This is a genomic window from Streptomyces sp. H39-S7, assembly GCF_027158205.1.
Lineage (GTDB): Bacteria > Actinomycetota > Actinomycetes > Streptomycetales > Streptomycetaceae > Actinacidiphila.
Map to the genome: position 1 here is coordinate 7265 of NZ_JAPVLU010000055.1, position 44463 is coordinate 51727.

Sequence of the window (44463 nt, forward strand, 5' to 3'; positions counted from 1 at the left end):
TGGCGGCGTTGCGCGCCGCCGGCGTCCGGCATGACGCGCTGTGGCTGGACGGCGGCCACGACGGGCACGACGGCGGCGACCACGTACAGGTGCTGCACCGGGCGCTGGTCTTCCTCGACCGGCACCTGCGCGGACCCCGCCGCGCGCCGCGCCCGACGAGCTCCCCGCCCCGCGAGGGGCGGGGGTCAGGGGACCTGGCGGCCGAGGCCGCCGGTCCCGCCCGCCGGAACGCAGAGAGGAGGTAACCACCATGCAGAAGGACGTCATCCAGAACGATCCCCTCGAGGACGAGGCGGAGAACCGGAAGCCTGGCGTGGGGGTGGTCGTCAGGATCCCCTTCCGTAACGCCGACGAGCCGGAGGACAGCTGAGTCCATCCGGCGGCCGGCCCGGCTCAAGCCGCCGGGCCGGCCCACTCCGCGCCACCCCGCTACATCCCCCGTGCTGAACCCCTGTGCGACGAGGAAGAGACGAAGCCGTGCGCGTACTGCTGGTGAACATGCCCTGGTCCCCCATCGACCTTCCGTCACTCGCGCTGGGCATCCTCAAGCGCAGCGTCGACGAGAAGACCCCCGGCGCGAGCGCCGAGGTGCTGCACGCCAATCTCGAATACGTCGACTGGATCACGCAGCGGCGGAAGTTCACGCTGGAGGACTACGAGTACTTCTCGCTCGCCTCCTACTTCATGGGGGTCGGCGACTGGGTCTTCTCCGCCGCGCTGTACGAGGACCCGCAGTGGCGGGTCGCGGAGTTCACCGAGGCGATGAAGGGCCGGGTGCGCAAGGAGCGCATGGCCATGACCCTCGAACTGCACTCGGAAGCAGCCGAGTTCGTCCAGCTCATGGCCGACCGGATCGTGGCGGCCGACCCCGACGTGGTCGGCTTCACCTCGACCTTCCAGCAGAACACCGCCGCGCTGGCCGCGGCCAAGTACGTCAAGCGCATGGCACCGCACATCCGCATCGTCATGGGCGGCGCCAACTGCGACGGCGCGCAGGGCGAGGCGGTGCACCGCAACTTCCCGTTCGTCGACCACGTGATCCGCGGCGAGGGCGAGCAGACGTTCCCCGCGCTCCTGACCGCGCTCCAGGAGGGCACCGGCCTGGCGAAGATTCCGGGCCTGTGCCACCGGGTGGCGGGACAGTCCGTGGCCAACCCGATGAGCACCCTGCCGATGCCGCCGGCGGCCATCCTGCCGCCCGACTACACCGGCTACTTCGAGCGGCTGGCCGCGTCGAAGGCCCGGTCCTGGGTGGAGCCCAAACTGGTGGTCGAGGGGGCCCGCGGCTGCTGGTGGGGCGAGAAGCACCACTGCACGTTCTGCGGCCTCAACGGCTCGTCGATGCAGTTCCGCAGCAAGAGCCCGGACACCTTCTACGAGGAGATCATCGGCCTCGCCGAGAAGCACCGGGTGCTGGACATGTACGTCGTCGACAACATCCTCGACATGGGCTACCTCAACACCGTCCTGCCCCGCATCATCGAGAGCGACTACGACCTGCGCATGCACATCGAGATCAAGTCCAACATGCGCCTCAACCAGCTGCAGGTCCTCGCCGACGCCGGACTGATCTACGTGCAGCCGGGCATCGAGAGCCTCAACAGCCGGGTGCTCGACCTGATGGACAAGGGGGTCAGCGGCACCCAGAACGTGCGGATGCTGCGCGACGGGGCCGCGGTGGGCCTGTCCATCTCCTGGAACTACCTGCACGGCTTCCCCGGCGAGACCGCGGCCGACTACGACGACGTCATCGCCCAGATCCCCGCTCTGGAGCACCTCAACCCACCCGTCGACCTGTCGGCGCGGATCGCCATCGAACGGTTCAGCCCGTACTTCAACAATCCCGAACTGGGCTTCTCCGAACTGCGCCCCGCCGAGCCCTACCGGCTGACGTACGACCTTCCGGAAGCCGAGATGCTGGACCTGGCGTACGTCTTCGACGTGCCGCCGCGCGGGGTGGGCGACGAGACGATCAAGCCGCTCAACGACGCCCTCGCCGCCTGGAAGACGAACTACCGCAGCAGCCGTCTCACCCACGCCGACCTGGGGGACCGCGTCGTCCTGGTCAACCGCCGGCGCGCCTTCGAGTGGACCACCCTCGAACTCACCGACCCCGTCCAGGTGGCGGCCTTCCGACTGCTGGAGCAGCCGCACACACCGGCCGCCGTCACCCGCAAGATCGCCGCCCGCAACCCCGGGGTGGCCGTCACCGAGGAGGCGGTGGTGGAACTGCTGCTGGACTGGCGCCGGCTGGGCGTGGTGTTCACCGACGGCGGCCAGTACGTCCACGTGGCGCCGCCCGCGGTCAACGAGGACATGCTGCGGCTGGACTTCATGCGCTACGCCCACCAGGTCCGGCAGGCACAACCCCCGGCACTGGTGTGACCGCCATCCGCTTCGAGCGAAGGAGACTCCGTTGAGCATCACCACCGACACACTGACGATCACCGCTTGGCGGGACCACGATCCGGCCGCCTGCGAGCTGCCGGGCATGCTGCTGGGGCAACTGGAAGTCCAGGGCGGCGGATCGGCGGCGGTGCGGCAGCTGTGGGAACAGGGCGCGCGCCGCGTCGAACTGCCGGGCACCGTCGATCTGACCGACACCGCCGCGGCCGCGGACACCGTCCGCACGCTCTGCCTCATCCGCGACCTGACCGCCCGCGCCGTCTACGTCGACTGGCGCCTGCGCACCGGCCCGGACCCGGACGCCTGGCGGCCGCTGAACCATCTGCACCCTCCACTGGAGGTCGAGGGCCCCCCGGACCCGGAGGAGGTGGTGCGCCAATGGCGGGACGAGCACTACCTGTGCAAATGCATCTGGCGCAACGGCCCGGGCTTCGTCCAGATCCGCGACCGCCGCTGGGGCGTACTCAACCGCTTCACCGCCGAGGAGCCCTACTACCACCAGGCGATCACCCAACTCGAACACGGCACCCCCACCGCGGACCTCCCCGCCGACGTCCTCGCCGACTTCCGCGAGGAGCGCCTGATCGGCGAAGTCGGCGACCTGGCCTGGTGGCTGCCGTACCGGATCCAGCGCTGGATCCACACAGCGATGGTGGTGTGACACCGGCTCTCCGGAAGTCGTCGCGGCGTCCCTCGCGTGGGTGATCGATCGTAACGATCGGAAAGCGATCGATATGATAGAGGGCGTAGAGTGCGGTCAGTGTCGTGAGCGGATTGCACACGGCCGGCCACCGGTGCCGCGACCAGGGGGAATCCAATGCGGATGCATGTCGACCAGCGTCATGAACTGGTGCTCAAGCTCGTCCGTGAGCGGGGCAGCCTGCGTGTCGCCGATCTGGCGGCTGAGCTGGGGGTTTCCGCGGTGACGCTGCGGCGGGACGTGGAGACGCTGGCCGCGCAGGGGCGGGTGCGGAGGCTGCATGGGTCGGTTGTCTGGCCGGACGGTCCGCAGGCCGTGGAGGCTCCCGCCCCCGTGGTGGGCGGTCAGGGGCCCGTGATCGGGATGGTCGTGCCCACCACCGACTACTACTTCGCGGCGGTCGTCGCCGGTGCCCGCGAGGCCGCCGCGGCCCGTGGCGCACGCCTGGTCATCGGCCTGTCGCAGTACCTGCCGCACGAGGACCGGGCGCAGGCCGCGCGGCTGCTGTCGACCGGGGCCGACGGGCTGCTGCTCACGCCCAGCTGGGGCCACGGCGTGCCGCAGCCCGGCGAGGAGGAGTGGATCGCCCAGCAGGGTGTTCCCGCGGTGCTGGTGGAGCGCTGGGCGCCGTTGGGCAGTCCGGCGGCCGCGCTGGACCGGGTGCGCACCGACCATGCGCACGGTGCCGCTCTCGCCGTGCGCCATCTGGCCTCCCTCGGGCACCGCACGGTCGCCCTGGCCGCCCAGGAGAGCCCGACCGCCGTGCAGTTGGGCATCGGGCACGCGGCGGCCGTGGAGGCGCTGGGGCTGGATCCGGCGCCCCGTTCGCCGCTGGAACTGGAGCCGTCGCGCGACGAGTCGGACCGGTTCGACCGGACGCTGGAGTACCTGTGCGACGCGGTCGGCGAACACGGAGTGACGGCGGCGCTGGTCCACAGCGACGCGGACGCCATCGTGCTGATCCCACGGCTGCAGGCGCGCGGGGTGCGGGTGCCCGAGGACCTGGCCCTGATCGCGTACGACGACGAGGTCGCCGGTCTCGCGGACCTGCCGCTGACGGCGGTCGCCCCGCCGAAGCGCGTGGTCGGGGCGCTCGCCGCCGACCTGCTGCTCGACCGCCTCGCGGAGCACTCCCAGGGAGCTCCGGCGCAGCCGCGCCGGCATGTGGAGCTGCTGCCGGAGCTGCGGGTTCGGCAGTCCTGCGGTGCACCGGCCGGTCGCACGGTGAGCGAGTGACCGCAGTTATCTGATCGATATACGCTCTAGACGATCGAATCACTCATTCGCTCTTGACGGCGATCGATGTTGCGCAAATGATGGCCTGCATTCACCTCATCTGTCGGGGTCACCGTAGGAGCTCGCGCAATGAAGCCCATCTCCCAGTCCACCTCCCGTACGACCCGTCTCGCGCTCGCGGCCGTCGTGGCCTCGCTCGCGCTGGCCACCACCGCCTGCGGCGGGGACAAGGCCGCCGCCGGCGGCAGCGCGCCGGACGCCAAGCCGGTCACCCTGACGTACTGGGGTTGGGCCAAGGGCGCCCAGGCGACCGTCGACGCGTTCAACAAGACCCACAAGAACATCCAGGTCACGTACTCGGAGATCGCCGGCGGTCCGGACGGGTACTCCAAGATCACCAACGCGGTCAAGGCCGGAAACGCCCCCGACGTGGCGGGTATCGAGTACACCCAGCTCCCGGAGTTCGCCAGCCAGGGTCTGCTCGAGGACCTCACCGAGCAGGCCGCCGACACCGTCAAGCAGAAGTTCCCGGCCTCCATCCAGAACCTGGTGACCTTCGGCGGCAAGACCTGGGCCGTGCCCTATGACGTCGCACCCCAGCTGTACTACTACCGCACGGACCTGTTCCAGAAGTACGGCATAGCCGTTCCCAAGACCTGGGCGGAGTTCAAGACCGCCGGCGAGAAGCTCCAGCAGGCCGACAAGAACGTGCACATCGCGTCCTGGGCCGACAACGACGCCGTGCTGCTGGCGGCCCTCGCCTGGCAGGGCGGCGGCAAGTGGTTCAGCACCGAGGGCGACGCGTGGAAGGTCGGCATCAACGACGCCGCCTCCCAGAAGGTCGCCTCCTACTGGCAGGGACTCGTCGACAGCGGCGTCGTCAACTCCATCCCGGCCGGCAGCGAGGACGAGACCAAGGCCAGGACCTCCGGCACCGTCGCGAGCTTCATCGGCGCCTCCTGGAGCGCGGGCGGCATGACCGTGGCGATGCCCAAGCTGAGCGGCAAGTGGGGGATCACCCCGCTGCCCACCTGGGACGGCAAGCCCGCCAGCGGCGGCTACGGCGGCACCACCTACGCCGTGCCCAAGGGCAGTAAGCACGTCAAGGAAGCGGCCGAGTTCTCGAAGTGGGTCACCACGGACGCCGCCGCCGTCACCGCCCGCCTCAGCTCGCTGAAGTCGCCGAGCAGCGCCCTGCCGGCCAACGTGGAGATGCGTGACGTGGCCGCGAAGGCGTTCAAGGGCGGCGCCTACTACACCGGCTTCGACGTCTACAGGATCGCCGGTGCGCAGGTCGACACCATCGTCCCGGGCTGGACGTTCGGCCCCGTGCAGATCGCGACCAACACCGCCATCACCGACGCGGCGGCCAAGGGCAACCTGACCCAGGGGCTGACCGCCGGCCAGGCGTCCGCCGAGAAGGGCATCAAGGAACGCGGGCTGAACCTGGTCAAGTGACCGGCAGCCGGGTCGGCGGTCCTACCCGCCGGCCCGGCTCCCGGTCCTCCCGCCGGGCACGCGATGCCGTGCCCGGCGGGCCCCCGGCTCCCACGACCCCGCTCCCACGACCCCGCTTTCAAGGAGTCCCCCCGTGGCAGTACCACTCGCCCGGACCCCGCGCCGCCGCTCCGCCGCCCGACCGGGCCAACGCGGCGCCGTGGCCGTGCTCCTGGTCCCGTTCTTCGCGCTGTTCAGCCTCGTGATGGTGGCGCCCATCGGCTACGCCGTGTGGATGAGCCTGTTCCAGGAACGCTCCTCCGGCCTCGGCTTCGGCGGCACGGAGCGCGTCTTCTCGGGCCTGGGCAACTACACCCGCGCCCTGTCCGACCCCGCGTTCCGCACCTCGTTCCTGCACATCGCCGTGTACTGCGTCGCCTACATCCCGGTGATGATCGGCGGCGCGCTCGTCCTGGCCCTGCTCCTGGACTCCGCCCTCACCCGGGCCAAGCGCTTCCTGCAACTCGCCCTGTTCCTGCCGCATGCGGTGCCCAGCATGATCGCGGCGATCATCTGGATCTACCTCTACACCCCCGGCCTCAGCCCGGTCACCGGCTGGATCGAGAGCCTCGGCGGCAACTGGGCCTTCTTCTCCGCCGACCACGCGCTCTCCTCGATGATCAATATCGCGGTGTGGCAGTGGATCGGCTACAACATGGTCATCTTCTACGCCGCGCTGCAGGCCGTCCCGCGCGAGACGCTGGAGGCGGCGGTCGTCGACGGGGCGGGCGAGCTGCGCATCGCCTGGCAGATCAAGGTGCCGGTCATCCGCTCGTCCGTGGTGCTGACACTGCTGTTCACCTGCGTCGGCGCGGTCCAGCTCTTCAACGAGCCCAAGATCCTCTCCAGCCGGGCCTCCTCCCTCGGCTCCACGTGGTCACCGACGATGTACATCTTCAAGGCCGCCTTCGAACGCCACGACTACGGTCTGGCGGCCGCGTCCTCGCTGCTGCTGGCCCTGGCAGCCGCCGCGCTCTCCTTCATCGTCACCAGGATCGGAAACCGGGGGAAGACGGTATGAGCACCCTTGATCTCGACGGCCGCCAGGCCGCACCCGGCACCGTCCCGCCGCCCCTTCCGGAGGCTCCCGAGCCGGTTCGCCGCCCGGCCCGACGCGCCCGGCGGCCACGCTCCACCGGCGCCCTGCTGTCCCGGGCGGCCGTCAACGGCCTGCTCGCCGTCGCCGCCCTCTACACCCTGATGCCGCTGGCCTGGCTGCTGATCGCCGCGACCAAGGACCATGGCGACCTGTTCGGCACCGGCGGCTTCACCCTCGGCGCGTTCCACCTCTTCGACAACTTCCGGGCCGTGTTCACCGCCGACGGCGGCATCTACGGACGCTGGCTGCTCAACAGCCTGCTGTACTCGCTGGTGGGCTCGCTCGTCTCGACCCTCATCTGTGTGGCCGCCGGATACGCCTTCGACAAGTACCACTTCGCGGGCAAGGACAAGCTCTTCGGCGTCGTGCTGGCCGGCATCCTCGTACCCGGCACCGTCATCTCGCTGCCCATGTACCTGCTCGCCTCCGAGGCCGGCCTCGTCAACACCTACTGGGCGGTCCTGATCCCTTCCCTGGTGAACCCCTTCGGGGTCTACCTGGCCCGGGTCTTCTCCGAGGGCTACATCCCGAACGAGGTCCTGGAGGCGGCCCGGATGGACGGCGCGAGCGAGCTGAAGACGTTCCGCACCGTCTCGCTGCCCATGCTGGCGCCGGGTTTCATGACCATCTTCCTGTTCTCGTTCACCGGCAGCTGGAACAGCTTCTACCTGCCGCTGATGATGCTCAACGACCAGAGCCTCTACCCGGTCGGCCTGGGCATCTACAACTGGAACACCGTCGTCGTGAACAACCCCGAGTACTACAGCCTGGCGATCACCGGAGCCCTCGTCGCCGTCCTGCCCCTGATCGCCGTCTTCATCGGCCTGCAGCGCTTCTGGCGCTCCGGCCTCACCGCCGGAGCCGTCAAGTGAACCGTCCCCGCACCGTCCTGGCCATGAGCGCCGAGACCCGGGACTCCGTCCTCGACGCGGCCGCCCTGCGCCGGCTGGAGCGCACCGCGCTCATCGACACCGGCCTGCTGGCCGTCGACTTCAGCCCCCGTGACGCCCCGCTGACCGCCGCCCTGCGCGAAGCCGAAGTGCTGTTCACCGGCTGGGGCTGCCCGCCCCTGACGCCCCAGGCGCTCGCCGCGATGCCGCGACTGCGCGCCGTGGTGCACGCGGCCGGCTCCGTCAAGGGCCATATGACGGAGGCGGCCTGGGAGCGTGGCATCACCGTCTCCACGGCCGCCGTCGCCAACGCGCTACCGGTGGCCGAGTACACGCTGGCCGCCATCCTGTTCGCCAACAAGCGCGTCCTGGCGGGCGCCGAGGCCTACCGCCGCACCCGCGACCGGGTACGGCTGCTCGATCAGTTTCCCGCCGTCGGCAACTACCGCCGCACCATCGGCGTGGTCGGCGCCTCCGCCGTCGGCAGCCGCGTCATCGAACTCCTGCGGCCGTTCGACCTCACCGTCCTCGTGCAGGACCCGTATCTCGAACCGGCCGACGCGGCCCTGCTGGGCGCGACCCTGACCGACCTCGACGACCTGGTGCGGCGCAGCGACGTGGTCTCCATCCACGCCCCCGAACTGCCGGAGACCCGCGACCTCTTCGACGCCGCCAGGCTCGCCCTGATGCGCGACGGCGCCACGCTGGTCAACACTGCGCGCGGCTCGCTCGTGGACACCCAGGCGCTCACGGCCGAACTCGTCTCCGGCCGCCTGCACGCGGTGCTGGACATCACCGTCCCCGACGTCCTCCCGGCCGGCTCCCCGCTCTACGACCTGCCGAACGTCCTGCTGACCCCGCACATGGCGGGCTCGCTCGGCGGCGAACTGCGGCGGCTGGCCGACACGGCCATCGACGAACTGGAGCGCTACGCCCAGGGGCTGCCCTTCGCGCACCCGGTACACGCCGCAGCGCTCGCGCACTCCGCCTGATCCGTCACCACCGCCCGCGTACGCTCCGTCCGCAAAGGAAACCCTCTTGTCCGAGCCTTCCCAGCCCGCATCCACGCCGCCGCGGAAGGTGCGCCGTGTCCTGGTCGTCGGGATCGACGGCGTCCGCCACGACGTCCTGCTCGCGCTGCCGACCCCGCACATCGACGCGGTCGCGGCCGCCGGGTTCCTGACGGCCGTCGAGGTAGCCGACGGGACGCCCACGATGTCGGGTCCCTGCTGGGCCACGATCGTCACCGGGGTCACCGTCGACAAGCACGCGGTGTGGAGCAACGACTTCTCCGGGAACCGGCTCAGGGTCTTCCCGGACTTCGCCACCCGCCTCGCCCAGCAGGACGGCAGGCGCACCTACGTCGCAGCGGGGTGGGACCCCCTGGTCACCGTGGCCGACGGGGGACCGCTCTTCGCGCACCCGTCCCGGCTGAGCTACAGCGCGCCGGCCGCCGACACCCCGGAGGAGTGGGAGGAGTGCGACGAGCGGATCACCGAGGACGCCGTGCGGGTCCTGGGCACCGACGATCCCGAGGCATCCTTCGTGTATCTCGGGGCCCCGGACGAGACCGCCCACTTCCTGGGGTGCGGGGACGCGTACGAGCGCTCCGTCGTGCGGGCCGACGAGCGGCTGGGCCGGATCGTGGCCGCCGTGCGCGGCCGGGCCGGCTACGACGCCGAGGACTGGACGGTGATCGTGGTGACCGACCACGGCCACGTCCGGGCGGGCGGCCACGGCGGCCGTTCCGGGGCGGAGCGCACCGCCTGGGTGGCCTGCGCGGGCCCTGGCGTCATCGCCGGCCGTGCCCCGGACCGGGTGCGGCACGAGGACGTGGCGGCGCATGTGTACGCGGCCCTGGGCCGGACCGCCGACCGGCACTGGACGCTCGACGGACGGCCGTTCACCGCGGGGCCGAAGGCCGTGCTGTTCGACATGGACGGCACGCTCGTCGACACCGAGTCGCTGTGGTGGCAGACGGTCGAGGGGCTCGCCCGGGAGCTGGGACACGCCCTCGGCGACGCGGACCTGCCGGCGGTCCTGGGGCGCGGCGTCCACGACACCGCCGCCCATCTGCACGAGGTCACCGGTGGACGCCGGGCGTCGGCCGAGCTCGCCGCCGAGCTCGACCGCCGGTTCCTCGCCGCCGTCCAGGAGCGGACCGTCGCACGGCCCGGCGCCGTCGAACTCCTCGACCTGCTGGAGCGCGACGGCGTTCCGCTCGGGCTGGTGTCGGCGTCGCCGCGCAGTGTCGTGGACGCCGTCCTGAAGTCCCTGGGCGCCTACCGCTTCCAGGTCACCGTCGCCGAGGGCGAGACCCCCGCCACGAAGCCCGCCCCCGACCCGTACCTCGCCGCCGTCCGCTCCCTCGGAGTGCCGGCCGCCGCCTGCGTCGCGGTGGAGGACACCCCGGTGGGAGTGGCCTCCGCCGAGGCGGCGGGCTGCGTCGTGCTGGCGGTCCCGTCGCTCACGCCCATCCCCGCGGCGCCCGGCCGGACGGTGCGCGACAGCCTCGAGGGGATCGACCTGGACTGGCTGCGGACGCTCGTGGCGGAAGGAAGCGATCAGGCCGGGTGGTCGAAGTAGCGCTGACCCTTCCCGGTGAGGTGGGACGCGTAGATCCGGCCCAGCACGGGCTTGCCGCGGAAGAGCCCGACGTAGTGCCGCGCCGTGTCCACCACGACGGGCCGGGCGAAGCAGGCGAACTGGTTGCGCTGCTTCTCCTCGGCCCACGCCACCGCGGCCGGATCGACGCGCTCGCTGATGAGGACGGGGAACACGGCGACACCGGTCTGCATCCCCACCGGCAGCCCGCCCTTGTTCTTCTTGGCGAAGCCCAGGGCCTGCGACGTGAAGGTGTCGATGGTTCCGACGGATATCTCGGGAACAGCCGCGGCGATCGTGAACACGTGCAGGTTGGTGGCTGCCCAGCGCAGCTTGAAATCGGACCGCCGGCCGACCAGCACACGCACACCGGACCAGTCCTGCCACTCCGGCTTGCAGCCGTCGGTCGCCAGTCGGCTCTCCACCGCGGTCAGGTAGTTTCGAGGGGACTCTTCACTCATGGACGCGATTGTCCATGGAACCTCCGCCCCCGTGAAGCAGTTCGGAGGGACCGACCCGCAGCCGGTCCGTCCCTCCCGAACCACCCGGCGTGCTCCGCCCCTTACGCCGGGGAGGAGGCGGGAACCTCGGACCGCGCGGCGGCCACGGAAGCGGCCTCTTCCCCGTCGCGGAGGCCCGTCGAGAAGGCCGCCGAGGCCGGTGCGCCAGCCGTGACGCCCGCCCCGGATTCCTGCGCGCTGTCCGTGGCGGCGAGCCGCCCGAGCAGCGCGTCCAGGGACCAGCGGCCCGGCCCGGTGACGACGATCAGCAGAAACGTCCAGGCGTACAGCGCGGCCGGCTCGCCGCCGTTCTGGATCGGCCACAGGGCGTGCTGCTGGTGCTCGGTGAAGTACGCGTAGGCCATCGAGCCCGAGCAGATCAGCGCGGCATAGCGGGTGCCGAGGCCGAGCGTCACCAGGCCGCCGCCCACGAACTGGATCAGCGCCGCGTACCACCCGGGCCAGGTACCGGCCGCGACGGTCCCGCCGCCGAAGGCACCGCCGAGCACGCCGAAGAGCGAAGCGGCGCCGTGGCACGTGAAGAGCAGTCCGATGACGATGCGGAACAGCGACAGCACCTGCTCCTGCGCGCGGGCGGTCGAAGTCCGGGAAGCGGAGGAACGCATGAGGGGTCTCCTACGGCAGAGAGGGCGGGGTACCGATGCGCGAAGCGTAGGAAGAATGGTTGAAGCCGCACTTAAATCGCGCGCGTTGAGCGGGTGTCGCCCGTCCCGGTGCAGCCGAATGGCGCAACGGCGCGTTGACGGCGACGGACTCCCGCCACCTCAGTGCGGGTACGTGCGCGGCGGCCGCTGCCGGGGCAGGTCGTCGCGGAACTCCGCTATGCGGCTGCTGATCTGGCGCACCAGATGGGTGTCCTCGATGCGGTCGAGGTAGAGGGAGCGGCGGGCGAGGCCGTCCAGGTCGAAGGCGAAGTACAGGGACATGAGGGGGTTGATGAAGAGTTCGGAGTGCCGGGTGCGGTCGGTGAACCGCACATCGCCGAACTCCCCCCGCACGGCCGCTGCGATCGAACCGTTGACGATGCTCGGATGCACGGCGGTCTCCGTCTGGGCATGGGCGACCGCGTCCAGATACAGGGCGCCCTCGCGGGTGTCGCGGGGGATGGACAGCGCCCCAAGATAGGCGCCGTCGCGGTCGAGAGCCGCGATGTTCTCCAGCACGAGGGAGCGGTTCACCCCGTGGTACGCGTCGATGCCGAAACCCAGGCACACGACGAGCCGGTTCGCCACCGCAAGTCCCCGCACGGCCGCGAGGTTCGCCATGTCCTCCTCGGGCGTGCCGAGCCCCGACTCGTCGCCGCGCAGGAGGATGTCCGTGCCACCGTCGACCAGCACCACCGCGTCCACGTCGAGATGGCCGGCCAGCGCCTCGTACGCCGCCCGCAGCGGCCGCACCCCGAGCGACGGGAAGGCGTACACGGCCTCCGGCATGCCGTGCCGCCGCAGCCAGCGCGCCAGTGTCCGTTCGGGAAAGTACTCGGTGGCCGACACGGTGTCCGGTCCGATCTCGGCGACGTCCGGCGCGAGCCACACATCGGAGTCGAGTCCGTACAGGTCGCTGAACGAGAAGTTCGCCAGATGGACTTCCTTGCCCTGCGCCCGCAGGGCCAGTGCCAGCGGCAGACCGGCGTACACGTCGAAGCCGCCGCCCGCGCCGGCGATGAGCACCCGGCGGGCCGGTTCGAGGCGTGCGAACAGGGGCGGGACGGCGAAGGAGGGCATGGCAGGGGACCGTACCAGCGCGCACACCTCCACTGTCGACCGGGCCTGGTCGTGGTGCGGGTGCGCGGGGAGACGTGACGTTTCCGCGGTGAACGCCCTGCGCCATCGGGGTGAGTGCAGCCTGTCGCCGGAAAGGTTCCGCAGCTCTCCGGAGATCCTCATGTCTTGGCAAAGGACCGTCGTGTCGCGGCACTGCTTGCCGCCCGATGTGTCGAAACCCGAGAGAGGAACCGGACGTTGACCTACGGGAAGAAACTGAGGGAGCACATCGCGGGGCCGGAGACCACACCGCTGATCGGCGTGCATGACATGCACTCCGCGTCGATCGCGGCCGGCCACTACGAGGGCATGTTCGTTTCCGGCTTCGGCTTCGCCGCTTCCCACTACGGTCTGCCGGACATCGGATTCATCGCCTGGCCGGACATGGTGGCGTTCGTCCAGCGGTTGCGCGGCGCGTTCCCGCGGCACCACCTGCTGGTGGACATCGACGACGGGTACGTCGATCCCGAAGTCGCCTGCCACGTGGTGGAGAGGCTGGAGCGGATCGGCGCGTCGGGCGTGATCCTGGAGGACCAGAAGCGGCCGCGCCGGTGCGGGCACGCCGAGGGCAAGCAGGTGCTGCCGCTGCCCGAATACCTCGCCAAGCTGGAGATGGTGCTGGCGACGCGGCAGGACATGGTGGTGGTGGCCCGTACGGATGCCACCGATGAGCACGACATCCTGCACCGGGCCGAGCAGCTCGCCGCGACCGACGCGGACGTGGTGCTGGTCGACGGGGTGCGCGGTGTGGAGTGGATCCGCCGGATTCGCGAGGTGGTCGGCGGCAAGCCCCTGCTGTTCAACCAGATCGCGGGCGGCAAGTCACCCAGGCTCTCGCTGCCCGAGCTGTCCGAACTGGGGGTGGAGGTCGCCATCTACAGCACACCGTGCCTGTTCGCGGCGCACGAGGCGATGCACTCCGCCCTGACCGACCTCAAGGCGGCGGACGGCCGGCTGCCCGCCGTGGATACGGCGAACGGCGCGGGCGTCGCTTCCGTCACCCGGCTGCTGGAACGCAACATCGCCCGTCGGCGGCCGGAACCGCAGGGCGTGAGAACGTGACAGCGGGGCGCGTCCGGGCGTCACTGGAAGGGAGCCGCCGCTGTGATCACCGTGCTGCGCGATGCCTGGAAGACCCTGGTCCCCGACCTCGACGGCCCTCACGGGCCGCTGCCGCCGCTGCTGCTCGCGCTGACCGTCGTCACCGGGCTCGTCGACGCGTTCAGCTACCTGGTGCTGGGACACGTCTTCGTGGCCAACATGACGGGCAACGTCGTCTTCATGGCCTTCGCGCTGTCCGGGGCCGCGGGGTTCTCGCTGAAGGCTTCGCTGGTGTCGCTGGTCTCCTTCGCGGTGGGGGCGGCGCTCGGCGGGCGCATCGCCAACCGTTTCCCGCACCACCGCGCGCGGCTGCTGCTCACGGTGACCGCCTTTGAAGGGGTCCTCGTCCTGGCGGCCTTTCTGAGCAGCGCACTGACCGCCGAGGGCCCGTCCACGTCCGTCCGCGAACTGCTCATCGTCCTGCTCGGCCTGGCCATGGGCGGGCAGAACGCCGCTGCCCGCAGACTGGGCGTCCCCGACCTCACCACCACGGTCCTGACCCTCACCATCACCGGAATCGCCGCGGACGGGCGGCTCGCGGGAGGCACCGCCGGCAAGGCCGGCCCCCGGGCGCTGTCGGCGATCGCCATGTTCCTGGGAGCCCTGGCCGGCGGGCTGCTCATCCACGGCTCGGAGCCGTCGCTGGTGCTGCTGATCGCCGTGCTCACGTTGGCGGCGATGGCCGCGGTGACGTCCTTCCACGTCCGCACCACCCGGGCCTGGATCGCCTGACGGCACTCCGCGTCGGGCCGGGCGTCACACCGCGCCGTTGACCGGCCGCCAGAGCGGGTACATCGCCTCGGGGTCGAATGGCAGGGCCAGTGGCTCGCCGAGGTCGGTGTAGCCGTGCCGCAGGTAGAGCTTGCGGCTGGCGGGGCTGGTCGCCTCCAGGTAGGACGGGCGGCCGGCCCGGTCGAGTGTCTCGTGGTGCATTCGCAGAAGGTGCGAGCCGACGCCGTTGCCCTGGTCGTCCGGGTGGACGACCAGGAACGCCAGGTGCTCGTAGTCGCCGCGGCCGGTGGGCTGGGCGGCGGCCATGGCCTCGTCGAGGTCGTGGAAGCGTTGGACGTGCTCCTGGCACGCGGCCGACAGCAGATCGTCGTACCCCTCGATGGCGGGGGAGGGTTCCGGCAGCCAGACCGCGGCGGCCCGCAGATCGTCGGTCACATGGACGGTGCCGTGGCGCAGCGCGTGCGCGACGAGGATGCGGAAGAATCGCGGGAAGATCTCCGGGTGGCGTTCGCGCACGGGAACCAGCCAGCTGTGCAGCGGCAGTTCGTCGAAGACGGTCGCCAGGAGCCGGGCGACGGTCTCCTCCTCGGCGATGACGGCCTGTCGGACGGGTATCCCGGTCACGCGCGCACTCCCATGGTCAGCTTCTGGCGGCCGGGCGCGATCTTATCCGCCGTGCACCGGCAACCGGTCACCGGTCAGGGCGACTTCCGTGTCCGGCCAGGGCCGGGACGGGGGGTTGGTGCCGATTCCGTAGACTCCGGTGTCGAACGGGGCCGCCGCCGCGGCCGCCGCACCACCGCTGGGCGGGACGGACGTACGCCCTGGTCCATGAATGCGAGGCAGACCGATGACCGCCGATCAGTACGCGCTCCCCCTCACCTCCGGTACCCCCGGCGCGGAAGCCGATCGGGCTGTCTCCGCCGGTGCCGGTGCTGTTGACGAGACGCAGGCTGCCGACGAGGCGCAGGCCGTCCGGAACTCGATCCGCCGGGCCGCCCGGGGCATGGCGCACCACGAGGCCGAGGACGCGCTGGGGAGGGCCCAGGCCGAGGTGGCCGGTGGGGAGGACGGCGACGAGGACGGCCCCGTCAGCCCCGCCGTCGAGGAGTGGGAGCGCATCGTCGACCTGCTCACCACGCACGCCGGCCCCTACGACCCGGACTCCGATCCGTTCGTCCAGGGCGAGCTGACCGCACAGGCCAACCGTGAAGCGGCCCGGCGGACCGACGGCGACGCCAACGACGCGGACGCCGGCGAGGACAGCGCCAGGGACTCCCTGCTCCGGTCCCTCGCCCGTACCGGGGTCCAGGGCGGGGCCGGCGGGGGGAACGAGCCGGTGGTGGACCGGATCGTCCAGGCCGACCCGGCCGCCGCGCTCGCCGTCGGCCGCTGGCTCGACGACGCCTTCGCCGCCGGTCGCGCCGCGGGCTGATCCCGGCCGGGGCGCGACCGTGGTCCGCCGCGGGGTCGGGCCAGGATGAGCAGGTCCAGCCGGCTGGTGGCGGGTGCGGCCCGGCCGGCCGCTCCCGCCGCGCGCGGTCGGGCCATGCCGTCGGCGCATGCGGACGGATCTCCTGTGCGCCGTGGAACAGGCGTCGGGACCCGGGAGGGGGCGCGGGGGAGGAGACTGCACGAATGACAGTTCAACGCCGCCCGCTGGGCATCGGACCGCATCCCGACACCGATCCGGACGAGGGGCGTGCACAACGGGCGATGACGCCCGCCGAGCGCGCGGCCGCGGAGGCCGCGAGAGCGGCGGTGGAGGAGGACGTTCCGCCGGAACCGCCCACCGCGCGGCGCCGGCTGGGCGACGGCTCGCACCCGAACCCCTGATCCCCGTCCGACCCCGAAACCCCTGACCTGCCGACCGGCCGTCAGGGGTTTCTGCCGCGAGGACTCCCGGGCCGCTCGCGAAGGCTGCTCTCACCCGGGTTCCGGATCACCCTCCGCGCCGTCCCCGTGCTGCTCGTACCAGCGGCGGATCCGTTCCATCTTCCAGATCACCGCCCGGTCGATCTCCTCCACGCTCAGTCCCGTGGCCGCCGCCAGGACCTCAGGGCCGATGAGGTTCCCGGGCCGGCCCTGCAGCGCGCGGCTGATCTTCCCCGCCCACAGTTCCTCGGGTACGAAGGGGCGCCTCGAATATTCGTCCCGCAGCGCGCCCAGGTGCTCGGGCGAGCAGACGACGATCAGCCGCCTCCCGTCCTTGTCCGGATCCCGGGCATGGACCGCTGAGGAGTCCGGCACCAGATCCAGACGGCCCTGCGCGCCGATGGGTTGGCCGCAGAAGTCGCAGATGTCCGGGAACGCGTCCGGCTCGTCCGATGCCATACCCAAGGGTTACCCCGAAGTGAGTGGACCGATAGCCGTCCCGTCACCGGCGTGGGGTCGCCAGGGGGGCGCTCGGCGCGGACCGGGGCCTCCGGCGCCCCGGGAGGCCGGCTCACCGCCGTTCGGCCCGAGCCCTGCGGTGCAGCTCGAGATACATGGGATGTCTCCCTTGAGTAGTTGCGGGTTATGGCCCAGGGTTTGCGCCCTCCTGTGCGCAAGGCGGTCTTGGATCAGCCCCATTGGGCACTTGTCTGGAGCACGGGAGCGACATAGAGTCCGGACAGAAGTTGAGACATCGGATGTATTGGATGGCCCTCCCGTGAAATTGCTGCGCTTCGGCGCCTCCGGCCATGAGCGGCCGGGCGTCCTCACCGACGAAGGTGCGGTCCTGGACCTGTCGGCGCTCACCTCCGACATCGACGGAGCGTTCCTCGCCTCCGGCGGCCCCGACCGGGTCCGGGCCGCGCTCGCCGCCGGCTCCCTGCCCGTCGTGGACATGACGGGGCTGCGGCTGGGCGCCCCGGTAGCGCGGCCCGGCAAAGTCGTCTGCGTGGGCCTCAACTACCGCGGCCACGCCGAGGAGACCGGCGCGCCCATCCCACCGCGGCCCGTGGTGTTCATGAAGGACCCGGGCACGGTGGTCGGCCCGTACGACGAGGTGCTGATCCCGCGCGGATCGTCCAGGACCGACTACGAGGTCGAGCTCGCGGTGGTGATCGGCGGCCGGGCGCGCTACCTGGAATCGCCGGCGCGCGCCCTCGACACCGTGGCCGGGTACGCGGTGAGCAACGACGTCTCGGAGCGCGAGTTCCAGCTGGAGTTCTCGCCGCAGTGGGATCTCGGCAAGTCCTGCGAGACGTTCAACCCGCTCGGCCCCTGGCTGGTGACCCCGGACGCGGCGGGCGACCCGCAGAAGCTTGGCCTGCGGCTGTCCGTCAACGGCACACCGCGGCAGAACAGCGGAACCGGCGACATGATCTTCGACGTGGCGTACCTCGTCTGGTACCTCAGCCAGTACATGGTCCTGGAACCCGGCGACGTCATCAACACCGGCACTCCGGCGGGCGTCGCCCTCGGGCTGCCGGGGACGCCCTACCTGCGCCCCGGAGACACCGTGGAACTCACCATCGACGGTCTCGGCGCGCAGCGCCAGACGTTCGCCCAGGCGTGAGGGGCACCGACGTGACGCCGGACACCGCCCGGATCACCGCGGTCGACACCTACGACATCCGGTTCCCCACCTCGCGCCTGCTGGACGGCTCCGACGCGATGAACCCGGACCCCGACTACTCGGCCGCGTACCTGATCCTGCGCACGGACGCGGGCGACGGGCTGGAGGGCCACGGCTTCACCTTCACCATCGGGCGCGGCAACGACGTCCAGGTCGCCGCGATCGACGCGCTGCGCGGGCACGTCGTCGGCCGCTCCCTGGACGCCCTGTGCGCCGACCCGGGATCCTTGAACCGCGACCTGATCGGGGACAGCCAACTGCGGTGGCTCGGCCCGGAGAAGGGCGTCATGCATATGGCGATCGGCGCCGTCGTCAACGCGGTCTGGGACCTGGCCGCGAAGCGTGCGCACCAGCCGCTGTGGAAGCTGCTGTCCGACGCCGACCCCGAGTGGCTGGTCTCGCAGGTCGACTTCCGCTACATCGCCGATGTCCTCACCCCCGAGGAGGCGCTCGGCCTGCTGCGCCGCGGAGCCGAGGACCGGGCCGCACGCGAGGCGGAGCTGCGGCGCCGCGGATACCCCGGCTACACCACCTCGCCGGGGTGGCTCGGCTACTCCGACGAGAAGCTGACGCGGCTCGCGCGGCAGGCCGTCGCCGACGGTTTCACCCAGATCAAGCTGAAGGTCGGCGCCGACCTCGGCGACGACATCCGGCGGCTGCGGGCCGCCCGCGCCGCCGTCGGACCCGACTTCCGCATCGCCATCGACGCGAACCAGCGGTGGAACGTGGGGGAGGCCATCGAGTGGACGAATGCGCTGGCCGCGTTCGATCCGTACTGGGTCGAGGAACCCACCAGCCCCGACGACATCCTCGGCCACGCGACGGTTCGCGGCGCCGTGGCACCGGTCAAGGTCGCCACCGGGGAGCACGTCCAGAACCGCATCGTCTTCAAGCAGCTGCTGCAGGCGCGGGCGATCGACATCCTGCAGATCGACGCGGCCCGGGTCGGCGGCGTCAACGAGAACCTCGCGATCCTGCTGCTCGCGGCCAAGTTCGGCGTCCCGGTGTGCCCGCACGCGGGCGGCGTCGGGCTCTGCGAGCTGGTGCAGCACCTGTCGATGTTCGACTACGTCGCGCTGTCCGGTACCACCGAGGACCGGGTCATCGAGTACGTCGACCATCTGCACGGGCACTTCGAGGACCCGGTCGTCATGCGTCGCGGGCACTACACCGCGCCCCTGGCACCCGGCTTCTCCGCCGCGATGCACGCCGCCTCGATCGCGGAGTACACCTATCCGCACGGGACGTTCTGGGCCGCCGACCTGGTCGGCAGGGAGACCGCGGCATGAGTGGCCTTCGCGCCGTACGACCGTCGGTCCGCACGGCATGATGGCCGCGGGGCCGGGCCGTGCGCGGCCTCGCGGCCCTGCGGTGGCGAACACCGGAGAACATCGGGAACAGGCACGGAGGGAGACCCGCCATGAGAGTCGCGCTGCACACCAAGGTCCGCGAGGACCGGATCGACGCGTACGAGGCCGCCCACCGTCAGGTGCCGGAGGAGCTGGCCACCGCGATCCGCGCGGCCGGCGCCACCTCCTGGACGATCTGGCGCAGCGGCACCGACCTGTTCCACGTGCTGGAGGTCGAGGACTACGCGGCGATGATCGCCGCACTGTCCGAGCTGCCGGTCAACGTCGCCTGGCAGGCCCGGATGGGTGAGCTGACGGAGATCGCGCACGACTACTCGGCGGCCGGCTCCGACGCCTCGCTGCCCGTCGTGTGGGAGCTGTGAGCCGGATGCGTGTCGTCGACTCCCATCACCACCTCTGGGACCTCGCTGTCCGCGACCAGGACTGGATCACCGGGGAGGCGCTGGCCCCGCTGCGCCGGGACTTCGCCCTGGCGGACCTGGAGCCCGACGCGCGCGCCGCCGGGGTCGAGGCGACCGTCGTCGTCCAGACGATCACGGTCCCGGAGGAGACACCGGAGCTGCTGAGGCTCGCGAACGGCGACGGCCTGGTCGCCGGAGTGGTGGGCTGGACCGACCTGACCCACCCGGGCGTCCGCGACACCCTCGCCGCCCTGCGGGAGCTGCCGGGAGGCGACCGCCTCGTCGGCATCCGGCACCAGGTCCAGGGCGAGCCGGATCCGCGGTGGCTGCTGCGCCAGGACGTGCTGCGCGGTCTGGCGGCGGTCGCCGCCGCGGAGCTCGTCTACGACCTCCTGGTCCTCCCGCACCAGCTGCCGGCCGCGTGCACCGCCGCGGAGCTGCGGCCCGAGCTGACCTTCGTCCTCGACCATCTCGGGAAACCACCGATCGCGAGCGGTGGACCCGGCCCGTGGGCCGATGACGTGCGGCGACTGGCGGCCCTGCCCAACACCGTCTGCAAACTCTCCGGGATGATCACGGAGGCGGCCTGGGGCACCTGGACGACCGCCGATCTCGCACCGTACGCGGACACCGTCCTCGACGCGTTCGGGCCGGACCGGGTGATGTTCGGTTCGGACTGGCCGGTGTGCCGTCTGGCAGGCTCGTACGCCCAGGTCGTCGACACCGCGCTCGCCCTGACCGGCTCGCTGTCCCCGGCCGAGCGCGAGGCGGTCTTCTCCGGCACCGCCACCCGCGTCTACGGCCTGTGACGAGATCGGACCAGGGTCCGGCCGGGCCCGGTGGGCGACCTGTCCAAATGGCTGATTGCTTGGATAACCATTAGGGCCGGGTTACGGTCGACAGCATGGAGAACCCCGATCCGCAGTCCGGCGTGCCGCAGTCCGACGCGCCGCTGCTCGGTGAACCGCTGCCGGTCGAGCTGATGAACACCGTCTGGGCCGACCGGGACGGCCTCCATGACGCGCTGGCCGACACCGACGGCCTGGCGCGCTGGCTGCGAGCCGTCGCCCCGCGCTTCGAGCCCGCGCTCGCCGCGGACGAACCCGCCGCGGACTCCGCCCCCGCGCCGCCGGCACCCCTCGCGGACCGGTATCGGCGGCTGCGCGACGCGCTGCGCCGCCTGGCCGCCATCGCGACCGAGGACCCCCGCCCGGCGGCAGCCTCGGCGGCCCCCGACCTCGCGACGGCCGTGGAAGCGGTCAACCGGGCCTGCGCCTACGCACCCACGTGGTCGCGGATGGAGTGGCCCGACGGGGGAGCGCCGTCCCGCGGCACGGCCGGCGCCCCGCCGCACACCACCGCGGCGGCAGCCCTGTCACGGATCGCGGAACAGGGCGTCGACTTGTTCACCGGACCGGACCGGGATGCTCTGCGGGCCTGCCGGGCCCCCGGCTGCGTGCTGTACTTCGTGCGCGCCCACCCCCGGAGGGAATGGTGCTCGGCGAACTGCGGCAACCGCGCCCGCGTCGCCCGCCACTACCAACGGCACCACACCGACCCTCCCGCGTGAACGCTCCGCGCCCGGGATGGCACGACGAGGCCGGCCGGCTGGACGATCGGCCGGCCGGCCTCGTCTGCGTCACTGATCAGGAGCAGGTGATGATCAGCGAGGTGATGACGGTGCAGGTGCGGGTGGAGCTGTTGTTGGCGGGGTTCAGGTCGACCGGAGCACTGGCGGTACGGGTCGCGGTGACGCCGTAGGGCAGGCCGAGGGTCAACAGCCCGACGGGGACGGTGAAGTGACGTGTGGTGGAGGCATTCGCGGCCAGCGTCGCCACGGTGCAGCTGATGTGGGCCGGGCTGACACCGCAGTCACTGGAGGTGGCGGTCATCGGAGTGGGCAGGACCGCGGTGACGGCGGCCGAAGTCACCGGGGAGGGACCGTGATTGGTGATGGTCACCGTGTAGTTGATCTTCCCGCCGAGAAGTCCGGGCGCGGGACCGGCCGCCAGGGACACACTGACATCGGCGGCAGCGTAGGTGAAGTGGCCTGCGGCACTCACCGCACTCGTGCCGGCCGGTGTGGTGACCTGCACGTCCACGGTACCGACCGCGCCCGCCGGAGCGACCGCGGTGCAGGTGGTGGCCGAGCAGTTGACGGCAGTGGCGTTGTGCCCGGGTCCGAACGTGATCGCCGTGGCGTCGGACAGCGCCGTACCGGTGATGGTGACGGGCGTGCCGCCGGCGGGCGGGCCCGTGTCGGGGCTGACCCCGGTCACGACAGGCGGGGGAACGGGCACGACCGTCGTACCGATCGCCACGCCGATCGGGTTGTGGCCGACGCCGGTGGTGGTGGCCACCGTCGCGGTCGCGGCGTCGATGACCGACACCGTGTGGGAGCCGAGGTTGGCGACATACACGTGGGTGCTGTCGGGGGTGACCGCCAGCGACTGCGGACCGGTGCCGACGGGGATGTCACCGGTGAAGGTGTTGGTCGCGGTGTCGAGAACCGACACGGTGTCGGAGTTGGCGTTGGCGACGTAGGCGTGCGCGCCGTTCGGTGCGATCGCCACCGCGAAAGGCACGGCAGCGGTGGGCAGGGTGCTGATGACGGTGTTGGTCGCCGTGTCGATCACTGCCAGGGCGCTGCCACCGAGGCTCGCGACATAGGCGCGGGCGCCGTTCGGGGTGATCGCCACGGAGATCGGGAAGGCGCCGGCCGCGATGGACGTGGTGACGGTGTTGCTCGCGGTGTCGATGACCGACACGCTGCCGCCCGCGCCGCTGTTGGTGACGTAGGCGTGGGCACCGTCCGGGGTGATCGCCACCGCGTCCGGGCCCGCGCCGACGGCGATGGTGGCGGAGACGGTGTTGGTGGCGGTGTCGATGACGGACACCGAGTTGGAACTCAGGTTGACGGCGTAGACGTGGCCACCGTCGGGTGCGACCGCCACGGCGGTCGGGCTGGAGCCCACGGAGGTGGTGGCGACGACGGAGTCGGTCGCGGTGTCGATCACCGACACGTTGTTGGAACCGACGTTAGGTATGTAGACATGCGCACCGTCCGGTGCTGCCGCGACACCCTGGGGGCCGAAACCGACGGGAATGGTGGCGATGACGGTGTTGGTCGCGGTGTCGACCGCCGACACCGTGTTGTCACTGGCGTTGGCGACGTAGGCGGTCGTGGCACCCAGCGGGACCGCGTGGGCCGGGGCGGCCAGTGCCGTGAGGCCGGACAGGCCCAGGGCGGCCGAAGCGGCCAGCGCGGTTAACCTGCGACGCCCTCCTGGCTGCGCAGTTCTGGCGCGGGCAAACGTGTTCATGCGGATCTCCCCCCTCACTCCGCCCCGTGGCAGCGGGCACCGGAGGGGCCCTGGCTTCCACCGCGGTGCGGTACCGACAACGGGCGAGGCCGCTGGAGGCGGTCCGTCGCCAGGGCGTGCTCCGCGCCCGGGGCGCGGAGCACGCCGCCAGGGCACAGGGCCGGGCCCTGGCGGGGTGCGACTCGGCCGATCACCAAGGGAGACCGCCTGTGCACCCCGCGTTGTCACCAGACAGGATCATGCCAAAGCACAGGCGCCACAAGGGCCCTGACCCTGGCTCAGCCTGGCGAATTGCGACCGCTGCCACCCGGTGGGCGGGCCCGGGGCCGGGGCCGTGACACCGGCCCGGCCCCCTTCCGTCATCGGGTGCCGGAGGCGCAGTCGTCCACGACCAGGTCGGCGGGTTCCTCCGGCAAGGAGTTCTGGAGGTGCTCCGCCGAGCCCTGCCAGAGGCTCCGCGCGGGGTCCAGCGAACGGAAGCCGAGCGCTTCCAGCACCTCTTCGCCGGTCTGCGGATCGGCCCTGACCAGGACGGTGTCGACGTTCCCGGCCCCCGCGATCCGGGCGACGTTCCGGAGTAGCGCCCGCACGGCCGAGGCCGACCGGTCGCCGTCGCCGTCCCAGACCATGCCGGTCACCGACATGACCTCCGGCGGCCTGCCCGATCCTCCGCCCGACGTCTCGAGCAGCGCCTGGACGGGGTGGTCCCCGGGCAGCCCGCTGGAATCGACGGTGCCCCGCCCGTAGCGCAACTGCCCACGCCCAGAGCCTCGGTGGCCAAGCCCGGTCCCCGCGTCCGTGGTGATCCAGTCGAGAACCTGCAGGCGTCCGCGCAGCAGCGCGCGGTTCTCGACGAGGGGAATCCGCGGGGTCGCCTGAGAGGGCGCGGACGAGGGTGCCTGCGAGGGCGCGGCCGGAGCATTCGGGGCACTCCGTTGCCTCGACGGCGCGGGGCCGAAGGCGGCCGGGGGGAGGGTTGAACGGGGTGAGCCGGTGGGCGCGGACGTACTGTTCCTGGGCGCCAGCTCCCGGAGGGGGATGTCCTCGCTGTCGTCCGGAGAACTCACCGGCCCGTGCAGGGCCCGGGCGTCCTCCGGCCGCACACCTCGCTGACGGGCGACGGGCGGCGCGACGACCGGCGGTGTGACGTCAGAGGGAGTGACGTCCGAGGTTGTGACGACCGGCGCTTCCGGCACGATGAGCGGCACGACGGGCGCCGGTGTGACGACCGGCTCGGAGTCGTCCTCCGCCGGCACGGGAACGAGCGGCCCAGGCACCACTGGTGCCGCGACAACCGATGCCGGGACCACCGGTTCGGAGACCACAGGTTCGGTCACCGCCGGCTCCGGTACCGCCGGCTCGACGACCACCTCCGGTACCGCAGGCAGCAGGCCCAGTGCGCGGGCGCCCCGTTCGTCGGTGCGGAAGAAGACTCCGCCGGGAACGTTGACATCTCGCTGGCCGCCGCGGCCCCACCAGTTGCCCAGGCCGGTGAGGGAGATCGAGGTGTCCGCCTGGATCAGGTAAGTGAGGCCGTCGCTGCTGCTGCTCCCCTTCTTCTTGGCCGACGCCTCGGACGCGCCCTCCCTCGTGAAGTCGGTCTTGTACGGCGGAAGTCCCACCGACGGCGTCCACGTGTCCGCGCCGCCGGGCCCGTTGCCGCCCTCGCTGATGGTGGCGACCTGGAACGTGGCGGTGCCCTGCAGGGCGACGTTGGCACCCTGGGACCCGGTGATCCTGGCCTTGTCCCCGCCGGTGGCCTCGGTCTTGGCGGCCAGCGTCAGCGTCGCACTGGAGGACACCACGCGCGGGTTGCGCAGCCGGGTCCGCACCTGGATCTCGCGCAGCAGACTGATCACCCCGGGCTCGCCGGCCAGGCCGCCGATCCGGTACACGGCTTGTGGCGCACGCTGCAACTGTGCCGCCAGAGCGGCGGCGTTCAGCTGGCTGCGCAGCACATGGTCGGTCCACGGTGCCGTGAGCGTGTCCGGCAGCAGACCTCGTACCGCATCCCACACCTCGCGCGACAGGCGGTAGGTGAGGACCCGGCTGTTCTCGGGCAGGACGAAGTCGGCCGGCGGCGCCGTCAGGGTCGCCGGGACGGAACCCGTGTACGCGGTGGAGTCGTCGGCGGGCGTCGTGGAGCGCACCCCGTCCTCGACGGTGAGCGGGGGCGCATGGTGCCAGTCGCCCCAGCGACCCACCAGTTGCGAGATCCCCAGGGTGGCGACCTGGGGAAGCCTGCCGTGCCCCTGGACCCGGCGCACACTGACGTTCCAGGTGACATGGTGCACCCATGACGCCGTGCCGGCGGTTCCCGGCTTGCTGGTGACACCGGTCTTTCCGGCCGTGCTCCCGGTCGCCGTCAGCCCCTGGTCGCGGACGTACTTCGCGTCGACCCCGCTGCCGCCGGCGCGGGCGAAGTCCTTGGTCTGGAGGGCGTTGGAGAAGGTGAGACCGGCCGAGGCCTCCAGGCCCCGGGAGCTCTCCGCGATGTCCTCCTGGCCGGTGCTGGCGTTGGAGGTGGTCTCGGTCGAGGTCGTGCCTTCCGCCAACTGAGCGGGCTCGAACCGGGGGTCGGACAGCTCCGCCCTCACCAGAACCTGCAGTTGGTAGCGGCCGAACGGACCGTCGTCGTTCTCGTGCGCCGAGAGGCCGCCGCCGGTCAGCACGTCGAACAGGCCGCCCAGCCCCTCGGGGGAGGCGAGCAGCAGCATCTGCTGTTCCAGCCGGGCACGGGTGCGGGCTGCCGCGGCAGCCGTCAGCCAGGTGCTCGGGAGCTGGTCGAGGGACTCCCGCAACTGGCCCACCACCGGCCGGAGATCGACGGGGCCGAGGCCCGAGTCTGCCAGCGAGTACCCGCGTGGCACGGCCGCGGGGGTTGCGGCAGTCGTCGCAGTCGCCGTTGGGAGCGCCCGGTAGTAGGCGGGCAGATCGAGCTGGACGGGCGGCGTGACCGGTGCGGTGGACGGGCCGGCAGCCGCCGCGACGATGTCGGTCGGCGCCGCCACCGGAGTGCCGATCGCAGTGCCCACCGGAGTGCCGACCGGGTTCAGGCCGAAGTACCGTGCCGCGTCCTGCTCGCGGATCCACACCTGGACTCCGCCCGGCACATGCAGTTGCTTGCGGGCGACCGGTCCCGCCAAGGTGCCGAGCACGTCCGTGACCACGTTCCGCGACGTGCTGTTCCCACTGATGAGGTAGGTCACGTCGAGACTCACCAGCAGCCCGGGACCGGTGTAGGTCACCGAGCTCTCCTGGCCGGCACCGGAATCCAGCGCCTTGGTGAGAGAGGACTTCGCCGTGTAGGGCTTGACGCCCAGACCCGGAGTGACCGTCCACCGCTGCGCGGCGATCGAGAAGCCGAAGGCGATTCCGAGTTCCCGCGAGGAACCGGACTTCGCGGCCGTCCTGACCGCGTTGCCGCCGGTGGTGGTGTTCTTCAACTCGACCTGGCCACGGCCCACGATGCGCGGGTTGCTCAGCGCACCGGAGAGCCGCGCCTGGTCCATCCCGTCGCCCATCCGCCCGTAGCGGAAGACTGGCCCGGTCCCGTAGCCGTCCTGCAGGATCCGTTGGAAGTTGGCTCGTACCGTGTCCTCGTTGAACGCCGCCTCCACCTGCTGCGACGCGATCGTGGCGTATCCGCCCGCCGCCGGTGGGCCGAGCGGCAGCGCTGCCGCCACCTGGGCGAGGTAGGCCATCGCACGGTCGTACGACCGGCCCGCCCGGGTCGTCCGGGGCACCGGCTGCTCATGCGTGGCGCTGGCCAGCAGGACCTGCCGGACGCCCTCCGGCAGCGGATCCACCCCGTTCACCCGCACCACGGAATGCACGTCGGGCAGTCGCACTGTCGGTGCGCCGCGGGGCACCGACGGCTGCTCGTGCGCGACAGTGCTCAACGCGCCGGCGTCCCGCCTGAGGTCCGGCACGGCGCCCGGCTGGGGGTGCTCACCGATGGGAGCCAGGTCGAGGGGGACCAGCACCTGCACCTGGGCGGGCACCGGTGTCAGCTCCTCGGAGGCACCGGACTCGTGGCGGATCGTGATCTCGTACGCGATCGGGAGCAGGAAGACGGCGGCTTCCTTGGGTCCCACCGCCTGCTGGGTGCGCCCGACGCTCGTCGTGGCGGTGGTCGTCTTCTCCCACTCGTAAGCGGCCTTGCCCGCCACCTTGGGAACCAGCGCGCGCAGCGGTATGTCGGTCCCCAGGCCGAAGGTGACGGAGAGATCCGCACCGCCCTCCAGCGACCGCGTCTGCGCCTGCTTCCCCTCCAGTTTTCCGCTGCTCTTCGCGCTGCTGGTCACCTCCAGGCTGTCGCTGGTCCCCCGGAAGACTGCCGGACCGGCCGGGCGGGGCCGGATCATGACCTGGACGTATTCCGGATGGGCGTACGCGGTGCGCCGGGTGTGAGCCTTCAGCAGCAGGGAGTCGCCGCTCCAGAACACGCCCTGAAGGCCTGACTGCGACACGGCCGTCGTCAGGTTCCGGAGTGCGTTGGCGTTCTCCTTGAACTGCTTCAGGCCGACCGGTTCCCCGGTTCCGGTGCCGGCAGGGTTTCCGGCGCCCTTGACCTTGAGCCGCTGGGCAATCAGGTCCAGAACGTCCCGGGAGCCGCCCGCCCACAGCACGGTGCCGGCCTGGAGGCCGTCGTCGGTCAGGTGCCGGGCCGGCCCCTGACCCTGGTACTCGTCGGAGGGGTGGACGCCCAGCGGGGAGCCCGGGTCCGGAACCCGCACCCGGACGCCGTGGTCGAGGGGCACCGAAGTGGTGCGCTCGTTCCGGCCCTCGACCATCACGGCGATGTCGTAGGTGATGCGGGCGCTGTACAGGCGGGTGGGACCCGAGTATCCGAGCCCCTGTTCCGCGTTCGCGCCGGTGGTGGTCGTCGAGGTGTGCGTGTCCTTCGCGCCGGCCCCCACGTTCACGCTGGCGCCCACGCCGGTGTAGCTGCCGTTCCCCTTCATCCCCTCGACCTGCCGGACCAACCACCCGACGGTGGTCCCGAGGGTGAAGGAGAGGGAGTGGGAGGCACCGGTGGCGGTCTTGTTCTCGGTGCCGAGATTGGTCCCGTTGTCCATGGACACGTCGTCGGCGCGGCCCAGCAGCTGAGGAGCGTCCAGCCTGGCCCGCACCCGCACCACGGCCCGGCTCGCCCCCAAGAGACCTGCGGCTTCCAAGGTCGGCGAGACCAGCACGTCGTTGACCAGCTGCTCGAAGGACGCCTCCATGTTGGGCCGGCCGAGGAAGTCCCGAAGGGCCTCGTAGGCTCCGCCGCCGACCACCCGGAACTCCGGCGGCAGCAGGGCGAGCACGTCGCGCAGCAGGCGTCCGTCGCCGGTGCTGACGTACTCGGGTACGTGCAGCGGCGGCAGCCGCATCGCCTCGGGCGCTCCCGCCGCAGCCGCGGCTCCGGTGGCAGGGACGGACAACGCCTGCGCCTGGAGCGCGGCCCTGACCACGTGGTCGGGGACCTTCAGGACGAGGCCGCCCGGCGTACCGGTCAAGGTGACGGGGGTCCCGGCGTCACTCGCCCGGCGCACGGTGACGCGCCACGTCGAGTCGAAGGCGACCGGGTGCCAGTACCCGGTGCTGTTGCTGGCGCGTGACTGCTGCACCGCGCGGTTCGCCGTGGACTCACGGGCAGCGGTGCTGATCAGCCCCTTGACGTTGACGGTGGGGCTGATGGTCCGCAGCGCCGCGTCGGTGCCCTGGCCGAAGGTGAGCGGCACTTGCGCGATCGTCAGTTCCGGGCGTTCGTTGGCCTTGTCGCTCTGATCGACCGCGCCGGTCTTGCTGTCCCCATGGCTCCGGCTGACTTTGCCCTCCTCGGCGCCGTCCCCACCTGTACCGTTGGCCGGCTCGACCTTGACCACGACCTCGCGCGCGTCCGGCCCGGTGCCCACGGTGACGGCCCATCCGTCCCCGCGCACGGCCTCGAAGACTTCCTTGAACCCCTCCGAGGAGAGGGCGAGGTGGAAGAGGCTGTCGGCGTCGGAGAGGTGAGCGAGGGAGTCGGGCAGCTGTCCCCTGATCGACGCCAGAACCGCGTCCAGATCCGCCTGCGCGACGTCCTTCAACTCGGTCAGTCCGAACTGGGCCAGTCCGGCCGGCAGCGGGCCGGCCGGCAGGACCGGAGCCGGCGGCGCCTCGACGATGGCGCTGTCGTCCGGCACGACCTCCTCGGACGCGGGGAGGGTGCCGGAAGCAGGCCCGTCCGCAAGGTGCGTCGGAGTGGTTGTACCGGCTGCCCTGCCCTTGCCCTTCGCTGCCCAGGGGATCCTGGGTGGTTCGACATTCTCGTCGGACGTTTCGGGTTCATCGACGTGGACCGGTGGATGGGCCTCCGCCTGAGCAGACGAACCGCCCACCTCGGCGGCGGTCCCCGTCCGGGCGGCAAGTCGCCTCTCGGCGGCGGCAACCGCCCGCTCACCTGGTGACGCGACATCGCTGGGCGGGTCCCCGCCCAGCGTCCTGCCCTCACCCGGGAACCGCACAGCGGAGTACGCGTCCGGGGTCCGGAAGAGGGACCGGTACTGATCAAGAGACAGCTCCCGTACCACCGGGCCGGACCGTGACACGTCCTCGATCCGCTGGAGGTGCCGGGTCAGGACCGCGAAGTCGGCGGCGTTCGAGGCCTGGCCCATGACGCCGTTCTCGCCGGCGAACGGATCCGTTCGCCGCAGAGCCACCAGCGCTTCCGCGTATTCGTCCGGCAGACCGAGGAAGTGCATCAGTTCGTGCAGCAGCACTCCGGGCGTACTCTCCGCGAACCACTGCAACTGATTGCTCTGCCCGGCACCGGGACGCACCTCGATCGTCTGATGGGCTTCCCCCGCCTCGGCGGTCAGCTCCAGGTTGAGATGCACCTGGTCGCCACCGCGCAGCCGGAACCTGCTGTTGAAGTACTGGCCGACGGCGTCAAGCGCCGTGTCCCACAGGCGGTTGACCGCCTCGGCGTCCAGGGCGCTGTCCGCCTCCGGCCGAAGGTGCAGGCGCAGCGTGAATTCGCGGACCCACTGCCCGGGCCGCGCTTCGAAGCGCCGCACGTCATGGACGATCCTGGTCTCGTACCCCTCCAACTCCGGACGGTAGTTGCCGTAGGGGCCACGCGGCGGGGCGGCGGAAGGCTCCTGCGGACGGGAGGAGGGGCCGGTCAGCGGATCGAATCGCTCGGTATCCACCCGCGCGACCGGCGCGAACGTGCGTATGCGCGCCCACTCGTCGGGGCTCATCAGCGGCGGCCGGGCCTGTGGAACGGTCACCTCGGCGGGAACGGCGCCGTGGGCGGCCGAAGCCGAGGTCGGCATCGCCGGGGCCGATCGGGGCGCGGGGCTGGGGGCGGGTCGGCGCGGCGCCGGCGCCTGGGGGCGTGCTTGAGGAGCGGGGGTCGCGGTCGGCACCACGGGAATGGCTGCCATGTAGTGATCCGCCGGGGTGGTCACCCGCACCAGCGTCAGGGGAGGGCGGTCATCCGGACTGCTGCCGCTGAAAGCCTGAATCGCGCCATCGGCTTCTACGATGTCAATTTCCCGCCCGAGGACGTTCGCCGCGACAAGCGGCATGAAGTCCCCGGCGAGGCTAGCGTAGCTCCCCATGGTTTCCATCGACCGCTGTACCACCTCGAGATCGCCAACGGCGAGGAACTCTCGATAGAGGTACTGATGGCTCACCACATGACGGGCGAACAGGGTACGCAGGGAACGAACCGTCACTTCCCCGCGGGAGTCGAGTGCTCCTGGCACGTCCGCCAGACTCGGCCCGGCCAGTCGGATGAGCGCGTGGAAGAAGCAGTCCCCGTCAGCAGGGAGGTTCTCGACGGTGAAGTTGCCGTCCAGAGAACTCACCTGCTGATCGCTGAGGAAAACCTCGGCCCTGGGCGGCGCATTCTCCACTCTGCGCGCCTTCGTGGGCGGTGAGGTGACGGGGAGATCATGGGTTCGGGAAGCTACGGCCTGTGCCCGCTTGTGGATCTCCTGATAGCGCCTCTGGAAAGTCTTGTGGCTGATGAAGCGGAGATGGTTTGCGATACTGGCAAGGGTGTAGTGGCCGAGCAACTCCGTCAATAGCTCATCCAGGGAAGCCAGTTCTCGATCGTTGAGTTTATTCAGTTCGCTCTGAGCGGCCTCGGTCCTCCGCAGGAAGTCTGCCATTCCTCCAGCGTCAAGCCTGGCTCGGTCGTTTGTGCGACGCTCGTCCTCCCCGAGGATGGAATGGCCCAACGTGCGAGTCTTCTCCGTCCCTTCCTTCGGGTACAGCAGAGTGCTCACCCGAGCACCGCTGATTCCGAGAGCCCTTCCGATGAGTTCCTGTGAGGTCCCGCCTGCTATCAGCCCCCGGATGACATTCCATGCATCATCGCCAATATCCCCGAGCCTCTCGTTGGCATTGTTCAAGTGCCTCTCGAATTGGCTTCTCGCGGCCTCCGGCATGGCAGCGCGGATTTTTTCCCTGATGGCTTCGAGCAGAAGCTTCTTGTCCACGCGGAGCGGTTGCGGTGGAGGCGTCTGGTTGCGGGGCCGCTTTCGGGTATTCGTGGAAGGGACCCCGCCCTGCGAGGGCGGGCCGCCTAGGCGAGAATCCGGCGGGCCTTCGTTCTGCTCCTCGGATTCGTCTTCGGAGGCCGTCTCCCAAGCGCCGGTGCCCGATTTGTAGAAAAACGTCCCGGTGTCGGTGTTCTTCGTATGGGGGACAGTCACCTGTCCGTCGCGCCCGAAGTCCACCCCGTCCTGCGGTATCGGCTGGTTCGAAAATCCTGTTGTGTACATCGTGCTGCTCTTGAGTTTGATTTCCAGCGCGTCCCTGATCCAGTTGGGTTCGGTGTCCGCGACGTATCCGTCTCCCCCGTTCGTGACAGTAGGTGGACGGAGCATATGGCTGCCGTACTTCACCACGCTTTCTGCGGATTCTTTGAAGTACCGTCCGAGGTTTTCGTTGAACCGCAGACTGAACCCGGCCTCCTGGTAATGCTTGAGGGCCGCCCAGCAGGGCGCACAAGGGCGTTTGCGGCCGCGTACCACGATGTCCCCGGTGATGTATTCCTGATGATTCTCGGAGGTGATGCCCGCGCTGTGCAAGGCGGCCAGCAGCTTCTGCTCGGCGTGCATGCTGGCTTGTCTCCCGGCGACGCCAGGGTGCCGGATCAGGATCACCGTGTTCTCGTACCGGTCGTGAGTGAGCAGCTCGAACAGACGGGCTCCGCGTGCCGTATCACCGGCCGCAGCGTCCGCGACCACGACGGCCTGAGCGCCGCCTTCCCGTGCCGCCAGCAGCACGTTTCCCGCTGAGCTGCTCGGTATGCCGCGGAGTGCATCGTCGGTGATCATGCGTCCGGCCCGCTCGGCACGCCCTCGTGCCTCGGCAAGGCTCTTCCCGTACCTGCGCTCCGACGGAGGCGGTTCGGACTCCAACAGATCGCAGAGTGTTCCACCCTTCTTCAGGTAGTTCTCCACCAGGTCAATGGAGCTGTTGTAGTTGGTGGCGAAGACGAGGCGGCCGTTGATGAGCATGCCCTGGACTTCGACCTCCCTCGGCTGTGTTCGGGAGGCAGACATCTCGACGTCCTCGTTCGGGGCTTGCGCGGCGCTGCTGGAAGATCCTGCGGCCCCCGAACTGTCCACGCTCGGCTGTCCCCCTTCCTGGAGGTAGCCGATGCCGGTGAAGAGTCGGATCGAGATGTGCCGCAGCGTCTGTGCGTCGCGTTCCGTGCGGAAACTGCGCGGGAGCCTGAGCTCCATCGTCGCGGTCGCCCGGCCCATCTGGCTCTGCGTCGGCCGGTAGGTGAGACTCCGGACCAGCGCGTCGATATCGCCGAGAGGGGTCCCATCGGACTCGACCTGGTCCTGCGGGTGTTCAGCCTGCGAGGCCGCGGGCGGAGCGGACGTGGGAAGGGTCCCGTCCCCCATCTCCTCGTCGTCGGTCACCGCGCCGTCCGTCGCCTCGTCATCCGTCGCCTCGCCCATGACGACGTCCTGCCCTGACGGTCCCTGCCCCGCTGGTTGCTGCCGGGACGCGCCGAGCGAGCGGATCACCGATCCCTCGACGTCCCCCACGGAGGTGGCGACATGCGCGGGAAACCCGCCGGACGTCGGGGAGAACCGCAGGACCTCGGGATGCTCTGGCAGGTGCGCCAGGTGACCGGTCTGCCCGTCCAGGAAGACGACCGTTTCGTTCTCCTCGTGCACGACGTTCACCACGTGGGCGATCGGATCACTGCGGGTACCGATGACCAACAGCCCGCGCGCACCGAGGCCGGCCCGGATCACCAGGTCCACGACCTCACCGTACGAACCCACCGGCACCGGGGGTACACCGGTGTAGTTGACGAGGTGCTCGACCGGGCTCAGCCCGGTCGGCGGGGCCTGCCAGCCCTCACCCTCCGCCAACGAGATGTCCGTCGAGATAGCCGACAGCACACAGTTGGTGCCCGCTTCGGGAAGGTCGTCGCGCGCGGGGTTGACCTGGGTCAGCCACGGATACCGCGCTGCCGTCCACTGCCGGCCGAACCCGCCGCCCGAACCCGCGAACACCACACGCTGGTCACCGAGCTCAGCGACACCGGCCGACGGAACGTGCTCAAACGGATCGAGGCCGGCCGTGCCCGGTCGGGTGGTCGGCCGGGTGGCGAGCGCGGCCTGCTCCCGCTCCCGTCGGGCGTTCGTCTCGGCAGCCTGCCGCTGCGCCTGCTGCGACACCTGCGACCGGACATCGAGTCGGGCCTTGTCCATGGCGTCGGCCCATGCCTTGCCCTCCGACTCCCTCCCGGCCGCCGGTCGCCCTTCACCGGGGGCGGGTGACGGGGTCCGCGCGGCCGGCTCGAACGCTTCCTGTTCCGTCACCACCGACGTCGACGTCTTCCCGAGCCCCGACTTCGGCGGCTTGGCCTCCTTCTTCGGCTGGCCCTTCTTCTTCGACTTGGTCGCAACGACGGCGGAGGCCCGCACCTTCGCCGGCGGGTAGGAGCCCTGCTCCGTTGCCGACGTTCCTCCCGGGACGAACTTGACCCAGCGGCCCGGTGTGCCGTCCTCGTTGCGGAGGATGCCCAGGGGCACGTCCGGCCGGTGGTGGAAGATGTAGATGGATGTCGTGGAGGCCCACACCACGTGGTTGGTGCTGTCGGCCACCTGCTGCGCGACCACGACGCCGTTGGCCCCCTTGGCGCCGGCCTGGCAGGCGCACAGGAGGATCTGGCCCTCCGGTGGCATGCGCCGCAGACTCGGCCTGCGGCTCAGTGCCGTTCCGAGGGAAGTGCCGGGAAGGTGGAGATGCTGCTGCTTCTCGCCCTCCTTCACCGGGGCCCGGGTCGGCATCCATGCGGCCAGATGCGTGGCGTGGGTGAAGACCGTGTAGATGGGCTTCGTCACGTCCCACGGCACCAGCGCGATCGAATCGACCGGAGGCGTCATATCGGTCGCGGTATCGGAGTTCTCGGTCTTCTCGTAGTCGAGGGGAAGGTACTGGAAATGCGGGCTGGTCGCGTCGAACCCGGCGCGGGTGCGCTCGAAATCGCGCGTGCGGGAATCCGAGTAGAACGCTCGGCCACCCGACTGCTGGTTCCACGGGAGCAAGGTGGCCTGACTGTCGAGCAGGTGGTCGTACTCGTCCCCCCTGCGCCCGGTGTCGAACTTCCGGCCCTCCTCGGTCTCGTTGACCACCATGGTGCTGACTTTCGGCAGGCCGATGCCGTCAGCCGCCGGCGCATCACCGGGCTCCTGCGGAACCTCACGGATCCAGAAGCCGAGTTCCCAGTCCTCCTTCTTCTCCGCATCGACCCGGATGCGTTCCTTCACCACGGAAGACGTCACGGTATGGGTCCACACGGTCCGTCCGGTGGCCTGGGCGATCGAGCGCGGGAATTCCAGGGTTTCGGCCAGATCGCCGGAACCGATCAGGAGAAGCTGGTGGTCGTCGGGCAGTTCGGCCACGCGCGGATCAGCCAGCACCGCCTCGGCCACTTCGTCCGCGTCGAAGTCTTCGTAGGCCGTTCTGGGAAGGACCACCAGGAACAGCGGAGCCGGGGAGATCTCACTCAGCTCGCGAGTCTTCCGCTTGAGCTCGATCGGCGCGGGTTTCACCGTCTTGCCGGACTTGGCGGCCTTACCGCTCTTCGGCGGCTCCGCCGGCTTCTCGCGCGGCTTGGACCACTCGTACGTCGTCGGGTCGTTGACCGTCGTGGCCGCCGGGGACCTGCCCTTGGCCTTGCCGAAGATGATCCCGACCGGGCTTATTCCGTCCGCGCCGGTCACCGGTCCAAGGATGTGTCGCTGCCCGGGCTCCGCTGTCGGGACGGGTGCGGGAGCGGGGACGGGCGCCTCCACGGCGGCGGATTCCGGGATGGCGGGGAGGGCTTCCGGCGGGACGACAGCGGCGTCCGGCGAGACGACAGGGGTGTCCGGCGTAGTGGCAGGGGTGTCCGGCGTGGTGGTGACCGGGGTGCCCGGCGTGGTGGCAGGTGCCGGCTGGACAGCAGGGCGCCGGTGCGGGGCCAGCAGCTCCGACAGCTTCTCCCATGCGACGGGCCCGTCGACCGCCGCCACCGCGTCGACGACCGCACGGATCTCCGGAGGCGTGGCGTGCTGGTGAGCGGGCAGGGCGAGCAGTTCATGCGTCAGAGCCGCCAGCCAGCCGCCTGAGAGGCGGGCCCTCATCGCGGGATACCTAGTGCGTGCGAGGGCTTCCAGTTTCTGGAGCGCGGGCACCTTGCGAGCGAGGTTGCCCTCATCCGGGTAGAGGTCATCGTGCAGCTTCAGGAGAGCTCCGGCATCGAGGAGTTCCTTGCGCGACGGCACCGCTTCCCTCGACGTCGTCATGTCCGCCGTCGACGTCGTGTCCTTCGCCAACGTCGCGGCGGTCGACCGCAGTTCCTGCTCGGTGACCCTGCCACCCACGCCCCCCGCTGCGACCGTGCCGTGGTCAGCCACCGCTGGTGGCACGGCCGGTGCGGTCGGCTCGACGGGCTCGGAGGTCACCGGCGGTTGCGCGGCCGGCTTCTCGTCACCCGCCATCATGCGCGTCACATGGGTGGAACTCCGGGTGACGGGTGCGGTGCCGTTGCCGCTCGGAGCGTCCTGGTGGGGACCCGGTCGTGTGTCGGGCGCCGGCGGGTCGAGCGTGGGACGCGCCGACGGGCCCGGGCCGCCGGAGGGCGCGGGGCGTGCCGGTGCGGAGGGTTCGTGTCCGGGGAAGGTCGGCATGTGCCCTCTGCGGTCCAACGAACCGACGTTGATACCGAGATCACTCGCGAGCTCGCGCCATGCCGTGCTCTCCGCTTCGCGTCGCAGGGGCACGAAGTGCCGATCGATGGAGTCGAAGTCCGAAGGCCCCCGGTAGTCGCGGGCAGCCGAGTCCAGCAGGGCGTTGACCCGCTGATCGACACGCGCGCGGGCCTCGGCCAGCGAGATGTCGCCGAGTCTCCCGGAATCACCACCCGACTTGTCCCGTCCGTCGGCCACCAGCTTCTGCCACGCGGCTTCGTCCTGAACCAGCTTCTCCCGCTGCCGCTGTTCCGCCCGGACGTTCTCCTCGGCGACCCGCTGCCTGCGGTCCTCCGACAACTGCCACCGGGCGTCTTCGTTCGCCTTGGCCTGGGCAGCCGCGTCGAGCTTCTGCTGCGCCCGGGCCTTGCCCTCCGGACTCTCCGCGTACGCCTTGGCCTGCGCCTCCGCCTCGCGTTTCTCCTGCGCCCGGGCTTTGGCCTCCGGACTGTCCGCGTATGCCCTGGCCCGCGCCTCAGCGGCGGCGCCCGCCTTGCGGGGATCCATCGGGCCGTGTTCCTCCCCGAGCGTCCGGCCTTCGTTGGGGAAGAGGTCGTCGGTGGAACGCGTGTTCTCGGTCAGGGAGGGCTCGTGCTGCGTCGTACGCGATGGGTTCGACTCCGACACCCGGCCGGACGGCACTGTCTCCGTGTTGCTTCCCGAGGATTTCCCGCGCGTTGCGACACCGGCCCCTTCGCCTCCTCCGCCGCGGCCTTCGCCTCCTCCACCGCCTCCTCCACTGCCGCCTTCGTCTCCGCCACCGTGGCCGGTCGACCCGCCGGGCGTCGCCGAAGCGTCCGGTTCGAAGTCGGCGAAGGTTCCCATCTGGCCCCCTCTCGGCGATTTTCTGGCACGGGAGACGGGTGCTGCTTCTGGAGCGATACCCTCGCTATCGGGCTTCGCCGTGGGAGTCGGCTCGGCCTGGCGGGCGGCTGCCGCGTTGAAGCGCTGCTGGGCTGCCCGGTTCGTGGGCGCAGTTCGTGCCGCGTTCGGGGCTGAGGCCGCCGTTTCGGCTGGTTTGCCTGCCTTGGAACCCGAGCCCAGGGTGTGGCCCTTACCGGAGAAGGGTTCGGTTGCCGGGGCTTTGGGGGCCTTGTCGAGGTCGGCGATCGTCATGCTTTCGCCGGCTCTGGGTGACGGTTTGACGGCTGTCAGTCCGGGCTCGGGTATCGGCGCTGGTGTGGGTTCGGCCTGGCGGGCCGCTGCCGCGTTGTAGCGTTTCTGGGCCCGTGGGTTCTGGGGTGCTGTTCGTGTGGCGTTCGGGTCTGCCGATTCGTTGGGTCTGGGTGCCTTGGGGCCTGAGCCCAGGGTGTGGCCCTTACCGGAGAAGGGTTCGGTTGCCGGGGCTTTGGGGGCCTTGTCGAGGTCGGCGATCGTCATCATCTCGCCGGCCTTGGGCGAGGGTTTGACGGCGGTCAGTCCGGGCTCCGGCGTCGGCTCCGGTGTGGGTTCGGCCCGGCGGGCGGCTGCCGCGTCGTAGCGCTGCTGGGCTTCCGACGTTCGCGGTGCGGTCCGTGCGGCGTTGCTGGCTTCCTCCGTCAGCGGTCCGATCGGAGGCTTCGATGAGCTCGCCGTCGATGGGCCGGCCTTCGCTCCCGCACCCGGCCCTGAGCCCAGGGTGTGGCCCTCACCGGAGAAGGGTTCGGTCGCCGGGGCTTTGGGAGTCCTGCCGAGGTCGGCGATCGTCATCATCTCGCCGGCCTTGGGCGAGGGTTTGACGGCGGTCAGCCCGGGCTCCGGTGCGGGTTCGGCCCGGCGGGCTCCCGCCGCGTCGTAGCGCTGCCGGGCTTCGGGCGTTCGCGGTGCGGTCCGTGCGTCGTTGGTGGCCTTTTCCGTGAGCGGTCCGATGGGCTCTTCCGGTGTGGCGGCCTTCGCAGTCGCGCCGGAGCCCAGGGTGTCGCCCTTGCCCGGGAAGGGTTCTGTCGCGGCTCTGGGAGTTCTGCCGAGGTCGGCGACCGTCATCACTTCACCGGCCTTCGGCGACGGCTTGACGACGGCCGGTCCGGGCTTGGCCGGGGGTGTCGGCGCTGGTGCGGGTTCGGCATGGCGGGCGGCTGCCGCGTCGACGCGCTGCTGGGCTTCCGGCGTTCTCGGTGCGGTTCGCTCGAGGCGGGCCTTCTCGTTGGCGGCCCTCTCGGTGAGCGGTCCGATCGGCTCCTCCGCCTTGACGGTCTTCGTACCCGCGCCGGAGCCCAGGGTGTCGCCCTTGCCCGGGAAGGGTTCCTTCGCGGCCTTGGGGGGTTTGTCGAAGTCGGCGATCGTCATCGTCTCGCCGGCCCTGGGCGACGGCTTCACCGCTTTCAGCCCCGGCCGTCCGGCGGATGCGTTCTCACCGGCCTTGCCGTCGCCGCCCTTCGCCGGAGTGCCGCTGCCGTCGCGGGGTTCCTTGGCGGACACCGAGGTGTTCGCGGATTTCTCCGGCGCCGTGGTCTCCGGGCCGGTGGCCGTCTTCTGGGGGGTGTTGGTGGAATTCGTGCCGCCCGGGGCTTCGTTCGCCGATCGTGCGGTTCCGCGCCCCGCCTGCGGGAGCTCGGTGTTCCTACTGGCGATGCCCTGCTTGCCGGTGCCGGTGCCGGTGCCGTTCCCGGCACCGGGATCCGCCGCAGCGGTGGGCTTCGGGGAGGCGGGGTTGACCTGGGTGGGCGTTGACGTGCCATCACCCGTCGTGCCCTTCCCCATCTCCCGGGGCTGCTGCTCGAAGGAGGACTTGTAGTTCTGGGCGTTCGGGCTCTCGGACGCCCGGGTGCCGGGCGCCGGGCCGGTCGACGTGCCCGGCTCCGTCGGCGCCGGGACGTTGCGGCCCGGGGCAGGCGCTGAGGCGGCCGGGACCTCCGTCACGGAGCGGGAGGTGGACTCCGGAACGGTGGTCCGCTGAGGGGTGGGGGACTGCGTCTCGACGTGGCCCGCGGCGGGGTTCCCGCCGCGGGTGGGGGCCGGGGCCAGGCCGAGGTCGCCCGAGCCGGGGAGGTGCTGGTTCCCGTTGCCGGCCACGGAGTTCGCGCCCTTGCCCGGCGAGCCGACGATGTCCGGCCCGTGGCTGACCACGGGGTTGCCGATCGGGTCGTTGCCCGGTCGCGGCGCACCCGTCTCTCCCGGCGGCGTCGGCCTGCCGGTGGTGGGCGGCGGGCTGCCCCCGTCGTGGCCGAACACCGGAGTCTCCGGGCTGCCGGGATGAGTGCCGGGCGGGGACACGGGCGGGCGGCTGCCCGGGGTGAGACCCGGATCCACCGGCTTGGTCACGTTCGGCCGCAGTTCGCCGCCGATCGGAGGAACGATGCCCTCGGCCGGCGGCGCGTGCAGCGCCGGCGGTACGGGCGCCGGGCCCTCGTGGATCCCTCCGGGAAGGCTTCCGTGCTCCCCGGCCCCGGCGACGTTCGGCGTCGGCACATCGATCTTGGGAACGGGTGTGCCGCCGCCCTTGATGCCCCGGCCCGCACCCCCGTTGGGGAAGAGCTGATGCGCGCCGAGGATCGCGCCGAGGCCCCCGGCGATCCCCATGTTGATGCCCTCGCTCTTCCAGTCGATCTCGAAGGGCACGTCGTACACCAGGTCGGCGATCCACTGGGAGAGCAGGTCGATGCCCAGCTGGGTGGCGGCCGCGCCGACGACTCCGGCGAGGAAGCCGATCACCCTGACGACCGCCTGCATCGCCGTGCTGAGTGCCGCGATGATCGCGGTGAGGCTGTCCATGAGCCCCGAGATGAGCGGCGCGATCAACTTGGCCAGCAGACCGAGTCCGATCGGGAGCACGAGTCCGATGAAGCCGGCGATGAGTTCGGCGAGGTTCGCCGCCGCGATCGCCTCCGCCTCCTTGACCTGGATCGTGTGGATGGCCCGGCCGTAGTCGTTGATCGCGTCGCCGATGGTCCAGCACGTGGTCCACGCGGGAGTGAGGACGTGGGTGTGGACGGCCTCGAACGCCGTGACGGCGGCGAGACCGCCGTCCCCGGTCCATCCGGTGGCGTGCATCGCCGTCGACATGGTTCCGGCCTGCGCCTGCAGGTCGTTGCCCAGCTGGATCCAGGCGTTCCCCAGCTCGTAGATCCCGTTGACACTGAAGTCCGCGCTGTAGTCGCGCATCCCGCATCACCCTTTTTTGCCGTGAACCACCGCTGAACTGACTGAAATACCGCTGGACTGCCGGAACCGCCCGCACCGCCCGAACCCGGCGGGTGCCGTGAGGCCGGCCCTACCGTCCGTTCCCGGTCGCGCCGTCCGCGTCGTCCGCCGCGTCCTCGTCGGAGAGCGCGACCTGGAGCAGTGACACCGGGCTGCCCCGCCGGACCAGGACGCCGCGGCCCGGTGGCCGCTGGGCGGCGCGCTGGTCGCCGAGGAGCAGGCCCTCGCGGGAGTCGCCGGACAGGATGAGTCCTCCGGAGCCCAATTCCTTGATCCGCGACAGCAGGGGGTCGGCCATCAGCGGGCGGCCGACGCCCGCGACCCGGCGCGCCAGGACCACGTGCAGGCCGATTTCCCGGGCCTGGGTGACGTAGTCGGCGAGCCCGGCCACCGGGGACTGCCTGCCGGAGGCGACGAGGTCGTAGTCGTCGACCACCAGGTACAGCTCGGGCCCCTCCCACCAGTCGCGGGCCCGCAGGCGGGCGGCGGAGATGCCGGGCGGCGGCATCCGCTCGTCCAGCTTGGCCATGAGCTGCTGCGTGTAGGCCTCGGCGGCGTGGGCGTCGCCCGCGTAGGCGCCGACGTACTCCTCCGGGACGGCGTCCTGGAGGCCGCGCCGGTAGTCGATGACCATGAAGCGGGCTTCCCAGGCGGTACGGCGGGCGGCCGTGCCGCGCATCCAGGTGCGCAGGAAGGAGGACTTGCCGCTGGCGGCGTCCCCGAGCACCAGGAAGTGCGGATCGGCGGCGCCCATCGTGATGTTGACCGGTGCCAGGTCGAGCTCGCCGAGTCCGACGGGCACCCCGTCGCCCTCCGGATCCTGCCGGTCGACCGCGGAGAGCAGCACGCGTTCCGGCAGGATCCGCACCGGCGGGGCGACCGGGCCGGTCCAGGAGGCGGTGATCTTGGAGACCGCTTCCTCCTGGGCCTCGGCCAGGCCGTCGGCCCTCTCCTGACCGTCGAGCCGGGGGAGCACCGCCTGGTAGAGCACTCCCGGCGGTACGGCGCCCCGGCCGGGTACGCCGTGCGGGATCTGCCGGCTCACCGGGCGGCTGACCTCGGACTCGGTCGGGTCGTTCAGCCGTAGCTCCAGCCGTCCGCTGATGCTGTCCCGCAGGTTCATCCGGACGTCGGCCCAGCGGTTGGCGGTGAGGACCACGTGCACCCCGACGCCCAGCCCCCGTGAGGCGATCTCCACCACGGACGCCTCGGCGTCCTCCAACTCGGATTTGATCGCGCCCCAGTTGTCGAGCAGCAGGAACACGTCGGCGGCCCTGGTGCCGGTCGGCAGTCTGCCGGCCTTCCGCATCGCGCGGAACCCGGCCACCGAATCGACGCCCAGCTCACTGAAGAGCTGCTCGCGGGCCGCTATGAGGCGCCCGGTCTCGGCCAGCACCCGGCGCGCCCGCTGGACGTCCCGGCGCCCGGCGACCGCGCCCACGTGCGGGGCGCTCTCCAGCGGGTACAGACTGCCGCCCCCGAAGTCCAGGCAGTAGAACTGCGCCTCCTCGGGAGTGTGGGTGAGCATCGCGGACAGCAGCATCGTGCGCAGCATGGTGCTCTTGCCGGTCTGCGGCGCGCCCACCAGCGCGAGGTTGCCGTGGGCGCGGTCGAAGTCGAACTGGAGGGGCAACTGCTGCTGCTGAAGCGGCAGGTCGATGACGCCCACCGGGAAGGCGAGCCGCCCGGCACCGGACCACAGTCCGGCCTGGCGCCCCCGTCCCGACACCTCGGAGAGGGGCCCGAGCAGGCTGTCGAGCGGGATGGCCGGCGGCAGCGGGGGCAGCCAGACCTGGTGCACCGACTGGCCGAACCGGCAGACGTGCTCGACCGCCACCTGCATCTCCGTCGGTCCTGACGGCAGAACCGCCTGCTGCGGCACGACCGCTTCCTCGGGCTCCTCCTGCGGAGGGGTGCGCAGCTCGTACGGGACGACCGGCGGTGCGCTGCCCGGTCTGCCCTCGCCCTCGCCCGGCGCCTGGTAGGGGCCGGAGATGTGGGCGACGCGGAAGCGCTGGTACAGCGACTCGTCCACCTTGAGGTAGGCGGATCCGGGGATCGAGGGCAGCTGGTACGCGTCCGGGGTGCCGATGACGGCACGGCTCTCCGCGGCGCTGAAGGTCCGCAGGCAGATCCGGTACGACAGGTGTGACTCCAGGCCGCGCAGCCGTCCCTCCTCCAGCCGCTGGGTGGCCAGCAGCAGGTGCATGCCGAGGCTGCGGCCCACGCGGCCGATCTGGACGAACAGGTCGATGAAGTCGGCCCGCTGGGAGAGGAGTTCGCCGAACTCGTCGACCATGATCAGCAGATACGGCAGCGGTTCGAGCGGCTTCCCGTGGACGTCGCTCTCACCCGCCGCCTGGCGCAGCTGGTACTCGCGGAGCGAGTCGATGTTCCCGGCGTCGCGCAGCAGCCGCTGGCGGCGCTGCTGCTCGCCGTGCAGGGCGGCCCGCACCCGGTCGACCAGCGACAGGTCGTCGGCCAGGTTGGTGATGAGCCCTGACACGTGCGGCAGGCCGGTGATCCCGGCGAAGGTGGCGCCGCCCTTGAAGTCGATGAGCACCAGGCTGAGGTGTTCGGGGGAGTGCGTCATGGCGAGGCCGGTGACCATGGTGCGCAGCAGCTCGCTCTTGCCGGAGCCGGTGGCGCCGACCACCAGGCCGTGCGGGCCCATGCCGCCCTGCGCGGACTCCTTGAGGTCCAGGACGACCGGGTCACCGTCGCCCGACAGGCCGATCGGCAGCCGCAGCAGGCGCTCGTCCCCGGCCGGGATCCACCCTTCGGACGGGTCGAACGCCGCCACGTCGGGGGTGCCGAGCATCTCGGGCAGGGTGATGGTCCGCGAGAGCAGCTGCTCGGCCTCCTCCGACAGGCTCAGCGGGGCCAGCGCCCGTGCGGTGAGTTCGCACAGCACCGGGTCGGGGGCATCCGCGACACCCTTCTCGACGGTGCTGTACAGCTCGGCTCTGCGGCCCTCCAGCAGCAGCGAGCCGTCGGCGCCGACGCGGGCCCGCACCTCGGTGCGGGTCGGTTCGTCGCGTTCCGCGGCGACCAGGCAGATCACGGTGATGCCCAGCTCGGGTCCCGCCGCTTCGAGCAGCGCGGTGGCGACCGTGCCGCGGGCCCAGTCGGCGGCCGGGTCGTAGGAGTCGAGCAGGACGACGAGCCGGTGTACGGGCGCCCCCGCCTGGCCCACCTTCATCGGGCCCCGGCGCGCGGCCCGTTCGTTCTGGGCCCGCAGCAGAGCGGACTCCAGGACGTCGGCGAGCGAGCCGAACGCGTCCGCCACCAGCGGGACGACCCCGGCCGGACCGGCGGCGCCGGCCTCGTGGACGTGCGGGAGCCACTTCGCCCACTCCCAGTCGGGGCTGCCGCCGGTGCACACCGCGACGGTGACGTCGTCGGGGGCGTGCAGGACGGCGAGCTGGCACAGCAGCGAGCGGGCCAGCGCCCTGGTCCGGTCCACCGGACCCAGGATGCTGACCACGCCGGCCTTGGCCAGGTCCACCAGGGCGGGCTGGCGGCCGACCTTCCCGGCCTGGTCGATGACCCGCTGCGCGGCCGCGTGCGTCTGCTCGTCGTAGTCCGCCATCGGGTCGTTGCGCGCGCCGAGCTGGATCGGGGTGGCGAGCGCGGCCCGCCCTTGGCCCAGCCGCACCCGCAGGAAGTCGTCGTCGGTGGCCCGGCGCTCCCAGACCCGGCGGCGGCGGTCGGCCAGTGCCCACAGCCGCTCCGGCGAGGGGTGCAGCCAGCCCGCCGCGAGCCGCTGCCCGCCGGCCACCTTGCGCGCGGTCTGCCGGACCTCGGTCAGGTAGCGCAGGTAGCGCTCGCGCTGGCGTGCCTTGTTCTGCCGGGTCACGCTGGTCATCTGGTAGCGGACCGC

General features: G+C 71.2%; 25 protein-coding genes and 1 pseudogene. 18 read left to right on the forward strand and 8 right to left on the reverse strand.

The window, feature by feature from the left end:
* The 9 genes and pseudogenes from O3X23_RS36330 to O3X23_RS36370 form a co-directional block, all read left to right on the forward strand.
* Positions 1 to 245, forward strand: a pseudogene (locus O3X23_RS36330) (S9 family peptidase); the annotation flags it as partial.
* A gap of 232 nt (positions 246 to 477) precedes the next feature.
* Entirely contained in the window at positions 478 to 2385 is a 1908-nt protein-coding gene (locus tag O3X23_RS36335) for a RiPP maturation radical SAM C-methyltransferase (protein WP_269277027.1), read from the forward strand.
* Positions 2386 to 2416: 31 nt separating this feature from the next.
* Positions 2417 to 3067 (forward strand): DUF5825 family protein, encoded by a 651-nt coding sequence (locus tag O3X23_RS36340; RefSeq protein ID WP_443048087.1) that lies wholly within the window; start codon positions 2417 to 2419, stop codon positions 3065 to 3067.
* A 156-nt stretch (positions 3068 to 3223) separates the two neighbouring features.
* Positions 3224 to 4342, forward strand: a complete 1119-nt coding sequence (locus tag O3X23_RS36345; RefSeq protein ID WP_269277029.1) for a substrate-binding domain-containing protein — start codon at positions 3224 to 3226, stop codon at positions 4340 to 4342.
* 129 nt (positions 4343 to 4471) lie between these two features.
* Entirely contained in the window at positions 4472 to 5800 is a 1329-nt protein-coding gene (locus O3X23_RS36350) for an ABC transporter substrate-binding protein (RefSeq protein ID WP_269277031.1), read from the forward strand.
* Between the two features lie 244 nt (positions 5801 to 6044).
* On the forward strand, positions 6045 to 6860 hold the full coding sequence (locus O3X23_RS36355; protein WP_443048088.1) for a carbohydrate ABC transporter permease: 816 nt from the start codon (positions 6045 to 6047) through the stop codon (positions 6858 to 6860).
* Positions 6857 to 7810, forward strand: coding sequence for a carbohydrate ABC transporter permease (locus O3X23_RS36360; RefSeq protein ID WP_269277035.1), 954 nt, complete (start codon positions 6857 to 6859; stop codon positions 7808 to 7810). Before O3X23_RS36355 ends, O3X23_RS36360 begins: the two co-directional genes overlap by 4 nt.
* Positions 7811 to 7833: 23 nt before the next feature.
* A complete protein-coding gene (locus O3X23_RS36365) occupies positions 7834 to 8820 on the forward strand; it encodes a hydroxyacid dehydrogenase (RefSeq protein WP_269277037.1) in 987 nt (328 codons plus the stop codon).
* A gap of 46 nt (positions 8821 to 8866) precedes the next feature.
* Positions 8867 to 10414 (forward strand): HAD-IA family hydrolase, encoded by a 1548-nt coding sequence (locus O3X23_RS36370; RefSeq protein WP_269277039.1) that lies wholly within the window; start codon positions 8867 to 8869, stop codon positions 10412 to 10414.
* Here the strand turns inward: O3X23_RS36370 and O3X23_RS36375 are convergent.
* From O3X23_RS36375 to O3X23_RS36385, 3 genes are all read right to left on the reverse strand, one after another.
* Positions 10393 to 10893 carry a levansucrase gene (locus O3X23_RS36375; RefSeq protein WP_269277042.1) on the reverse strand — a complete coding sequence of 167 codons (501 nt, stop codon included), beginning with the start codon at positions 10891 to 10893 and terminating at the stop codon, positions 10393 to 10395. The two genes, O3X23_RS36370 and O3X23_RS36375, sit on opposite strands and share 22 nt — an antisense overlap.
* A gap of 101 nt (positions 10894 to 10994) precedes the next feature.
* Positions 10995 to 11558 (reverse strand): DoxX family protein, encoded by a 564-nt coding sequence (locus O3X23_RS36380; protein ID WP_269277044.1) that lies wholly within the window; start codon positions 11556 to 11558, stop codon positions 10995 to 10997.
* A 159-nt stretch (positions 11559 to 11717) separates the two neighbouring features.
* Positions 11718 to 12677 (reverse strand): DUF1152 domain-containing protein, encoded by a 960-nt coding sequence (locus O3X23_RS36385; protein WP_269277046.1) that lies wholly within the window; start codon positions 12675 to 12677, stop codon positions 11718 to 11720.
* Positions 12678 to 12914: 237 nt separating this feature from the next.
* On the opposite strand from O3X23_RS36385, the gene O3X23_RS36390 reads away from it, so the two are divergent.
* Positions 12915 to 13778 carry an isocitrate lyase/PEP mutase family protein gene (locus O3X23_RS36390; protein WP_269277048.1) on the forward strand — a complete coding sequence of 288 codons (864 nt, stop codon included), beginning with the start codon at positions 12915 to 12917 and terminating at the stop codon, positions 13776 to 13778.
* A gap of 42 nt (positions 13779 to 13820) precedes the next feature.
* Entirely contained in the window at positions 13821 to 14549 is a 729-nt protein-coding gene (locus O3X23_RS36395; protein ID WP_269277050.1) for a YoaK family protein, read from the forward strand.
* Positions 14550 to 14573: 24 nt separating this feature from the next.
* Here the strand turns inward: O3X23_RS36395 and O3X23_RS36400 are convergent, their stop codons facing one another.
* A complete protein-coding gene (locus tag O3X23_RS36400; protein WP_269277052.1) occupies positions 14574 to 15173 on the reverse strand; it encodes a GNAT family N-acetyltransferase in 600 nt (199 codons plus the stop codon).
* Between the two features lie 226 nt (positions 15174 to 15399).
* Here O3X23_RS36400 and O3X23_RS36405 point away from each other — a divergent pair, with 226 nt between their 5' ends.
* Positions 15400 to 15984, forward strand: a complete 585-nt coding sequence (locus tag O3X23_RS36405; RefSeq protein ID WP_269277054.1) for a hypothetical protein — start codon at positions 15400 to 15402, stop codon at positions 15982 to 15984.
* 203 nt (positions 15985 to 16187) lie between these two features.
* Positions 16188 to 16385: a hypothetical protein gene (locus O3X23_RS36410; protein ID WP_269277055.1), complete on the forward strand. Its 198-nt coding sequence runs from the start codon at positions 16188 to 16190 to the stop codon at positions 16383 to 16385.
* A gap of 90 nt (positions 16386 to 16475) precedes the next feature.
* Here O3X23_RS36410 and O3X23_RS36415 read toward each other — a convergent pair whose 3' ends face one another.
* On the reverse strand, positions 16476 to 16883 hold the full coding sequence (locus O3X23_RS36415; protein WP_269277056.1) for a hypothetical protein: 408 nt from the start codon (positions 16881 to 16883) through the stop codon (positions 16476 to 16478).
* A 319-nt stretch (positions 16884 to 17202) separates the two neighbouring features.
* Here O3X23_RS36415 and O3X23_RS36420 point away from each other — a divergent pair, with 319 nt between their 5' ends.
* The 5 genes from O3X23_RS36420 (at position 17203) to O3X23_RS36440 (ending at position 21455) form a co-directional block, all read left to right on the forward strand.
* On the forward strand, positions 17203 to 18054 hold the full coding sequence (locus tag O3X23_RS36420; protein ID WP_269277058.1) for a fumarylacetoacetate hydrolase family protein: 852 nt from the start codon (positions 17203 to 17205) through the stop codon (positions 18052 to 18054).
* 11 nt (positions 18055 to 18065) lie between these two features.
* Positions 18066 to 19403: an enolase C-terminal domain-like protein gene (locus O3X23_RS36425; protein WP_269277059.1), complete on the forward strand. Its 1338-nt coding sequence runs from the start codon at positions 18066 to 18068 to the stop codon at positions 19401 to 19403.
* A 131-nt stretch (positions 19404 to 19534) separates the two neighbouring features.
* On the forward strand, positions 19535 to 19846 hold the full coding sequence (locus O3X23_RS36430; protein ID WP_269277061.1) for an L-rhamnose mutarotase: 312 nt from the start codon (positions 19535 to 19537) through the stop codon (positions 19844 to 19846).
* A 5-nt stretch (positions 19847 to 19851) separates the two neighbouring features.
* Positions 19852 to 20694: an amidohydrolase family protein gene (locus O3X23_RS36435; RefSeq protein ID WP_269277072.1), complete on the forward strand. Its 843-nt coding sequence runs from the start codon at positions 19852 to 19854 to the stop codon at positions 20692 to 20694.
* 95 nt (positions 20695 to 20789) lie between these two features.
* Entirely contained in the window at positions 20790 to 21455 is a 666-nt protein-coding gene (locus tag O3X23_RS36440) for a CGNR zinc finger domain-containing protein (protein WP_269277063.1), read from the forward strand.
* Between the two features lie 76 nt (positions 21456 to 21531).
* Here the strand turns inward: O3X23_RS36440 and O3X23_RS36445 are convergent, their stop codons facing one another.
* The 3 genes from O3X23_RS36445 to eccCb all read right to left on the reverse strand — a co-directional run bounded on the left by O3X23_RS36445 (position 21532) and on the right by eccCb (position 44448).
* Positions 21532 to 23208 carry a YVTN family beta-propeller repeat protein gene (locus O3X23_RS36445; RefSeq protein WP_269277065.1) on the reverse strand — a complete coding sequence of 559 codons (1677 nt, stop codon included), beginning with the start codon at positions 23206 to 23208 and terminating at the stop codon, positions 21532 to 21534.
* Positions 23209 to 23567: 359 nt separating this feature from the next.
* Complete coding sequence (locus O3X23_RS36450) at positions 23568 to 40541, reverse strand: toxin glutamine deamidase domain-containing protein (RefSeq protein ID WP_269277067.1); 16974 nt, start codon at positions 40539 to 40541, stop codon at positions 23568 to 23570.
* 109 nt (positions 40542 to 40650) lie between these two features.
* Positions 40651 to 44448: a type VII secretion protein EccCb gene (eccCb, locus tag O3X23_RS36455; protein ID WP_269277069.1), complete on the reverse strand. Its 3798-nt coding sequence runs from the start codon at positions 44446 to 44448 to the stop codon at positions 40651 to 40653.
* Between the last annotated feature and the right edge of the window lie 15 nt (positions 44449 to 44463).

Coding starts and splice junctions, on each gene's coding strand:
- O3X23_RS36345 (WP_269277029.1), top strand. CDS start 3,224: ATGCGGATGCATGTCGACCAGCGTCATGAACTGGTGCTCAAGCTCGTC.
- O3X23_RS36430 (WP_269277061.1), top strand. CDS start 19,535: ATGAGAGTCGCGCTGCACACCAAGGTCCGCGAGGACCGGATCGACGCG.
- O3X23_RS36350 (WP_269277031.1), top strand. CDS start 4,472: ATGAAGCCCATCTCCCAGTCCACCTCCCGTACGACCCGTCTCGCGCTC.
- O3X23_RS36405 (WP_269277054.1), top strand. CDS start 15,400: ATGACCGCCGATCAGTACGCGCTCCCCCTCACCTCCGGTACCCCCGGC.
- O3X23_RS36355 (WP_443048088.1), top strand. CDS start 6,045: ATGGTGGCGCCCATCGGCTACGCCGTGTGGATGAGCCTGTTCCAGGAA.
- O3X23_RS36415 (WP_269277056.1), bottom strand. CDS start 16,883: ATGGCATCGGACGAGCCGGACGCGTTCCCGGACATCTGCGACTTCTGC.
- eccCb (WP_269277069.1), bottom strand. CDS start 44,448: ATGACCAGCGTGACCCGGCAGAACAAGGCACGCCAGCGCGAGCGCTAC.
- O3X23_RS36360 (WP_269277035.1), top strand. CDS start 6,857: ATGAGCACCCTTGATCTCGACGGCCGCCAGGCCGCACCCGGCACCGTC.
- O3X23_RS36445 (WP_269277065.1), bottom strand. CDS start 23,208: ATGAACACGTTTGCCCGCGCCAGAACTGCGCAGCCAGGAGGGCGTCGC.
- O3X23_RS36380 (WP_269277044.1), bottom strand. CDS start 11,558: ATGCGTTCCTCCGCTTCCCGGACTTCGACCGCCCGCGCGCAGGAGCAG.
- O3X23_RS36435 (WP_269277072.1), top strand. CDS start 19,852: ATGCGTGTCGTCGACTCCCATCACCACCTCTGGGACCTCGCTGTCCGC.
- O3X23_RS36410 (WP_269277055.1), top strand. CDS start 16,188: ATGACAGTTCAACGCCGCCCGCTGGGCATCGGACCGCATCCCGACACC.
- O3X23_RS36450 (WP_269277067.1), bottom strand. CDS start 40,541: ATGCGCGACTACAGCGCGGACTTCAGTGTCAACGGGATCTACGAGCTG.
- O3X23_RS36440 (WP_269277063.1), top strand. CDS start 20,790: ATGGAGAACCCCGATCCGCAGTCCGGCGTGCCGCAGTCCGACGCGCCG.
- O3X23_RS36385 (WP_269277046.1), bottom strand. CDS start 12,677: ATGCCCTCCTTCGCCGTCCCGCCCCTGTTCGCACGCCTCGAACCGGCC.
- O3X23_RS36365 (WP_269277037.1), top strand. CDS start 7,834: ATGAGCGCCGAGACCCGGGACTCCGTCCTCGACGCGGCCGCCCTGCGC.
- O3X23_RS36375 (WP_269277042.1), bottom strand. CDS start 10,893: ATGAGTGAAGAGTCCCCTCGAAACTACCTGACCGCGGTGGAGAGCCGA.